Here is a 57671-nt window from a genome sequence, read left to right as displayed (position 1 = left end):
TTCTCTTACCCATCGGGGCATACATCGCCCCTGGGCGGTGCATGCCCCATTTTTTGGAGCATCACCATGAGCATACAAATCGAAGCGGCCCCTGCCGTAACGCAATCACCCGAGACTGGAGATCTGTTCGCCCCTGCGAACGACGAACTCTCCATCAGCATGCAGGATTTTGTCAGCGAGTTCGGGGATGAGTTGCTCGACTCTCTCAACCGGGCCAATCCACCGGTCTACAACGGTGTGCCGCGTGCAAACCGCCAACGCATTCTGGCCAACCTCAAGCGACAGTTGTTCCCCGCCCAGGCCGAGGTCGTGCATGCAACGGCCGAGTTGCTCGTCAATCAGGGCGAGCGTGCGGCCATCGTCAATGGTGAGATGGGGACGGGAAAAACCACCGTCGGCATCGCGCTGGCGGCGGTGCTCAATGCGGAAGGCTATCGCCGCACACTCGTCCTCAGCCCGCCACACCTGGTCTACAAATGGCGCAGGGAAATTCTCGAAACCGTCACGGGGGCCAAAGTCTGGGTGCTCAACGGCCCAGACACGCTGCTCAAACTGATCAAGCTGCGCGAGCAACTGAATGTGCCAGCCGATGGACAGGAATTTTTCATCATTGGCCGTGTGCGCATGCGCATGGGATTCCACTGGAAGCCCGCGTTCGTTCGCAAGCGCACCCGTCACGGCACAGTGGGGCTTTGTCCACACTGCGGCACCATGGTTCGCAATCTTGATGGCGAACCGGTCAGCGCACTGGAACTCGACGCGGAGGAAGTACGTCGCAAGTGTAGTTTTTGCGAAAGTGCCCTCTGGACACTGATGCGACCACGCAGTTTGTCAGGCAGCGATCAATCCGCAGCGGTACTGCGGGCGCTGAAACGTATTCCGACCATAGGTGAAGCCACTGCGGCCAAACTGATGAAGACCTTCGGCGATTCATTCCTGGCATCAATGCTAGGTGACAACTTCCACCAGTTCATCAACCTGATGGACAACCGGGGGGAGTTGGTTTTTTCAGACCGGCAGGCTCAGCGCATGGAACGCGCCATGTCGAGTATGGAGTTCGGCTTCGGTGAGGGCGGCTATCAACCCAGCGAATTTGTGAAGCGGTATCTGCCGCAAAGCACGTTCGATTTGCTCATCGCCGACGAAGCGCACGAGTACAAGACAGGCGGTTCAGCGCAGGGGCAGGCCATGGGTGTTATTGCGGCCAAAACCCGCAAAACGCTGCTACTCACTGGCACGCTGATGGGAGGCTACGCTTCCGACCTCTTTTATCTGCTGTTCCGGGCGCTGCCAGGACGTATGATCGAAGACGGTTACCGACCAAGTGCCAGCGGCAGTATGAACGCTGCAGCCATGGCATTCATGCGGGAGCACGGCGTCCTCAAGGATATCTATTCCGAGAGCGATGGTCCGTCCCACAAGACCGCCAAAGGCTCGAAGGTTACCGTCAGGACAGTCAAAGCGCCGGGGTTCGGCCCCAAAGGTGTGCTTCGCTGCGTTCTGCCCTTCACGATTTTCCTCAAGCTCCGGGATATTGGTGGCGTATTGCCCCCGTATGACGAAGAATTCAGGGAAGTCGAGATGGACGCTGAGCAAAGTGATACCTACAGCCAGCTCGCTGCCAGCCTGACGACTCAGCTCAAGGAAGCCCTGCGAAAGCGGGACACCACCTTGCTGGGCGTGGTGCTCAATGTGCTGCTGGCTTGGTCTGACTGCTGCTTTCGTACTGAAACCGTGCGCCATCCACGTACGCGAGAAGTACTGGCTTTCACCCCGGCCCAGTTCAATGAGCTGCAGGTGATGCCCAAGGAGCGGGAACTGATCGACATCTGCAAACAGGAGAAAGCAGAAGGTCGCAAGACTCTGATCTATTCCGTTTACACCGATACGCGGGACACCACCAGCAGGCTGAAGATGTTGCTGGAGCAAGAGGGCTTCAAAGTAGCGGTACTACGTGCGAGCGTAGATGCCAGCCGACGTGAAGACTGGATTGCCGAACAACTCGACAGAGGGATTGATGTCCTCATCACCAACCCCGAGCTGGTCAAAACGGGGCTGGATCTTCTGGAATTCCCAACGATTGTGTTCATGCAATCTGGGTACAACGTGTACACGCTGCAGCAGGCTGCACGTCGTTCCTGGCGTATCGGACAAAAGCAGCCTGTGAAGGTGATCTACCTGGGGTATACGGCCACGTCGCAGATGACCTGCCTGGCTCTGATGGCGAAGAAAATTCTGGTCTCTCAGAGCACGTCGGGAGACGTGCCTGAATCAGGACTAGATGTGCTTAATCAAGATGGTGACTCTATTGAAGTCGCTCTGGCCCGACAGCTTGTCGCGGCCTGATATTGCTGTCTGCCGGCGTCCTACAAGGACGTCGGCTTTTTTACATGACACGTCCCGCTGTGGCGGTGAAAACTGCCCAGAGAGCCCTCAAGAAAAAACTTGGCCTGACCACCATCTCGGACAAGCTGCAAGGTAGCGAGCGGATGTGCCGCATTGAATGAACACAAAGATTCATCACAAAAGGAGTTAAAACCTCACAACTCCTTTACTTTGAAATCAGGAGTAATTAGGATTACTCCTGTGCTCTCCTTTTGAGAGCTTTTAACAGGAGATTGGCATGGTAAAGCTGTTTGTGGAGATTGATGACGCACTTTTGTCCCGGGTTTTGATCGACAGTCAGGAGCAAGAAATCAGCCTTGATACCTTCATCTGCGAGGCGTTGAACGCTGCATTGGCAAGCCCAAGCCCCGTATCCGCGCGAAAAGTAGTGAATATTGATGACCTGATTACGAGTGCGGTGGAGCGTGTCAGCCCCAAAGAAATCGGCTCTGAGTTCATGCTGATAGATCTGTGTACCGACGAAGACTGGGAGGCTCTCAGTGGCGGCGAGCGCAAAAGCCTCGGCAAAGGGTTCCGAAAAGCGGTTGAAGGCATGAACCCGCCTATTGCCAAGTATGTTCGCCGCACCAGTAGCAACAAGGCTGTCTACAAACGAGTCTAACCAAAGACTGATGTTCCTGTCTGCTGGCGTCCCGTAAGGACGCCAGCTTTTTCACATAACACGTCGCGCTAAGCCCCCCAGCATCTGGCCTCAGAGACAACACTTTTTGTACTTAATGCCGCTTCCACAAGGGCACGGATCGTTGCGTCTATACTTCTTAGGACTGAATGCCCGCTCCATTGTCTTAATAGCCCTTCCGAATGAAGAAGATGACTTCATGTCTTTGGTTAACTCATCCATCTCAGGGGATCGTTCCCAGGGGGAATTGAGCGTGATTCCGAATTGGATTTCGCCCTTGAGTCCCACAGACACTCCGTACCACTGTGCAGCCCGTTGAGCGTATTTTCGTTTGGCACAGTGCACCTCCAGGGTTCTGACTGCCTCCTGGCTGGGTGTAGGATTGCAATGGAAGCAAATCCCAGTCCCCGGTTCAGACATTCCAAGTACGAAGTCATGCCGTTTGCCATCCATCTTTGCCATGTTGGTCAAGCCTTCGATAGCCTTATGAACCGTCTTACTCGATTCCTCCCCCATAGACAGTAGAGTGAACCCCAGTTCAAGAATCGCAGGGGCAGGCCGGCGCTCAATCTGCTCAATCAATCGCTCATAGAACGTCCCCCTCATTTTAGTGAGGATGCCTTCAGGGACTCGCTTGCCGGGGAGCCCTTCCCGCCGAACAGTCATTGCAGCATCCAAATCCGCTGCGATTGAGTCCTCCAGCATTACTAAGTTGTATTCGTCATCGAGGCAGAGATTGCACCGCAGATGGTAGGCAAGAGCGGTGAGCTCGTGCCCCATCATCAGCTTATGTGACGACTCAACGCGCATTCGGACGTAGCTCAGAAAACGCAACGGTGTATCCAGCATCTCTGCTAGTACATCCAGCAGAAATACGTCCATCACAAAGGGCGGGCGAACAATCTCATCAGAGCTATATTTCAAGTATTGGCTGGCTTGAAACGCTAGTGCAGGGTAGTGATCAGACACTACGCAGAACGGGTAGATTTCCTTGATCTGCTTCGGCAGCACGACAGCCTGGCCTCGATCATCTTCGAGCCTGCATTTTCCAGCTCTAATAGCCGCCGCGCACTCCGCCCCTTGGTCATAGGCTTTCTGAATCGCTGCGGCGAAATCAGCCTTGATTTGCCCATCGTTACCTTTACGGGCAGCTAGGGTTAGTTTTTTAGCTTTTGCCTGAACGATAATGACCCGGTCACCAAAAATGACCAGCACGTCCGCTTCGGCAACAATCCGCTTGCCCTCAAATAGATTGACGTTGGTGTAGACACCGGCATTTACAAAGACGGATGCCAGGCGGCGCTGAGAAAACTGTTCGGTGAAAGCTCCTCGATTGTCCGAAGCCTGTTGCTTGTAATTTTCATCCTGGTTCATCCAGAAGAAAGGCGACTCATATAGCGCTTCGTAGATCGAATAGTGAGAGAACAGCAACACTGAGCCACGCCCTGTCGGCAGCAATGGAGTTGCTGCAACTTGATTGAAGTCTCCGATCTCCTTGAACAAGCCGTTGTGGCCACTGAACGTTAGCGCCTTGAAAACTGCCTCAACAACATCAATCTCCTGACCAGAACGCTGGGCTATCTCCTGCACGGTGAACTCGAAGAGTTCAAGAACCGGGCCTACAGGTATTTCTCCTACCTTTGTTTTGCCGATCAAGCTTGTTCCATTGGTTGCGCGAGCATCCATCAACGAACACATTGCACTCGCTACTCGAAGAGCCTGGGCACTGCTGAACCCCATGACTCTCTTTAGCCAGTCATCATCAGGAGCATGCTTTTCTGCAAAAAAATCGCGGTACTGAAAACTGTAAGCTGACTCGGTGCCATAGAAAATTGGCTCTTTCATCATTGCGCCTTGCCAAAAATCGGCCATGGTGGCCCCCTGTTGAGCCTGGGAAATCAGCTCGCCGATTGTCAGGCCGGTCATAGTGTCATGAAGCTCGCCTAGCAATTCGTCAGTGCGAGAGGCATAACCTCTCAACGTGTCTTCATCAACCTCAGTTAGATCCACAGGTTGACGCATCATCAGCCCCAACAACGTGCTTATTTCATTGCGATTGAGTCTTTTCCGGTCAAACAGATGCTCAAGATCGGAAGCCTTGTACTCACCTTGGAACGATACGAGGTTGTCGCGATAACAGATACCGGCCACAGCATGAACATAGCCAGGTTGGGCCGTTAGTATTCTCAGATCTTCAAAAACTTCGGTTTCGCTTCGTTGCGTGGAATGCATTCCCGTTACTCCAAGGTTCATGACTTAGGATTAATGTCGACGGACGATCTTCACCTAGTGAAGCTGATGTGGCAACCGATCATTAGATTCGTGAGGCTAGCTGAAAATTTTCAGTGCCTCTGTCCGATAATCCACGATGAGTCGGGTGTCCTTGCAGGCGGATACGTAGGAACATGACGGCGCGGATTCGTGCCGTCCGAGCACAGTCCAATCATAGGCCCTGACGCTTTACCTGACCGGGGAAGTCCAGAAAAGTGCGGCACTGGAATCATCGTCACCCCCCACACACTTCGTCTGCGTCAACGACGCAAAATAGGAAGGCACCCAATCCGCATTCTTTGCTGATCAAACCCACGCCTCAGACGAAGGTAACAGCTCATCGCTATAGAGAGCTGAACCATGTCACCAACACATTCAATCCGGCGGCTGTTTGTCAATCACCTGCTGATCATTGCAGCCTTGAGCAGCGGATGCACAACAACCACTGCCCCGCCCCCCTCTCCGCCCATCAAAGCGGTCACCTTGGTTCCCGACGCTACGCCGGACTTCGTTCCCGTTGTACGTTACGGACGCTATACCCTGGTCGAACTGGCTCCCGATGCGGCGCAGCGTAATCTGTTGCTGCAGGTGATTGACGTATCAATACCCGAGCATTCCCGCGCTACCGTGGGTGACGGCCTTCGGCACGCGCTCAAGCGAAGTGGCTACCAGCTCTGCGAAACAGCCCAGTCTGTAATTGAACTCTATTCACTGCCACTGCCCGCTGCGCATCTGCACCTCGGCCCGATGACCTTGCGGGAGGCATTGCTTACCTTGGCCGGGCCGTTCTGGGCGCTGTATGTCGATAACCGTACGCGACAAGTGTGCTTCAAACGCCCCGATATCGACGCTGGCACTGACACAGCAAATGACGACACTTTGGTCGCCGAGGCGGTTAAGCCCCTCCCTCCTGTCGGAGGGCAACCATGAACAACACCGCCATCACGTTGAAGCACACCTCAACCATGATCATCCAACTCCTGGTCTGGGTGTGGCTGGGTGTACTGACTGCTCTTGCCATCCTGAACTATCGCGCAACAGCCGATTTGGTCAAACGCGAGCAGGTGGATGCCAGCCAGCAGCAAGTTCAAGTACTGGAAGGTCGGCTGACAGAGCTGGCTGACAGCATACAGGCCCTTGAAGCACGCCCGGTCCCTGCCAGTACAACAGCCTTACGAAGCATGCAACAAAGTCTGGAAACGCGTATTGCTCAGATGGAACAAACGCAGGAAAACTACGCCTCCACACAAGTCGTGCAAACGCTTCGTGATGAGCTGGCGCAACTCAAGTCTCAACAAACAGCGACCACTCAAAACGCACCAACCACCACCAGCCGCACCACCAATCCTGCTGTTACCGCGCCCAGGAAAATGCCATTCCCGTTTCGTATCCTGGGTCTGGAGCTGCGCGCAGGACAACGCATGGTATCGATTGCACCGGCCAGTGGAGAATCCGCACCTGCACAAATCCAGGTTGTATTACCCGGTGAAACCGTGAACCAGTGGCGACTGGAAACCATCGATGGCGACACCGCAATTTTCAGCCGTGCCGGACAGACACGACGCCTGGCGATCCCCTGATGGAGAAGACAATGAAACGTCTGATGACGATCCTCATCACTGCCACACTGGCCACTCTGACAATGTCCGCGATGGCACAGCCCTCCACCACGATGCAGTCCCGTATCGTACCGACCCAGGTCGAACAGCACCGGGACGAACGCCTGGCACAGGACTGGGGCTTGAACACTGACGAATGGTTGCGCTATCGCGAACTCATGGAGGGGTCCCTCGGCACCTACTCGCCCAACCTCGATCCACTATCCGCGTTGGGTATTGAAGCCCGTAGTGACAACGAGCGACAACGCTATGCCGAGCTACAAGTACAGGCAGAAGCACGTCGTGTTGAAAAACTGCTGGCCTATCAGCGAGCGTACGACGAAGCCTGGCAAAGACAGAATCCCGACATGCTGCGGGTAAATTTGCCTGATGCCGGACTCAACAAAAACACGGTAACCGGAAACGGACGCACGGCGGTGTTCGTCAAGGAGAATTGCCAGCCATGCACCCAACTTGTGCAGCGCTTACAGACCTCCGGCACGCCCTTCGACCTGTATATGGTCGGTTCACGCCAGGACGATGTACGCATCCGGGATTGGGCCAGACGCGCACAGATTGACCCAGAGCAGGTACGCAATAGCACCATCACACTGAACCACGACGCAGGTCGCTGGTTGTCTCTTGGGCTGTCCGGAGACCTGCCTGCCAGTGTCAGACAGGTAAATGGTCAATGGCAGCGTCAGCCCTGACATCCATGCAACGAAGGTGGACGTTGCTGGTAAGCATACTGATGGCTGGCCTGGCTCAGGCCCAGGAGATCCCCCCACCGGCATACCAGTTGGCGGCTCAACGCGCGGGTGTTCCCTCTGTCGTCCTTTATGCAGTGGCGTTGCAGGAAAGTGGTGTGCGCCGTGCAGAACGTATCGTGCCGTGGCCGTGGTCGCTGAATGTGGCAGGCCAGTCTCGCCGATACACCAGCCAGGCTCAGGCCTGTGCAGGAGTACACCAGGCCCTGCAAGACGTACCACTTACCCGCATTGACGTGGGCCTGGGGCAGATCAATCTCGGTTGGCAAAAGCACCGCTACCGCCAGCCCTGTGACTTACTCGATCCGTACAACAACCTGACGATCGCGGCACAGATCCTCAAGGAGCAGCATATCCCCGGCGAAGACTGGCTGCTGGCAATGGGTCGCTACCACCGGCCTGCTGGCGGTGCGCCTGCGGCACGCTACCGGCGCAGTGTGTCGCAACACCTCCAACGTGTATTGGGGCCGCAGCAAACTGTCCCCACCACTCTCAGCAAGGAAACCACCCCATGACGATCCACCTCAAGACGGCATACGGCCTGTTCCTGACACTGGCCATCGTATCACCGTTGATTCACGCAGCACAGCCGCCGATTGTGGTGGAAAACCACGGCGGGGCATCTGCTCTGCCGTACTACGAGGCGCTCAACCTTCAGGTACGTTCACCCGATACTCCACGCCCTCGCATTGCCATGCCGCCGATACAGGTAAATCCAGTAACCGAAGCAGACATGCTGCCAGTACGCAGCACAAAGCTCTCCCCAGGCACCGTAGCACGCCGGGTCATCGACGCACCGGGCCTGCAACCATTCTTTCTGGTCGGCGACGATGAGGCATCCCATGCGTGGCTGCAGCGCCAAAGCGTATTACTTCACGAACGAGGTGCCATCGGCCTGGTGGTCAACGTCGAGACCGAAGACGGCCTGGCACGCCTGCGTGCTATCGCACCAGGTCTGCAGTTTGCGCCAGTGGCGGCCGATGACCTGGCTGAGCGACTTGGCCTGCGGCATTACCCCGCGCTCATCACCAGCACGGGCATTGAGCAATAACACAATGGCACAGCCTCAGCCGGTCGAGGTACTGCTGCGTCCCCCAGTAGAACTCTATACCGTTGCGGTTTGCGCCGGAGCCGCACTGCTGTGTCTGACGGCTCCATGGTCTCTCGCGCTGAGTCCGGACATAGGCATCGGCAGCGCACTGGCCTTCGGAATTTTTGGCGCACTGCGCTGGCGCGATGCACAGGTGATCCTGCGCTACCGACGCAATATCCGTCGCCTGCCACATTACGTGATGACCAGCCGCGACGTGCCAGTCAGCCAACAACGCTTGTTCATTGGCAAAGGATTCCGTTGGGAGCAGAAACACACTCACCGGTTGATGCAAACCTACCGACCTGAGTTCAGGCGTTATGTAGAGCCAACATCCGCCTACCAGTTGGCCCGACGTCTGGAGGAGCGGCTGGAGTTCGCACCATTCCCATTATCGCAACTGCCCCGTCTTACGACCTGGGATATACCGCTCAATCCGGTGCGGCCATTACCGCCCGTTGGCGGCTTACCGCGTCTGCATGGTATTGAGCCTGACGAGGTGGACGTCAGTCTGCCCCTGGGTGAGCGTGTCGGTCACTCCCTGGTACTGGGCACCACGCGCGTAGGCAAAACGCGGCTGGCCGAATTATTCATCACCCAGGATATTCGTCGAAAGAATCACCTGGGCGAGCACGAAGTGGTCATTGTTTTCGACCCTAAAGGCGACGCGGATCTGCTCAAAAGAATGTTCGTCGAGGCCAGACGTGCAGGCAGAGAGAATGCGTTCTACGTGTTTCACCTGGGGTGGCCGGAGATCAGCGCCCGTTACAACGCGGTGGGACGCTTTGGTCGCATCAGCGAAGTCGCGACCCGCATCGCAGGGCAGCTTTCCGGAGAGGGTAACTCTGCTGCATTCAGAGAATTTGCCTGGAGATTCGTCAATGTGATTGCACGCGCATTGATCGAGCTGGGGCAACGACCGGACTACCTGCTGATTCAGCGCCATGTCATCAATATCGATGCGTTGTTCATCGAGTACGCCCAACACTACTTCGCCCGCACAGAACCGAAAGCCTGGGAGGTCATCGTCCAGATTGAAGCCAAGCTCAACGAGAAGAACATTCCCAGGAACATGATCGGTCGCGAAAAGCGCGTGGTCGCCCTTGAACAATACCTCAGTCAGGCCCGTAACTACGATCCCGTACTGGACGGACTGAGATCAGCGGTTCGCTACGACAAAACCTATTTCGACAAGATCGTCGCCAGCCTGCTGCCTCTGCTTGAAAAACTCACCAGTGGCAAAATCGCCCAGTTGCTGGCACCGAACTACTCGGATCTGAGTGACCCCAGGCCGATTTTCGACTGGATGCAGATCATCAGGAAACGCGCAGTCATCTACGTCGGACTCGATGCGCTCTCCGATGCCGAAGTCGCCGCTGCGGTGGGCAACTCGATGTTCAGCGATATGGTCTCTGTGGCCGGACACATCTATAAATTCGGCATCGACGATGGCCTGCCCGGTGCATCGGCTGACACCAAAGTACCAATCAATGTTCATGCCGATGAATTCAATGAACTCATGGGAGACGAATTCATCCCGATGATCAACAAAGGCGGCGGTGCTGGCATCCAGGTCACCGCTTACACTCAAACACTGAGCGATATTGAAGCCCGCATCGGCAATCGCGCCAAAGCCGGTCAAGTCGTCGGCAATTTCAACAACCTGTTCATGCTGCGCGTGCGCGAGACAGCCACCGCCGAACTGCTCACAAAACAGTTGCCCAAGGTGGAGGTCTACACGACGACCGTGGTCAGCGGCGCGACAGACAGCTCCGACATCCACGCCAAAACCGACTTCACCAGCAACACACAGGATCGCATCAGCATGTCGAGCGTGCCGATGATTGAACCGTCCCATGTGGTTCAACTTCCGAAGGGACAGTGCTTCGCGCTGCTTCAAGGCGGAAACCTGTGGAAAGTCCGCATGCCCCTGCCTGCCCCCGATCCAGATGAAATCATGCCGACGGATCTTCAGCAATTGGCAGGCTACATGCGTCAAAGCTACACCGATACGGGTCAATGGTGGCAGAACCAGGGATCGCCCACGCTGCAGGAGCACGCTCTACCGCCTGAATTGCTCGATGAAGATGTCGACAGTCTTACCGACCAGAGTAAAGCGCCATGAGCGATCCAGCGGCTACGGCGCAACATCAGCAAACACGCCGACAAAGCCTGCTGGCGAGTGTCATTACCTTGCCATTCAGGTTAGTGGGAGTGCTGATTGGCTCATTGCTGATTTCAATCATCGTGGAATGCGCAGGTATGCATCTTTTCTGGAAAGACCAGGGCTGGCAACACTCGCAAGCGATGCTGCAGTACGAATTGGGACACCTGTCGAATAACTTTACCCGCAGCGTCATCGTGCAGGAGCCAGGGCGTACGGCACACCAGATTGTCGATACCGGCTATGAATGGATATTCGTCAAAACCGGACTGCTTGAGCGCATGAAGCAGACCGCCGAGCGTGCGCGTGTTCCCAGCCAGACACCCACGCGCGACTTCCGCTACTTCGTGAGCCAAGTCTATGTGTGGTCAGAAAATTATCTGATCGCCGCAGCCTTCACCACGTTGATGTTCATGGTGCGCCTGCTCGTTCTGATACTGACACTGCCACTCACCCTCATGTCGGTATTCATCGGGCTGGTGGATGGTCTGGTCCGGCGCGATGTACGCAGGTTTGGTGCAGGCCGGGAATCAGGATTTGTCTACCACAGAGCCAAGGCAGCGCTATTGCCGCTGGCTGTGCTGCCCTGGGTAACCTATCTGGCGCTACCGATTTCGGTTCATCCGCTGATGATTCTGCTGCCCGGCGCTGCATTGCTGGGCGTCGCTGTGGCGCTGACGGCTAGTAGCTTTAAAAAGTATTTGTAGCTGTGCTTGCTCATCACTCTCTTATTTCTATTGATTCAGCCCGGATTGGCTATTTTACGACACAGATTTTATAGCGCAGATTCAAACCTAATCTGACAGGCAGCTCTGTTGCCATAAGTGGGCGTATAAACAAAGAAATTCAACATTAGCATTAAAAAACACTTACAGCCCAACAATACACAATTTACAACGCATTGTATTATAATAAAAAATAGAGTAATATTTCTGCCTAGCAGGGCAATTTAAAATTAAAAGGTATTTTTTAAATAAATGGCAATGAAGAAAAAGAAAAGACAACAGAGAATGCCAAAAAATAATAAGCCCATTACAAAAACCAAATGGATCTCTCTGAGGAAAATAAATAAAGCTCTCTTATGGTTGGCAGCAATAGGCCTCTTACCTGTAGTTAGTAACTATACCTTTGACTTCCTCACTGGGGACGTTCAGGTCAAATACATTAAATCTCTGGAACGAGGATATGAGTTTAAACTCATAAATAACAGTTCTACAGATCAAGTGATTGAACAATTCAGAATTTCTCCAGAATTTGGTCAAGGAATAATATTCAAAATTAACAAACCCGCATATGGGATTTTTTCTGAAAATGGCGTCACTTTACCTGGGGGTAACTCTACCTACATGCCTGCCTTTGAATACAAGGAAATGAATGGCTATGTATTGAGCTCAAAATCTGAAGTGAGCTTTCGCATACCACCTCTTGCAGCAAGAGATTATATGATTCCAGAGGCTATAATTGTATATGCTGACTATAAAACCAGTTCAAAAAACAAAATCATGAGAAATATTGAACAAATTTTGGGCTTCCTTAATATTATAGACATAAACAAAAGGAAAAAATATATAGTTACTGATAATTATTGAACCCCTATTGCCCAAGACAACGAAGTGAATGCAATCAAAAACGCCTGTCGAGATGATGACATTTTCTCAAAGTCCGAGATATGCAAAGAACAACTTTATTAATAATTCGTACCGCCCATCCATTTTTATTAATATTATATACCCTCCGACAACTCATTCAAAATAGCCGCCCCACATTAAATTGGCTTGTCAGCGCAGGCAATATTGTGCCTTCCCCATGCCGCCCCCCATGACTTTCCAAAAATAGTATTAAACATAAAATCTGAATTTTTTACTACATAGGCCACAAAATTTAAAAAACCGGTAACTGCGTAGTTCCTATTGTTTGCAGTCCCGCTGCACGCATTCCACCAACATAACGCCATTACTCAATAAACCGAGGAATGGAGCTATGGTTCTCACAGCCCAGCTTCGCGCTGTACGCCGCAACGCGCCCATCTTTCTCTCCGCAGCCCTAATGCTCGGCAGTTCGTTCTCTGTCTATGCCGACACACCGGCGCAGAACCAGGATCTTGCTGCGGCACTAAGGCAACTCGACGCACTGGAACGCCTCGTCGTACAGAGCGCATCCAGAATCCCCGCAGAGCCAGGCGAACGCTATTACTTCGACTACCCAAGACTACGCGATGACCTTGCTCGCATACGCATCGGTATCCAGGCTCATCTCACGCCATCCCGCGCCCAGCCGCGCGATCTTGCCGAACTGAACGGTAACTACAGTCAGGAATCGACAGCAAAACACAGCGACACCTTCCTGAAGGACCAGCCATGACTGCCGCACAAATCAACGCCTTCCAGGCCAATAGCGGCATCACACCTGCAGCCATGTCCGCCGTTTTCATCGGTGTTGTATTCGCGGTGCTGCTGCTGTGGGGTGCATGGGCCATCCGTACCGCCTACGTCGGTTGGGCCGAAAACCAGCTCAACCAGCGTCAGTTCCTCGGTGTCATCGTGCGCTTTCTCGCGATGTACCTGGTGCTGACGTTTTTCCTGCTCTCGTAACCAGAAAGGGGCAACCCCATATGAAACACCACGTCTATCCCGCTCGTCTCGCGCAACATGCAGCACTGGCCATGAGTCTTACCTTGCCTGCACTGTCGTTCGCCCAGGGATTGCCGCAACTGGAAAACCCGTCTCGGGGCACAGGTGGCGGCATTATGGAAACCATCCGCAATTACGGCTACGACATCGTGCTGCTGGTAGCGCTACTGGTGGTCGCCAGCATGTTCATCGGCGTGTGCTATCACGCCTACGGCACCTACGCCGAAATCCACAACGGCAAGAAAACCTGGGGTCAATTCGGCCTGACGGTCGCCGTCGGGGCGGTGCTGCTGGTGATCGGCATCTGGCTGCTCACCGAAGCCACCGGCATTTTGTAAGAGGGAGTGGGCATGTCAGAGCATCCACATGTCCGTACGGACGGCACCATCACGTTCCTGCCACATCGGCTTAATCGACATCCGGTGGTGGTACGCGGCCTGACGGCTGATGAGCTGTGGATATGCTGCGGCCTGTCCGGTAGCGCCGGGCTGATCATCGGCGTGCCGCTGTCCTGGTTGCTTTCAACCATCGCTCTGGCACCGACCTGCATTGTGCTGGGCATCGCCTGCGGCGTGTTCATCGGTGGCGGCTTCCTGCGACGACAGAAACGCGGCCGGCCTGATACCTGGCTGTACCGTCAGTTGCAATGGCACATCACGACTCGCTACCCGCTGCTCACAGGCTGGGTTGGCGGACACCTGCTGATCACGCGTTCAGGCTCCTGGTCGAATAGAAGGACAACGCGATGAGCCGATTCAAGAACGAAGTCACACATCTACAAGCGCACATCAAGACCCTTCGCATCGGTGCCAGCGCCTTACTGCTGGTGGCACTGGTCATGGGTGCCGGTTGGTGGAGCGCACCGCGCGATCTGACGATCCATGTCCCCCCTGATCTGCGTTCGGGGAGTTCACGGGCCTGGTGGGAAGTGCCCCCCGAATCGGTCTACGCCTTCACCTTCTACGTGTTCCAGCAACTCAACCGCTGGCCGACTAACGGAGAAGAGGACTACACGCGCAACCTCCATGCGTTATCACCGTATTTCACCCCGGCATGCCGTGCCTTTTTGCAGGCAGATTACGACTATCGCCGCAGCACGGGCGAACTGCGGCAACGTGTACGCGGCGTCTACGAAATTCCCGGTCGCGGCTATGGCGATAACCCTACAGCACGGGTACGCGTGGTCTCTGACCGCGATTGGGTCGTCACACTCGACCTCAGTGCCGACGAGTACCACGGCCCGGAGCAGGTCAAACGCGCTCTGGTGCGCTATCCCGTGAAAGTCACACGTGCAGATATCGATCCAGCCCGTAACCCGTTCGGCCTCATGCTGGACTGCTATGACGGTGCCCCGCAGCGCATCGCAGCTTCGGCACAGGAAGCCCCCAGTCGTGGCGGCCTGGGCACACAAGGAGAAACCCCATGAAACATCGTCGTCTCTGTCTCATCTGGTTGGGGCTGATGGCCTTGGTGCAGGCTCCTGCGCTCCATGCCGTGGAAATCCTGCGCTGGGAGCGGCTGCCACTTGCCGTGCCACTTTATGTTGGGCAGGAACGCATTGTGTTCGTAGATCGCAATGTCCGTGTCGGCGTCCCGGCCAGCATCGGCGACCGTCTGCGTGTACAGAGCGCAGGTGGAGCCATCTACCTGCGTGCCAGCGAGCCTATCGAACCCACCCGATTGCAGTTGCAGGACGCCGACAGCGGTGCGCTGATCCTGCTCGACATTGCGGCCACTCCTGCCAAAGACGGCGAGCCTGCATTTGAGCCGATACGCATCGTTGAGGGTAATGCCACCCCACCCCGCTATGGTCAGCCGCCAGACAACGCAACCCCCGCCCCCACGGCAGACCAGGCCAGACCGGCGCAACGTGAAACACCTGTGGCCGTGGTACTCACACGTTACGCCGCACAAAGCCTGTACGCGCCATTACGCACCTTAGAGCCTGTGCCCGGCATAATGCGCATCAGCCTGCGCCACGACCTGCCACTGGATACGCTGCTGCCGACACTGCCTGTACAGGCAAAAGCGCTGGCCTCATGGCGATTGGAAGATCAGTGGGTCACTGCCGTGCGACTGACACATACAGGCAATGGCTGGGTTGAACTCGATCCCCGCGCACTGCAAGGTGATTTCCTCACCGCCACTTTCCAGCATACGACGCTCGGCCCACGCGGCTCCCCCGAAGACACCACGGTGCTGTATCTGGTTACCCGTAAGCACGGACTGCCGCAGTCGCTACTGCCCGTCATCCAACGCTTTGATCCTGCCATGCACTTGCCTGCCACCACGCCCCCGACAACGGAGGTACATCATGCGCAGTAACGGTCTGTTGAAATGGCTGATGATCCCCGTCGCACTGCTGGTCCTGTTCGTTGGCATCCGCCTGTTCTCTGGTGGCGGCACACAGTCCTCTGCCACGGCAGAGACGGGCAGCCAGCTCACCCCGGAGGAAATGAAGGCGTTGGGCATCGAAGGAGACACGCCACGCGATACTGTCGCGACGCTGGTGGCCCAGGTTCGGCAATTACGCACTGAGCTACAAACCGCCACCACCGACAACCGGGCACAACGAGAAGAAAACCAGCGTCTGCGTCAACGTGAAAGTGCCATTGACCAGCGTATCAGTACCACACTGGAATCCGAGCGGGCCAGCCTTCGCCGCGACCAGGAGCAACTCAACAACGAGCGCCAACAGACTGAAGGCCTGCTGGCAGATTTGCAACGGCGGCTGGACAGTATCGGCAACGCCGGTCACGGTGACCTGCCAGTCGGCCTTGGCCTGCGAGACGGGGATGCTGAAGGATTCAGCGACGAGACCACGATCCGCTGGGTGGAGCCTGACGATGCCAGACAGACTGATGGCCGTCATGGCAACGCTGCGCTGAACTTTCCGACACGTTTCGGGCCCGCCCAGAAGACACTGGACACCACGGTCGAAAGCGTCACCAGTACCAGCACAAACGCGGCCAGAGCCAACCCCGCCAGGGCCGTTTACACCGTCCCCACCAATTCAACACTGATGGGTTCAGTCGCGATGACAGCCTTGATTGGCCGCGTACCGATCGATGGCACCGTCAATGACCCCTACCCTTTCAAAGTCTTGGTCGGCCCCGACAACCTGACGGCCAACGGCATCGATATCCCTGATGTGGCTGGCGCTGTGTTCAGTGGCACCGCGTCCGGCGACTGGACGCTCTCATGCGTCAGGGGACAGGTACGCTCAATCACCTTCGTTTTCCACGACGGCACCATCCGCACCATTCCGGAAGACAGCGAGCGCAGTAATCAGCAAAGCAATGACCAGAACGGTCTCGGGTGGATCAGTGATCCCTACGGTATCCCGTGCGTGTCCGGCGAGCGCCGCAGCAATGCCCAGCAGTATCTCGGTACACAGGCTTTGATCACCGCAGCAGGCGCAGGCGCGGCATCCCTCATCGATTCGGACAGCGGTCAGATGTCCTACGCCGGTGCCGACGGCTCCCTCGGCACCGTGGGCATCAGCAGCAACGAGGCTGTAGGCCGCATTCTTGCCGGCGGCGTACGTGACATGTCGGACTGGGTCAACAAACTCTATGGCCAGGCCTTCGCAGCAGTCTATGTGAAGCCCGGCGCACACGTCGCCGTTCACCTCGAAAAACCGCTCGCTATTGACTACGACACCGAAGGCCGCAAGGTCGACCATCGTACTGGAGAAAGCCATGCGCTCGAACTGGACTAAACCGCTGGCAATCATGCTATCCGTGACCGTATTGACCGGCTGCGCCACGAGCAAGGAAGACTTGTTACCCCATGGGGGTCGAACCATGCAGGACATCTGGCAGCAAGAGAGTGGCAATGGGGGTCGAGTGGGACAGATGGCCTATCGCCAACTGCTCGATGCCCGTCAGAGCTTGCGCCGTCCACTCAGCCATGCGGATGGGCAAGCTGCTCCTGCAGAACAGGCACACTACACGCGTACCGCCGCCAATGAAGTACGCAGCCAGTTTCAGCGACTACCCAACCCCGACCTGCTGATGTATGTGTTCCCGCATCTGGCGGGGACAGACCCGATTCCTGTACCCGGTTACACCACCATTTTCCCCCTCTACCAGCGTGTGCAATACGCGATGCCGAGCGAACGTACGGAGGATTACTGATGGTCTGGTCGCTTCCCTGGCGCAAACCCACTGTGCCGACCAAAGGCGAACAGCCGGACGGCTGGCAGCGTCACATTGATACACTACAGCAAGCAGGCATTCCCGGACCCGGTCCCAGCGTAAGGGTGAGCCGTCCCGCCACCCAGGCCGATGAGCAGGCCTTGTACGAGGTAGCCCCGTCGTTTGTCGCGTTGCTGCCCTGGGTTGAATATTTGCCCGAATCACAAAGTATGCTGCTGGAAGATGGTGTCTCAGTCGCCGCCTTCTTTGAACTGACCCCGCTGGGTACAGAAGGCCGTGAGCCGGTCTGGCTGGCCCAGGCACGGGATGCGCTGGAAAACGCGCTGCAGGACAGCTTCGACGAGCTCGACGACAATCCCTGGGTACTGCAACTCTACGCTCAGGACGAGACCAACTTTGATCAGTACCTGCAGACCCTCAAGGGCTACATCCAGCCACGTGCACAGAGTTCACGCTTTACCGAATTCTATCTGCATTCGATGGCCCATCACCTGCGCGCAGTAGCAAAGCCGGGAGGCCTGTTCGAGGATACGACGGTCACGCGTCTGCCCTGGCGAGGGCAAACGCGACGGGTACGCATGGTCGTCTATCGCCGCACCGCAGGCAGCACGACGCGACGTGGTCTGATGCCCGAACAGGCTTTGAACGTGGTCTGTGATCGCCTGAGCGGTGGTCTGGCCAACGCAGGTATCCGCGCACAGCGTCTGGATGCATCGCACATCCACAACTGGCTGCTGCGCTGGTTCAACCCACATCCCACGCTGTTGGGCCCCAGCGCCGAAGACCGCGAACGCTTCTACCAGTTGACCGCCTACCCAGACACCCACGACGTCAACGAAATCGAGCTGGCCTCCGGGTGCGATTTCAGCCAGAGACTGTTCTTCGGCCAGCCACGTTCAGATACGGCCCGGGGCGAGTGGCACTTTGACGGCATGCCGCATCGGGTGATGACGACCGACCGCCTGCGCACACCGCCCAGTGTGGGTCATATGACAGGCGAGAATCGCAAAGGCGACGCCATCAACACCTTGTTCGACCAGATGCCGGAAGACACGATGATGTGCCTGACACTGGTTGCCACACCACAGGACGTACTCGAAGCACACCTGAATCATCTGGCAAAGAAAGCTGTTGGCGAAACGCTGGCCTCCGAACAAACCCTGGCTGATGTGCAAGAGGCGCGCTCACTGATCGGCAGCGCCCACAAACTATACCGTGCCAGTCTGGCCTTTTATCTGCGTGGCAGGGATGAAGAAGAACTCGACAGCCGGGGACTGCAACTGGCCAACGTGATGCTGGGCGCAGGCCTGCAGCCAGTACGCGAAGAGGACGAAGTCGCACCGCTCAACACCTATCTGCGCTGGCTACCGTGTATGTACAACCCGGCACAGGACCGCAAACAGTGGTACACACAACTGATGTTCGCCCAGCATGTGGCCAACCTCTCACCGACTTGGGGACGTAGCCGGGGTACAGGTCACCCGGGGATCACTGTATTCAATCGCGGTGGAGGCCTGATCACGTTCGACCCCTTCAACCGCCTGGATCGGCAGATGAACGCGCACCTTTTCCTGTTCGGCCCTACCGGATCGGGCAAGAGCGCCACCCTCAACAACCTGCTCAATCAGGTCACAGCCATCTATCGTCCACGGATCTTCATTGTGGAGGCTGGCAATTCCTTCGGACTGTTCTGCGAGTTCGCCCGGCGTTTAGGGCTGACTGTCAACCGTGTCAAGCTCGCTCCGGGTGCGGGCGTCAGTCTCGCACCGTTCGCCGATGCCCGCAGACTCATCGAAACCCCCAGTGATGTACAAACACTCGATGCCGATGAACTCGATGACGAGCCACAGCGCAAGGAGGCCGAGGCCGACGAACAACGCGATATGCTGGGCGAACTGGAGATCACGGCACGCCTGATGATCACGGGGGGTGAAGACAAGGAAGAAGCCCGCATGACCCGCGCCGATCGCTCGTTGATCCGCCAATGCATTCTGGACGCCGCTCAGCGCTGCGTCGCTGCCAACCGTACCGTGCTGACCCGCGATGTGCGCGATGCGCTACGTGAACGGGGTCATGACACCACATTGCCAGAAATCCGGCGTGCCCGTTTGCTGGAGATGGCCGACGCCATGGATATGTTCTGCCAGGGCAGCGATGGTGAAATGTTCGACCGCGACGGCACCCCCTGGCCCGAGGCCGACATCACCCTGGTCGACCTGGCAACCTATGCACGCGAAGGCTACAACGCACAACTGTCGATCGCCTATATCTCGCTGATCAATACCGTCAACAACATCGCCGAGCGCGACCAGTTCCTGGGCCGCCCTATCCTCAACGTGACGGACGAAGGCCATATCATCACCAAAAACCCCTTGCTCTCGCCCTACGTCGTGAAGGTCACGAAAATGTGGCGCAAACTTGGGGCATGGTTCTGGCTCGCAACGCAGAACATCGACGACCTGCCAAAGGCCGCAGAACCGATGCTCAACATGATCGAGTGGTGGATTTGCCTGTCGATGCCGCCCGACGAAGTCGAGAAAATCGCACGATTCAGGGAACTGACACCCGCGCAGAAAGCGCTGATGCTGTCCGCACGGAAAGAATCCGGCAAATTCACCGAAGGTGTCATCCTCTCCAAGAGCCTGGAAGTGCTCTTCCGTGCCGTACCGCCCAGTCTCTATCTCGCCCTTGCGCAGACCGAGCCCGAGGAAAAAGCCGAACGCTACCAACTGATGCAGCAGTTCGGGATTGGAGAGTTGGATGCCGCGTTCAAAGTGGCCGAAATGATTGATCATGCGCGTGGTATCACGCCCATGGTGCAAAGGTAATCAGCGGAGCTGATTGATCTGCCGCTCCAGGCGGGTCAACCGTTCAACAATGTCATCAAACGACAGGATCTCACCATAGAACATCTGGGCGTTCAGCATCGCCTGATAATCCTGTCTCAACGCATCAAGCAGCGCCACATCTGGGATCAGCCTCAGTTCTCCTGTCAGACAGCGATCGTAATGGCTGAAACTGCTGCGAAAGAAGGTTTCTTTGATGTTCAGCACATCCCGCAACAGCGGGATATCATCCAAAGCCTTACGACCGATATCATGGTCAGCAAGCTGCGCCAGATCGTACCAATGCCGCGACAACCGTTCAGCACTGCCACGCAGTCCCGGGCGGTTGCATTCAACATGAATGAGCGTGGCCTTCTCCCAAAAGGTACGCATCGGCGACAGTACGGCAACTTGCGCCGTTGGAAATACCAAGCCCGGCACATAGGCGGCAATGTCCGGCACGATGGTCAGCACATCCCGGGGAAAGGTCGCATTTCTGCCGCCGAACTCGATCAACACACTGGGCCGCAAATAGGGATCGGTGTTCTCCACTGCACTGGGGTAATAGAGCCTGAGCTCTTCTGCATTATCACTGATTTCAATCGTGATTTCGTGATTTGGAAGAGTCTGTCGCAACGCCTCACGTAGTGCCGGTACCAGTTCCCCGGTGACATGCGCAGCCAAAGCCCCCCTGAGTGTGTCAGACAGTCTGCGACGCTTGCTCCCGGAAAGGGTAGCCAGCTCGGGCACATCCGACACCAGGCTTTGATAATCAATGGTGACATCAATATCTTCGGAGAAACGCTCGATAGCCTGATACACCTTCGACAGAGACGTCCCTCCTTTGAAGGCCATCGGCTTGCAGCAGGGTAACGCAAAGAGTACGCCCAGTATCTGACACAACCAGATGTCTTTTTCCAGAATTTCAGCGCGACGCCCCAGTCCCGGAGCCAGACCATTCAATAGCTCGGCCTGCTCAACGGGCGTCAAATCAAAATAGGATACAACTGACGTATCAGACATACTTTTCCTCGCTGCGTTCATAGCCACTCAATGCGTCCAGCATCCATGCAGGCATCGACGCCTTGGCAGAACACAGAGCCTGAAATTCAGCAGGTGCCAACTTTTGTGCGAGCCGTCGAAATGTACCGGACGTGACCTGATGACGCCCCAGATACCAGAGCGCCGACAGCGCCTGACCTGCGGGTCGACCGGCCAATACCAGTTTGCGTGAGGCGACATGTTGCAATCGGACCGTCATTTTTCCTAGTCGGACTGCCCGGGACGAACCACTGGTATAGAACACCGCCTGCGCAGGCATCTGCGTAGAGAAGCCAAAACGCCGTGCGGCCTCGGCACCATGGATCTCAATCGTCGCCCCTTCCGCATCAGCCAGTGTATGTGCTATCTGCTCAGGTGCGGGCAACGTCTTGATGCCAAAGCGACCCACCTTGGGGACGACATACAAACCATGGCCGATGCGCTCAATACTGCCAGCCTTGTTAAGCCGCATCAGCGCCTGATCAATAGCCGCACGCGACCCCAACCCGGCAAAAAGAGCGGGCGTGAAAGGCTCGCCTGCCAACTGGGCAGCGATACGTTCTCGAATGGCTTGGGATGTACTCATGACAGCCTCCTTTGGTTAGATATTCTATAAAAAAATCTAACACATCGCAATGCTGCAAAGCCCTCTCTAAAAAGACGCCATCATCCATGGCCGGAAAGCGTGTTCGCAGATACCGGATTGTTGCTCTACACCACCATCCAGCCATGTTCGACTCAGCTATTGGCACTGTCCCTATCCATCCTGGAGCTACCGTAAAAATGGCCACCATTTTTCAGATCAAAACACTTCGCCGTCTGGCATGGCCCACGACCATAGTGATACTCACCATCCTGATACTGCTGATCTGGCGTCTCTATGCTCCATTGCCTCAGGGACCTTCGCATCCAATAAGTGGCGGTGTAAACTCGCCACCCGCCCCATCCGTTTCTCAATGGCATCAAGGCGCGGCGAATGCCCGTTTCACCCTGATCCTGTACGCAGATCTGGAGTGCCCCTACTGCAAGGATTACTACCCTGAGTTGGCACACTGGGTCGCGCAGCAACACGATATTCGTTTGCAATGGCATCACCTGATCCTGAGTTCGCATGAACCTGCAGCATCGCACCAGGCCAGCATGGCAGAGTGCGCCGGCAAAAGCGGTGGTCATGATGCCTACTGGCAGATGATTACCTGGATCTACCAGCACACCCGAGGCAACGGCGAGGGACTGCCACCGAATACCACGCCCCCCGGATTGAACCAGACGATGCGGTCCTGCATGGATAGCGAATGGCCCCACAGCTTGATCCACCGTCAAGTCGAACAGGCACACCAGGAAGGCGTACAGGCTACGCCATCACTGCGACTGATCGACCAGCAGACCAACCGCGCCATGTTACTGACAGGTCCAGTACAGGGGGATGCTTTGCTATCAGCGCTGGATCTGCTCTCCGCCCCACAAGCCTCGGATAAGGAGCCCAAATTGCCTGCTGACATCATTGGCCACACGCCCAGGTAGTCTGTGGCCTTCAGAGCAGAGGGATTCGATACTTTTTTACGCTCTCAAAAACAGGGGATCACCATGTCCTGATTGTTTGTCGCTTCCTGAGGCCAGTTGGAGTGGACTACCACCATGATCAATTTCATGGTGCTCCACTATGCTGGCTCCCGCTTCAACCTCTTCATTCTGGTGGCATACGCTTGCCATCGTCATGCTGACTGCCCTGTTGAGCCCGCTGGCGCAGGCCGCAGATGTAGTTGTCGTCAGCGACACACGACACCCGGTTCAGAACCTGGGTAATACCCGGCTCATCGAACTGGACAGCCCCTCACGTATTGAGGCCGAACTGGCAGCCAGCCTCCCCCAAGACCCGGCACGCGCCGCCATCATCGTGCAACAACGCCTGAGAGAAGGCGGCACAGCGCTGCAGCAACGCATCAACGAGGCCTATCAGGATGTTGTCGATGCCTGGAGCCTGGGCATTACCACCCTTCCGGCCGTCATCGTCGATCAACGCTATGTGGTTTATGGCGAACCTGACGTCGCCAAAGCAGTGGCGCGTATCAACACATACAGGAGGGCTCAGCCATGAGACTCCCCCGCCGCCTGCGCGTCAGTCTTGCCACCGTTTTGCTCACGGCAGCCAGTTCCTCGTTTGCCCTCAACACCGCTGCCATCATCTCCTCATCATTATCCCCTGATTGCCTGGAATACCGGGTCACCGGGATCTGCTACTGGCTGCTTTGCACCAAGTTCGGATGTACGGTTCGAACCTCCGTCAAAGTCAGACACTACGTCCCCGACGCCGTAGTGTCGAGCTACGCTAACACCGGGGAAAATCCATGGCTTGAAGTACGCGCCATGAGCCAAACCAACACCACGGCCCGGAGCGGTGGTGACGGCACCAGCAACCATGGCAACGAGAACAATCTATCCAGTTTCCGTAACGCAGACGTGATCGGCCACCCCGGCGGCCAGGTGTTCAGTCAGTTTGCCGCATCATCAGGCACCATCTGCGATGGTGCTGGCACCGCCTTCATGCCGTACCTGCTGAGCACACTCGATACCATCGCGTGGCGCTACAACATTCCCGAAGCGGTGTACCCCGAGGCGCTGATCCCCGGTATGCGCGAGATCGGCGCACGCACCGTACTGAACCTGTGGGGCAACATCTATCCACGCGGCGGTTTCCTGCACCAGGTGGACAGCTACAAGGCCAGCGCCGTGGTCGCCCAGCGGGCGGGCGATATCGTGACCCGCCGAGGGCAACTGCACGTATACCAACCCCTGCTCGCCAACGCACGCGACGGTTACTGGCCGGCAGGCGCACTGATGGAAAGCGATGCTGCCACCGGCAAATGGCAAGAATTGGCCCCTCGTCCCGCCTCTTCCTGCACGGTCTTCCCACACAACGGAACACGCACTCAGGCACAGCAAGACAACTACGCCTGGGCACTCTGGCGACCTTATAGCTGCTGCCAGAGACGCGGCCAGACCTTTCTCGGCAGCGCGGATTTCAACTGAGGACATGATGATGAAACGTCTCGACCCGAAAACGTTTTCAATTCTTGCACCGCGCCTGTGGCAACCCACGCTATGGGTTGCTGCACTGACGCTGAGCAGTGGCCTGGCTCTGGCACAGGACGGAGGCTTCCAGAACAGCGGAGCCGTCATTGGTGATGAAGTGATGTACTCCATCGGCGGCGGTAACGCCGTATCAATGAGCGGTGCGGCCGGCATGCGCTCGATTGGTGTCGGCGTGGGCTGGAACAGCAACCTGATCTGCGGTGACATGAACATCAGTACCACCATCCAGAATCAGCTCAATGGGCTGACCAACGGCTTTCAGAACATCATGGGCAACGTGATCCAGAACGCCACCAGCGCCGTCGCCTCGTTGCCCGCACTGATCATCCAGCGGGCCGATCCGGGCCTCTATAACCTGCTGACCAATGGCGTTCTGCAAGCCCGACTCGACTTTGATCGCTCCAAACTCACCTGCCGAGCGATGGCTGAAAAAATGGCAGACACCGCAGGCGGCCAGCTCGGCTGGAGTCAGATCGCCGAAGGCATGGCGCTACGTCAGGCCGTCGCCAGCAGCGACGCTGTTTCAGCCATTGAACTGGCCGAAAACAACCGGGGTAACGACGGCGTACCGTGGGTGGGTGGCAGCAATGCCGGCGGTACAGGTCAGCGCTCAATCAAGGTCGTCGGGGACGTAACCCGTGCAGGCTATAACCTGGTCAATGGCCGTGGGGTAACCGACACCGCCCCCATCAACCCGGCAAATTGCCAGAGCCTGTCCTGCCAGACGTGGGCATCCCCCCAACAAGCCATCGACTTTGCCACGCGTGTGCTGGGCGAACAGGAACAACGCACCTGCGAAGGCTGCACCAAGACTGAGACCTTGCCTGGCGTCGGATTGACCCCGGTCATCCAGGACGAATACGACACCAAACTGGAAGCGCTGCAAGAACTGGTCAGTGGAGCACGCAGCACCACATTCGAGAACCTTCGCAAGGCTGGCAGTACCTCACTGCCCATCACCCGTGGCGTGATCGAGGCACTGCGTGACGAACCTGATCAAGACATCCTGGCCCGGCGTCTGGCCTCCGAAGTCGCGCTGGCATCGGTACTGGAAAAAGCCCTGCTGCTGCAACGTACGCTACTGACCGGCAGGAAAGAGCCAAACGTCGCCGCCAACCAATTGGCAATCGCCGCCGTCGATCAGGAAAGCAACACGCTTGACCGCGAGATCCTTAATCTCAAAACCGAGCTTGAACTGCGCCGCGAACTCACCAACAACTCGCCGATGGCCATCATCCAGCGCCACAGCGCACGCGCAGCAGGCTCACGCGGCATTTATGAAGGCGATCCCGTACCTAACCGTCTTGACCAGTTGCAACGCCCCAACCCCGGAGACACGCCATGAGTCTTGCCTGGTTGCGATCACACCGTCTGTTCCGTTGGCGTACCGTCAGAGTCCTCCTGTGGACGGTGGCGTTGCTGATCATCACCGTCACAGCCAACGTCCTGGGCATCTACTTCGCTGGCAGCATCGCTGGCTGGGAACACTGGCTGGCCGATGCGGCCAGCTATTTCCTGTTGTGGCGCGTGTGCCTGTACGGTGCCACCGTTTATGGCTGGCTGTGGATGCGCCGCCGCCTGCTCCTGCGCGATACCCGCTCCGACGCCCGGCGCAGGCTCATTCGTGCCGAGATTTCCGGTATCGCCGCACTGCTGGTGCTGGAATTCAGCCTGTTGCTACAGGACGTATAAGGGAGTATGACCATGACGCTTTTCACTACCGATTATCTGGAGTATTACCTGACCCTAGTGAGCTGGGTCGTCCACAACGGTATTTGGGCTGTACTGGTTGCCAGCGGCGTGTTCGTCCTCCCCTTCATAGCCATCATCATCGACGAATGGCTGAGATCCCGTACCGAGGGTGCCGACGAAGGCAACAAGGGCGTACTGTCTTCAATGCGCATTGAAAACCGGGTATGGGTGGCAATCGTGGTGGTGATGTTCGCCGGTATTCCGTTCATTGATGTTGACCTCGACACGATCAGGTACGATCAGGCGCGTTCGGCACAATGCCAGATCAGCGTGCCCCAGCCCGAAGACACGGGCTGGTCGCAATCATTCAGCACCCTCAACAACCAGAGTGCAAAAGTGCCAGTCTGGTGGGCCTTCATGCATACGCTCTCACGCGCGATCACGGGTGCCTCGGTGGCGGCTATCCCATGCGGCACCGACCTGCGACAAATGCGGATGGAGATCAATGCCACCCGTATTGATGATCCCCTACTGGCTCAGGAAGTCGCAGACTTTACCCACGACTGCTACGGCCCTGCACGCGCCAAACTGTTCATGAGCCGTCCTGATCTTGATGAAGCACAAATGCACGACGTGACCTGGATCGGCTCGACCTATTTTGTCAGCACCGGCGGCTTCTATGACACCTACCGCGCCAAGACACCACGTGAGGGCTGGGCTTACGACAGCAATCGTGACGCTGGACTGGCTCAGGTGCCAAGCGGTGCGGGCTACCCAAGTTGCCGACAGTGGTGGAACGATGGTGGCAACGGCTTGCGCGCACGCCTGCTGGCACAGGTCGACCCCAGCCTACTCAGCCGCATCGCCAACTGGGCGGGATTTATCAGCCGTGCAGAGGTAGATGACTCCGTCATCAGGGCGCTTGCTTCTCCCCGACAGCAAAAACTCAACCAAGGCAATGTCTACACAGACTATGGCGGTCAAATCGACAAAACCTTACCAAATATCGTCACACGTGCTGCAGGCGACATCGGCATGACCATTGGAGGGATCGCCGCATTCCCGGCATTGGACGTCGTACGCCAGGCACTGCCGATGGTGCTTGCACTCTTGAAGATGGCACTGGTGATCTGTATCCCTCTGGTGCTCCTGGTCGGCACCTACGACCTGAAGACCGTTGTCACGCTCAGCATCGTGCAATTTGCGCTGTTCTTTGTGGATTTCTGGTTCCAGCTTGCACGCTGGCTCGACAGTACGATCCTCGATGCGCTTTACGGATGGGGATGGGGCTGGAATCGGCCACACAACAATGTTGATCCGCTTGTAGGCATGCACAATACCTTCGGCGACATGTTGCTGAACTTCGTTATGGGCTCGATGTTCATTGTGCTCCCGGCATTCTGGGTCGGTGCGCTGGCCTGGGCGGGCATTCGGGCGGGGACAATCGCAAATAGTTTTTCAGCGGGCACAAAGGATGCTGGTAATGCTGGCGGAAAGGGGGCTGGTACAGTCTCCAAAAAACTCAGGTAGGATTTAAGCCGGATCAATCACCATCGCGATACATCTCGTGAGATGTATCGTTGTGCAGATTAGGATCGTACCCTGGCATTTCGCGAAGCTCATCCAACGTCGCAGGGAAGCCTAATTCAAAATCATCTTCTGACGTACCTTGTCCAACAGCCCAACCAGTAACAACAGCAAACACAATCAACAATGCCAACCAAAAGACGAAATATGCCAGTACGCCAAGCACAACCAGTTTGATTGCCCACAAAAACGCGAAGGCAGCAAGCTGTGGCACATCCTTGGATACCAACCAGTTCGATACTTTGCGTTCACAACGCACGTAACCATGCCAGCCTCTGCCGAGCCAACGGCCAAAGCGTTCAGCAATACTGTTATGGCTCGTGCTATTCATGGTCATCATATACCTGCGTTACCCGCTTATACCGAAAGCCCACCTTACAGCGATTGATACGCGATGTGGTTACAGAAATCGCCTTGTCTACTTAGCTTAGAGCAGAAATACCATACATCAAATAGCTAACTACCGGAGATCGTCTGCCCCACTTATTGCTCTGACAGTGCGATTTTAAACTATCAGAGACAAGATATGCCAATCACCATCATTCTGGAAACGTTTGTGCCGGTTTATATTCACATCGCATCCGCATAAATTGGTGGGGAACATTTACCGAAGCCTCAAAGAAAGTGGCAAAGTCAAAGTCTTCCAATTGATACGGAGCAACTAACACTGCGTCCTGAGCATTACCAAGAAAAACCACTGGCCGATCCGCAGGTACATTCGCACATTGATGCGAATCATTAAAATCCAGAGCATGAGCCAGCAGATAGATTTTTTCAGACACTCGGGTATCGCTCAATTGATCGCTGGGCCATAACCATCCATGATAAAGAAGGACGGATGAAACAAACACGCAAAGAGCGGGGTAAAGAAATGGCAAATCTGAATCTCCGCCATTAAACTTATTTTTGACCCAAGCCCCCAGAAGTAAAAAATTAACCAAAAACATAGCCACAGCCACAGCCACAGCCACAGCCACAGCCACAGCCACAGCCACAGCCACAACGATTATAAACGGCAAAAGCAATTTGAATACCATAAGACCGATTGTAAACAACAGGGTAATAGGTAAAGCCGACGCATCAACATGAAACACATCATTGACATAGATACCTGCCTGACCGCGTGCATAGATCACCAGCCCCGACAGTACAATTGATAGCAACACCTTCGTGACAGTAAAACGCCACAGAGAACTCACCAAAGACGATCGTTCCAGCGATACGCCAACGAAAATGGCACACAAGGCAACACCCCACAATCGGAATGACAGGGTATGTTCTCGTACCCAATCGATATCGCTTCCCGCTGAGCGGAAAATTGCCAGCATTACTCCAATGAAACCAATTACACAAAGCGCCACTTCAAGATTGCGCTGTGATTTTTCTTGTTCACATTGGCGTGTAAACTTCCATTTCACTAAATCGTTATAAATACCCCGCACATAATATTTCAGGGTCCGTGCTTTCTGCTGCACCAGATCCAATTCTGAACCTGTCAACTCCTGCCTGATACGACTGATATCGCGCTCAACATCTTTCGTCATTTTTATTTCCATTTAAATCTACCAAACCGCTCTTCTCCCAAAGCAAGAACTGCTATTGATTCAGGCCAAAATAATTACACGGCGACGCATCTGCAACACAACACCTTCATATTTCCATATAGACATCCATTCCCCCAACACAAAAAGAATTCCCCCCTGCCGCATTGATACTCGATGGCACAGACAAACAGCGCTATATCAAAAGGCTCCAACAAGGGTAAAACCGATAAAAGGCAATGGAATGGGGTCAAGGGGAAAGGCTCTACCCAGAAAAGGAAAAGGCTCGTTTACCCCGCACTTGAGGCATCACCATGTTTACTCTGTTCCAGCGAAAAAAGCCCACGCCACACCAGCCTGCTCCTGTCGTGCCAGAAAAGGGGCTGCTCCAGCCAGAACCCGCAACGTCTTTGCTGGCCACACCTCGTCGGCAAAAGCTGCTGGAACACATCTGGCAGCGCACCTCACTCTCTCGCAAGCAATTCATCACTCTTTACCGCAGGCCTCTGGAGCGCTACGCAGAGCTGGTACAGTTGTTTCCCGCCTCGGAAACGCATCATCATGCTCACCATGGCGGCATGCTCGATCACGGACTTGAGATCGTCGCCTTTGCATTAAAACTGCGGCAGTCCCACCTGCTGCCTGCAGGCGCGCCTCCCGAAGATCAAGCCGCGCAATCAGAAGCCTGGACAGCGGCCATCGCTTATGCCGCACTGCTCCACGACATCGGCAAGATTGCCGTTGATCTGCACATCGAGCACGAAGACGGTAGCCTCTGGCACCCCTGGTACGGGCCGCTGACACAACCCTACCGCTTTCGCTACCGGGATGACCGTGAATATCGCCTTCATGGCGCTGCCACTGGCCTGCTCTATCGGCAAATACTCGATAACCACATCCTCGACTGGCTCAGCAGCTACCCTGCCCTCTGGACTTCGCTGCTGTATGTGCTCGCAGGCCAATACGAACACGCTGGCATGCTGGGCGAACTCGTCATTCAGGCCGATCGCGCTTCGGTAGCGCAGGAACTGGGTGGAAATCCCAACCGCATCATCCTGGCGGCTCCCAAGCAGGCGCTACAGCGCAAGTTACTCGACGGGCTGCGTTACCTGCTCAAGGAAGAATTGAAAATCAACCAGCCCCAGGCTTCGGATGGCTGGCTGACCGAGGATACGCTTTGGTTGGTCAGCAAGACCGTCTCTGACAAATTGCGTGCCCATCTGCTGGCACAGGGGATCGAAGGCATTCCATCCAATAACACGGCTGTGTTCAACGTGTTGCAGGAGCATGGCGTACTGCAGCCAACCCAGGATGGCAAGGCCATCTGGAAAGCCACCATCAGCAGCGCATCCGGCTGGTCACACAGTTTCACGCTGTTGAAACTCTCTCCGGCATTAATCTGGGAGGCGTCAGAACGTCCAGATCCTTTCACAGGAACGGTGACGATCGATACCAGTTCCCCCGATAGCAGCGACGCGATGCCTCCCACATCCGAACCCGCCGTCTCTGCCTCTCCCGCTCACCCCACACTCGCTCTTGCAACAGCACCGTCCCCCACTGCGCCACACGATGTCATGGAAGACATGCTCGCAATGCTGATGCCAGCCGAAGACCCCAGCACAGCAGCATCCTCCAGTGAGTCGAGCACTGCACAACCCACCACCTCACCACCTGATGACACGGATGAGCCCATACCGCCACAGGCCTCGGATACGCCATCCCAACCTGAGCCTGCCAAACTGCTTTCGAGCGAACACTTCATCGCCTGGTTGAGGGAAGGAGTTCAATCACGCAAACTCATCATCAACGACGCCAAAGCGATGGTGCATACCGTGAGCGATACGGTCTATCTTGTCAGTCCTGGGATTTTCCAGCGCTATGCGCAGGAGCACCCGACACTTGCCACCCAGGCAAAACAAGAGGGATTACAGGATTGGCAGTGGATTCAAAAGCGCTTCGAAAAGCACCAGGCGCATCGAAAGCAGCCCAGCGGCCTGAACATCTGGACATGCCAGGTGACGGGGCCAAGAAAGACTCGGCGGTTGCACGGTTACTTACTCACAGACCCGTCGAGCGTCTTCTCGGAGCAACCACCCAATAATCCATACTTAACGCTTCTGGAGAACGAGCCAACTTAATCATGCAATCCGGCGCAGCGCTGCACATATCGTTCTCAAAACTCATTGACACAATACCGTCAATAACTGATCCCCTGCCTGAGACATTTACGATTGAACGTACGCTTGGGTATATTCAGACTGTCTGCGGCAGCCTGACGATCGCCACCGAACTGCCGTAGCCTCGCTTGCAGGATGGTGGCCTCCCGTACACGTACTGCGAGACGTAAATCCGCTATGTGCTGAAAATCCTCTCCCTGAGCCAGTCCACTTGTTAGCCGTTTCTGCGCCTCGGGCGGAAGTGACTGCATAGAGATCTGCTGGCCGGATGAGGTGTAAGCACAAGCAACCTCCAGAAGGTTGCGCAGTTCCCGCACATTGCCAGGAAAGGCATACTGCATTAACTGACGCAGGAATGACTGCTCCAGCGTCACGGGTGCTTTCTGCTCCCGTCTGCAACAGAGTGTGGTGAAGTGACGGCACAGTAGCGGAATATCCTCTACACGTTCGCGCAGTGGCGCTACATGCAATACACACTGGCATAGTCGGTGGTACAGATCCTGGCGAAACGCACCGTCTGATATGCGCTTTTTCAACGAATGATGTGTGGCGGCAATTAGCCGGAAATCCGAATGTGCTTCCTGCTCTGCGCCGAGAGGGCGAAAACACTTGGTCTCCAGCACCCGCAATAACTTGGCCTGCATGGCAAGCGGCATATCTCCGATCTCGTCCAGAAACAGCGTGCCGCCATGGGCCTGCGCCACCAGACCAACCTTGTCGCTCAGAGCATCAGAAAACGCCCCTTTCTGGTAACCGAACAACTCACTTTCGATCAGACTCTCGGGGATCGCAGCACAGTTAATCGCCACAAAGGGCGCATCTCCCCTGATCGAACATTGATGCAGCAGGTGGGCCACCACATCCTTGCCTGTACCGGTTTCGCCCAGAATCAGCACCGACAACGTATGCTCAGCCGCTTGTCCGATCTTCTGTTGCAACGCCCTCATATATGACGACTGACCGATCAGTGCATCCTGTATGCGTTTTATCAGTACCTGCTGATACACCTCATCCCGAGCGCGTTTGACAGAAGCGCTAAGCATTGACTGCTGATGCAGCCCTCCCGATCGCTGGCGCAAAAGCACCAGTTGGTTGCAGAATATCTGAACCAGCTTTCTGGCTTCTCCACTGTCGTGCCATTGTTGTAAACGCTCTGGTGTATCCAGCAGCGCCAGTGTTCCCTGCACAGGGCCGCTATCCGATAACATCGGTATGGCATACAGCCCACACGCAGCTCCCAGCTCCGACAGCATCTGTTGAAAGGCCAAGTGCTCAATACTCGCACCACCATTCAACGATGACCAGACGTGTGCCTTCTTCTCATGCAGGGCATAGGCCAATGGGTGACTGAAATCATCCACATCAAGTTCCATCACAACGGGTTCATCTGCCGCCTGACCTTGACACAAGAGTTGCCTGCCACTGCCATTAACCAGCCCAAGTATCGCTCCCAGGGGCCGCCAGTAGGATGCCACCGTGGACAAAAGCCAGTCACACAACTCAGCCTCGGTATTCTGGGCAGTCAGCGTTAATGCCAGATCAAGCAGGGATATTTGCCCCGACTCGTTACCGCTTTTGCACCTCAGATCCCCCTTCAGCAATCCTTTGCATTCAAACATCACACCTCCCTGCCAAATTAATTATTCCTTTACGCTTACACGAAAAAATAATTTATCAGCCCTGAGCGAATTGATTATATTTTATTTACAATCCATCAAGAATGGCCGTAAGTGGAACACACATCGCACCGACCACGCCCATAATTTTTAGTAGATCGCGTCAAACTGCCGCGAGGCGATACGTCACCAGATAATTCAGAGGCAATTTAATGGAAGGTATACCATCTTTGGTTAATACGGTTATTGCGATTGGCGGTGCGCTAGGGACAATAGTTACCGCTGTCGCGACTTTTTTTCTATGGCGCGTAACCAAAACTCTAGCGCATGAAACAACAAGGATGGTCGAAGCCTCATCTCAACCGCATGTTGTCGTTACACTCACCCCCAATCGGTGGTCAATGCAGCATTTTGACATTCACATCGACAACACTGGTAATGCGACAGCGTACGACATCTCTATCGCTTTTGATCCTCCGCTGAAAAATAAGGAAGCACACGGAGAGCAGATCGAGATCCCTTTTCAGAAAATCAGTGTCCTCAAACCCGGTCAAGGCATTATGAGTTACTTGTCTGAATTCGAGCTACTGAAGGGAAACTCCTACCAAGTTGACATTATCTGGAAACGCGATGCGTCTAGCCAACAACGTCAGAAAAATTCATACACATTGAATATGGCCGACCATGAAGGAATAAGCCGTCTCGGAGATGACCCATTAATTGAGATCGTAAAATCCATCAAGAAAATTGAGGAAAACTGGAATCCAGTTGCCAAAGGCCAAAAACGCACAAAAGTAGATGTGTTTAGTGGTTTTGATAGGTTGCGTGAGCGTCGCCAAGCGAATCGGATACGTCGTCAGTGGCAACGAGAAAAAGAGGCAAATTCTTTAACGAATGCACAGCCTGACACTTTGAACTCTCAGCAATAGTTTGCGTTAACATCGGACATGGTCACTGCCGTACCCAATTTTGCTTCCCACCGAGCCTATGACCGACGGCCTATGCGCGGGTTTCGGTTTGGGTAACGGCGTTCATGGTGATAACTCCTAGCGATTCAGGGATGCAGCAGCAAAAGAAGTGGCAAAGGCTGCTGACTGCCCCTGTCGCGTTGAGATTCAGGCTTTCAACTGGTGCAGACCATCGCTGCATATCTGCTGGCAGACCACAATGTGAAGACCAGTATCTATTCCTGCGCATTCGCTCCGTCTATGCAGTGAGGGACATAAACGGAACATTCCGGCCAGCATCTGATGACTGTTGGGGCCATCGTATGAGTTCAACTGCACGATTTCGTTAGCCCCCACACCGTTGATCTGACTGGCGTAGTGCAGGCGAATCATGTGCTTTGTTTTTCCGCGCTTGCCGTCATCGTGCACGCGGATTTGCGTCACCATGAAAGCCTGGAATCCTTCTTTGCAAAGAAAGCTCAGCCAGCACGACTGCGGTAGAAATATAAGCGCACCGCTGCGAACGGCTTTCATGCGGCGCATCCGCAAAGGTGGACAGAATTACGCTGCACATCTGGTTATCGGTCAGCGGATAATCACAGCGCAGCTATGGAGAACGGGAAGCGAATTGAGTAACCTTTCTCCTGACGAAAAGGGTGTGCTGTTCAAGCTGAATACAGGATTCCTAGATTTTGAAACACAGTCTTTCGGCTATTCTGTGCGATTGGCATTGTTGTCACCATCTTTCCTGAGTTCATCGCCCGGTAGCCAAGAAGCGTACGGACGGGACCGTCAAGGAGACAAACTCAGGGGGCGGCCCATAGCGGAGCGAGAGAACGATGGAAACCCACTAGGGACGGAACTCGCGGAGAGGTTCGATACGTAGCATGACGGACATATTTTTTTGCCAGGCACGTTCAAATCTTCGTTCATTCGTGATATGAAGGTAAAATAAAAAGAAACTTTTATGAGCTAATATGCCTACAATCTCGTCGTCCAAAGTACCTACGCCAAAGTCGTGGGAAGAATTTGAAGAAATTACCCTATCCGCAGCAAAATTGCGTTGGAACTCAACAGATTTCTACCGTAATGGAAGACAGGGGCAGAAGCAGAATGGTGTTGATATTTGGGGACATGACGATGATGAACGTCACATCGGACTTCAATGCAAAAACACAACAGGCGAATTGGATTTAGATGTTGTCAAGATTGAGATAGAAAATGCTGAAAAATTCACACCGAAGCTGGATCGGCTCTACATTGTCACGACAGCCCCAAGAGATGCGAAGCTTCAAAAATCAGTAAGGGACATTTCGCAGAAACGCAGCAAGGCCTATGATTTTAAGGTCGATGTGCTTTTCTGGGATGACATTTGCAATGACTTAGCAAAGGATGAAAAAGTCTTCTTCGGGCACTACCCTCAATTCAAGTCGGCCGATGATCCGGCAAAAAGGCATGACAGCGCCCTATGGAGTGAACTCACGACTCTGCTTCGCTCTGATGGCGTTATTGGTTTCTTAAATCGAACAAACATGGCTGGATTTTCGTTCCGAGAATTGGAACTTGAGCCGATTCGTGAGTTTTACTTCAAGTGGAACATACCGGAGCGCGAGTTCATTACTCCTGAACTAGAGAGAATTAAAAAGGAACTTTGGTCAGAGGTAGATATATATTACGGCCTTATTGCTGATGAAACCTTCCCGACACATAATCCACAATTAAGTACGGTGCCTCCTGAATGGGAGTTTGAGCAGCCAGATAGATTTTGGCGGGTTGTGAACGCACTACATGCTCACGCAGGGAAGATCGTCGAACTGCACGCGGAAATTGTACGTGTGGGGCGAGAAAAATTGTTGACCAGTGGCGGGAAATAGCTATTTGATGAAGTGATTTTATGATGAATCGGGCAATATTTTGGTGCTACAGCGTATTTTATTAGAGCACACTAACACCGCGAGACGATGAGGTATGCGCATTTCGTTCCTAAGCATTTTGAAGAGTGCAGCATCTTTAAATCCACTATCTTCATTAGAGAGCTTATCTTGAAAAATACATATTATCATATAAATATTCTATCTCCCGATGTTACCCAATGGAGCGTTGGCGAAATTATTACATTTGAAGGATATAATAATTATTATAATAAAATAATAGAACTCATTGATTACGCACACGGCCCAAACAAAACAAACATCCACATCGACACAGTTCTTAACAATAGTGGTTATTCAATAGATGACAAACTGACCGTAACAAAACAAAGGGAAAAATATAAATACTTTAAACGAAGAGAGATAGCGTTCGAATCCATAAGAAAGAAATTTTTCTCCAAAAGGCCGTCAAGAATAAGCTGTATCTATTTAGCCCAATCAGAACATGATATTAAAGAGTGGGCCAACTTTATTTTGAATGATGCTCCTGATTACCGAATTTTAATAGTCGAGCCGATAAACACATCAAATATTTTTATTACAGGAGACCAACCTTTGTGGGAGTGTTCTCAAAGCATGAGTGATATTGAACTATCTCTTAAAGCTAGACAGTATTGGTCAGAAGACTCGATGAATGGGAATATTGAAGTATTGGTCAGTGGAGGCGTCAAAGTTCTTAGCGTATCATCTTAGATAACATGTCAACAATCTGTCCGCGATAGCATGTTTCAGGTTACCCCCTACTGCGCCAGAAATATCTAATTATATTTAATAAAATATATACACATCAAAAATTAATCATAAAATCGGATATCGTTATAGGTCTGGTTGCGGCTGTCTTCGCGGTAGTGCCACACATGCGGTGGTAGCCCGCTACACTACCTACTTGCGTATCAACAGCCAGCCAAATCAATCCGACAACATGAAAATCCACCTAATACATTTCAAATGTACATGCAGAAATTTCATAACTTCGCCCATCGGAAAGAACTATTTTATCTCCGACTATTTCGCCAATAAACAGCCCCATCTGAATGGCACCTTGCTCTATCTGCTTTCGCCAGCCCTCAATATCTCCCTTATATGATAAGGCATGAAAAAGCTCACCTGAAGGTAGCCATAGCTTACAATTTTCTACCATTGCCCCACCACTTTTTGGTATTAGAGGTTCTACTTTACCGGTCACCTTGTCGAATAAGCCATTCCCAACAAATTTATCCCTACCATCATCAGAAATATAGCGATATTCTCTCCACGCAACAGGTGTCAAACCCGGAATCTCTCTTCTAAAATCACTCATCACGGAAATATCCTAAATATTACATTGTTGAGACCCGCATCCTGAAATAACGAACCATAGTAATTAGCCAGCTCACGACTATTTGTGTGATAAATAACATCATCAAATGCAGCCGAGTATTTCTGCGCTTGAGCAAGCATTTTTTCTTGCTCCTTAATGGCAAAAGACTTACCACCTATCGCACTTTCAGGATTTCTAATTGAACGCCCCCAATCCTCAACATATTTAGCCTCAATCGCGGTATTTCTACCATTGATGCTAACAACATGATCTGCAATCCCATTAACCTTGTTACCATTAACTACAGAGCTATATTCCCTTGCTGACTGAGGAAGTTTCCCTCCATACATATCCTGTATTTTTTCTTCATATTTCCTCGCCTTTTCCCCACACCCAGCCAATCCAAACGGGTCGATCCAGCGAATAGGATTAGGCACATAGGCATAGTTACCCTCCCCCCCCAAAATACTGATCGGGTCAGGCGAGATATAACAGCCACCACTCGGATCATAATAGCGGAACCTGTTATAGCATAAGCTACTTTCCGCGTCACGGTACTGCCCGGCAAACGCCAGCCCTGGATCAAGGTTTTCAGTATTATCTGTATAGCGCTGCCCCCATAAATTGGTGCGCGGAGCCTGCCAGCGAATTTCACCTTGTGGATTAAAGATAGCCTGCGGTTCACCATTATGGCCGCTAGTCACAAAATCAGTTTCCCAGCTCCCCTCCACAGTTTGGCGCTGCTGCACCAACAATTCCCAGCCGTTATGCACCCAGTGACGGCGCGACACCAGTTCTCCGTCGCGATAATGGCGCACCTCGGCTACCTGGTCGCCGTCCCACAGATAGCAGATGTCTTCATGGGTCTGGTCGCAGCGTTTGCCAATGCGCCGTCCGAACGGGTCGTAACGGTAGAACCAGCGCTCACCCGCTGGCGTATCCACAACCCGGAGCTGGTTGCGGCTGTCCCAACGGTAGTGCCACACCTGAGGCCGATAGCCCGGCTGCACCACCTGTTTGCGTATCAGCCGCCCGGCCTTGTCGTACTGATAGTGAGTGTTGTCCTGCTGGGTCAGGCGTCCGGACTGCCATTCGGTCAGGCGGGTGGCATCTTGCGGCAGCCCGCTGCGGGTATAGCGGTATTGTTCTTCGGTGTTTACGCTGCGCCCCGTGCCGCCGCTCAGTACCGACAGCACCCGTCCGCTGGCATCGAGTTGATAGCCCGCTGCTTCACGGTTGCGCCGGGTGCCGGTCAGGTTGCCTGCGCCGTCATACAGGTATTCCCGCGTCTGGGTCGGTTGCAGGCGACCGTCCACCGCCTGGCCGCTCATCTCCCGCGTCAGCCAGCCCATAGCACCGTATTCACGGTGCTGCATAAAGCCAGCCTGACTCTGCCGGGAAGACTCCCGACCCGCACTGTCGTGCGCCAGCGTCAGCTCCGCGCCATCCGGTAACTGCACCTGACGCAGTCCACCCGTCGCACTGTAACGGAAGGTGCTGGTGAGTGCCGCACTGTCTTCTTCGCCCTCCCAGTGCAGGCTGCGGGTAACGGTGTGCGACTCTCCCTGGTATTGGCGTCGGATTTCTGTTCCGCTGTTCCGCTCCTGTACCACCCGGTCACGCTCGTCATATTCAAGTTGGATATGACTGGTGGAGGATGTCACTTCGGTCAGTCGGCCTGCCGCATCGTAGCGGTAGTGCAGGGTGTCGTCCGGTGCGGTTTCCCTAATCAGCAGGCAGCGCCCGTCGTACAGAAAGTGGCGGGTTTCTCCTTCGCCGTTGCGGATGCTGATGCAGTGACCGTCTTCATCGTAACCATAGTGGGTTTCCGTCCCCGCCATGTCCCGCTCACGGATAACCCGTGCATCGGCATCCAACCACCATTGCCAGCGGTTGCCATCCGGTGCGGTGACGCACACCAGTTGCTGGCTTTCTTTATCGTAGTCGTACCGCCAGGTGCGTCCCTCTGCGTCGGTGCGTGAAGTCAGCAGGTCGAACGGGCCGTAGGTTTGTGCCCATACCGCGCCGTTACCGTCGGTGTAGTTCAGCAGGTTGTTGTGTTTGTCGTACTGGCGCTGCTCTTGCTTGTCGTCCGGGCGCAGCAGTTGCTCCGGCAGTTTCCAGCTTGCTCGGCGGTAGCCAAGCCGATAAGTGGCACCATCCGGGCGTGTCCAGCTCGTGAGGCGGTCTTGCTGGTCGTAGCGCCGTTGCTGCGTCCGGGATTCTGCATCGGTGGCACTCATCAGGCGGTGCCGGTGGTCGTAAAACAGGCTGGCCTGCGTCCGGCCTTGTTCGTCGCTCACTTCAGTCAGCAGACCGTAGCGGTTCCATGCAAACCGGACTTCGCTGGCGTCCGGCCCGGTCAGGCTCAGCGGATTGCCCTTGCTGTCATACTGCCAGGTCCAACTTCGGCCCAATGGGTCGGTGATGCCGGTCAGCCGCTCATAATGGTCATAGTCGTAGTGCCACTGGTAGCCGCTGCCGTCGGTAAAGGTGCTGACCAGCCCGCTGTTGTCCAGATAGGCAAATTCCACAACCCGCCCTGCCGGAGAGGTTTCCCTCAGCAGATTGCCGACGTCGTCGTATTCATAATGGGTGACATGGCCAAGCGGGGATTTTTCCCACGCCATCAGGTACAGGTCATTGAAGCCGTATTCATGGCGTTGCCCCAGCCCGTCAATCATCACCACGCGGTCGGCCAGGTACTCAAAATTGGCCGTCAGGTAGCCATCGGCACAGGTGGTATAAACGCAGCGCCCCTGATGGTCGTATTCATACCGTGCCCAGGTCTGGTCGTTGTCGTGCCAACGAATCAGACGGTGATGGCTGTCATAGTCGTAGAACAGATGATAAGCGTGCGCGGCATCCGCCTCGACCAGCCGTCCCTGTTCATCCTGCCGGTATTCAGCCAGCACCGTTTTCTGGCCACCGTCAATGCGCTGCACCTGGCGCAGGAGCTCGCCCTGCCACACCAGCAGCAGTTCGATGCCGTCGCTGTGTCTGATCTTGCGCAGGTAACCTTTCGGATCGCGCAGAAAGTCGATGCGGTTGCGGTGGTTGTCGGTGATAGCCGACAGCAGTAGCTGGTCTCCCTGCTTGACGGTAAAGGCACGCCAGGTCTGGCTGTCGCGGTGCCACAGGTGAAAGCCGTTATGGCGTTTCACCAGTTTGAATTCGGGGTATTCGGCGCAGTACACCACCGTTGCACCGATCCCGAAGGTGAAATCGATGTCGTAGCCCTGCGCCAGGGTGAGGGTCACATGTATGTCACCCTGCTCGGTGCGACCCACTGTAGCCACCTCACTCCAGCTATCGTGCCAGCCATGCCCCAGCAAGCCGGTATGAGGGCTACCAGAACGGTAAGTACGCTCGAACAGCAGCGGAACGGTCTGGCCCAGCTCCAGATCGAGACGTTTTTCAATGACTTCGCCACTGGCGATGTAGACGGGATCTTTCAGGAAGCCGCGAATGGATTCGCTGACACGCGCCAGACCTTTGTTTTCTTTAAAGCCGTTTTTCGCGCACTGCACAGCGCTACGGAGCCCTTCCAGGGCATGTGCTGCTCCCGCTTTCATGCCACGCAGCACCGCCATTGGCCCTTTGGTAAACAGCTTGCCCAGTCCCCGGAACAGACCGCGACTGGGGGGCACCAGGAATTCCACCGCGAGTATCAGCGCTTTCTCCCAGCCGCTGAACTCATCCGCTACCTTGAGTGGCGATGCCTGGCCTGAACCAAAGAACACCGTTGATGCCCCTTCCTTGATCGTGGCCCCACAGACGGTTTTGTCATCCACCCGCGCCGCATGGTAGCCCTCGACAAATACCGTGGCACTGCCCTGGGCAATCAGTTGCGGGCCGCTGTGTTTGTCGCACAGCACCGCATCGATTTCAGCGCGGGAGACCGGGTTACCTTCTGCAAAGACTTTCTTCGACCCATCCTTGACCGCCCCTGACGAGGGCGACATGCTGTCAACCATCGCGGATACCCGTTTGCTGACACCGCCTATCAGGTCACTCAGCCCATACACCAGCGCCGCCCCTGCCGCCAGTTTGACTACGCCCACGACCAGAGCGAGACCAGCGCCACCCGTGATACCGGTCAGCACGACCGCACCCGCGACGGCTGCTGCTGCCACGGTAAACGCGGCAGCAGCAATTAACGCCCCGACAGCCGCGCCGGCCAGTGCTCCCCAGAAGCTGCTGTGCTTGATGGCCTTACCCGGCGAAGTAGGCGGTTTACCCTGGCCCGGTTCAGGTAAATCCGGCGGCGGTTTAGGGCGGTTACCCGCGTGCATCGCCCCGACCCGCGCAATGCGGGAGAGAATTTCCTCACGCATGACGACCTGCCTTATCCTCCGGTGTGGCAGGCGATTCAACTGCTTTGAAGGTCTCAATCACGGCCAGCAAGCTGGCTTTGTTCTCATCACTGAGCACATCGGCGGCGGTAATGGTGAAGGTCAGCAGCAGGTTGTCACGCATCTGCATCACCACCACCTGATGCATCTGCCCTTCGGGCGACTGCCAGGTGTACTCAACCGCTTGAGCGGTTTGCCCATCCAGGGTCAGCGTCCAGGCCTGCCGCTCTTCGTAGCCTTTAAGCTGCGTCGACAACTGCGTCAGCGTGTCCTGGTACGCTGCCTCAGCGGTTTTACCGCCCTCCACCGGGGTGCGGTTGACCACCAGATTGGTGGTGTCGTCAGGTAAGACAAAAACGTGCAGGGATTCATCGCGCCATTGTGCAGGAATGTTCAACGTGCCTTCATTCATCTGGTACATGTTTCAGCGTCCTTGTTGTTCTTATGACTCAGTTCAGGTCGATACGATTGCCGTTGATGGTGACGGTTTTGCCCTTGATGGTGATGTCACCTTCGTCGCTGATACTGAGAAAACCGATGTCGTTGGCAATCAGGATGCCACCTTGCTTCGATTGGATAAGGATGTTGTTTTTCACCTGCAGAGACTCGTGCGATTCTCCCTTACCCTCTGTGCCAATGACGGTGCTGCGATTGCCATGAATGGCGATAGTCTGCTGCCCCTGAATTTCAGTGGACTGGTCTTTGATGACCGACACCGTCTGATTGCCGCCAATGTTTTCGGTATGGTCAGCAGTCACGGTGGTACTGCGGTTGTTCAGCACCACGGTGTTCATGTCCTTCTGGGCATGGATAAACACCTCTTCCTGCCCGGCCTGGTCTTCAAAACGCAGCTCATTGAAACCCGCGCCCTTGTGCGTTGAAGTACGCAGCGAGGTACGTGTCTTGTTCGCCGGCAGTGGGTACGGTGACGGATTGGTGGCGTGGAAGGTACGGCCCGTCACAATCGGCTGGTCCGGGTCGCCTTCAAGGAAGCTGACGATGACCTCATGGCCGATACGCGGGATGGCGATCAGGCCGTACTGACCACCGGCCCAGCCCTGGCTGACGCGCACCCAGCAGGAGCTCTGGTCATCGCTGGCCCCGTATCTGTCCCACGGGAATTGCAGTTTGATGCGCCCGTATTCGTCGCAGTAGATTTCCTCCCCAGCCGGGCCGACGACAGTGGCAATTTGCGGACCATCGACCATCGGCTTGTACGGCAGACCGGCACGCCAGGTCGATTTGGCACTGATCACCTCGAAACTGTTGCTGTAGGTGGTGGGTTCGCCGCCGCTTTCCTCTTCCAGCGCCTGCGGCTGTTGCCCGCTGTGGGTGATGGCCACCAGTTGCCAGGCCGCATTGAGTGTCAGATTGGGGTGTTCAGTCAGGGTAAAGCTGCTGCCCGGCATCAGCATCGCGGCGTTGGATTCACCGGAACCAGTCATCGCACCCGCGCGTAACGCATCCAGCCGATAGCCGGTAAAGGCTTTGCCGCTCGGGTCTTTCTTGAAGCGGCCCGGATAGTCAAAATGCTGGTAGGTGTCGCGCTGGTGTTCCAGCTCACTGCTCATCTTGCGGTGTAGCAGTCCGTAGGCCGGTGCTTTGAAGCTGTAATCCTTGAGGGCGACCTCGGCGGTACTGACCGCTTCGGCATAGCGAAAACGGTGGACATATTCGCCTTCACTCAGGCCCTGCGTGGCAAGGTTGAAGAACAGTTCGGGGCCTTTGCTGAGCGCCCCGGCATCATCGGCAAAGACCACCCGGTGCTTGCCAGCCTCAAACTCGTGGAAGAAGTACAGGCCTTCTTCCGCTGCCAGTCGGGTAATAAAGGCTAAATCACTTTCCCGATACTGCACACAGTATTCACGGGGCGCGTGCTCATGACGCAGCGCAAAGGCGTAATCGGTAATACCGGACTCTTCCAGCAACGCACCAATAATGTCCTCGGGCTTTTGTGCCTGAAAGATGCGGGCATTGGTGCGCAGCCCCAGCCGCCACAGCGCCGGGCGAACTTCTGCCTGATAGCGGGTCCGGCGAAAGCCAGTGTCACCCTGGGCAAAGGCGCTGATGATGCCACTGACCCGGCGTTTGAGTTCTCCCTCATACCACACCCGCAGTTCACACGGCTGATCGAGTACCGCGCCAAAGTCGACACCCGGTAACGGGCTGGCCAGATTCAGCGACAGGGCAAACGGCTGGTTCAGTGCCTCGCTGAGCTGAAAATCCACCACCGCAAAGGTGCTTTCGGGCAAGGCACCGACCTTTACCGTGAACTGTAATCCTGTACTGTTTGCCACACGTCCTCCTGATGCTGTCATCCACACTCAGGCATGGCAGGGGCCATGACTCAGTGCAGAAAACCCGGACGTGGCGTCCGGGTTTGAGCCGCATCAGGCTTCGACAGGCGTGCGCCAGTCGTCAGAGCCGGACGTACCGGCAACCGTGTGCTCCCAGTCAACCTTGCGGTAGGCCAGAGAGACTTCGATCAACTGGGTGTAATCGAGCTTGGACGGGTCCTGGCAGTGCGGCATCTGGCAGTTGATGTCAACGATGGTGGCGTCAGTCAGCACGGTAGAGAAGAAGTGCTCCTGCTTGCCTTCCACTGAGGTGCGATACCACTTCAGGGTGACGGTCGGCAGCATTTCACCGGAGGCCAGGGCGTTGTACATCAGCGGCACGGCCTTGTTCAGCGCAACGGTGAACTTGAATGGTTTGTGGACACGCTGGCCGGATGGCTGGCCGGACTGTGGGTCGGTTGGTACGGTGACGACGTGTTTGAATTCCTGAACCAGCATTTCGTCTTCGTGGCCTTCCACGTAGATGTTGCCGACAGAGTCAGAGGTGAACGCCCCTGCGGTGATGTTGCCCTGAGTTTTACCTTCGATGCTGATATAGCATGGAGTTGGCATAGTCTTGCTCCTTTCCTTGTTGTTGATATAGGTAACGCTTCGTCGTTACTCATATCAATAACCACGCCAACTTTTATCCATATGTTTTTATTGCTTATTTTCTTAAATCAAATTTTCCCTAAGCCAAATTTGAGCAAGAAGTTGCTCAGGCCACCCCGAAACAATGATGATTCTTTGTAAAACTGGCCCAGGCAGTTGGATTATTCTGTGATCTGCGCAATAAATGGCCTGAGCTTCTCAGTTGTTCTGACAATTTTTGTTAGTTTTTTATACCGCAGTCTTTTTGAAAGGTTATGGCTATTAATCGTCCAGTTAATAAATTGAAAACATTAATTTTGGGTCAAATACCCGGCAGTGCAAATTCTGTCCGAATCGCCACCCACAACATGGATCTATTTATGGTTATGACGCAGCAGAGGACTGACATCAAATAGATATCGCACTCCACTCACAAGAAACGCATCGGCTTGGCAGCACTCTCACGACAGGCAGATTTAATTGAATCCACTCTCGCCAACCGCCAATTCAAAAACATTTTAATTTGAGAAAGCTGCAAATTTCACTTATCTTAACTATGCCTTTGGCAAAATCCATTGGCGGGGATTTGCAGCCCCATAGCGAGTTACCCATCAGCGTTCACACGCTGATGTGCCTGAGTACGCCCCTGTTATGGCGGTTCAGGCAGGGGAGGACATTGTCCTCGCCGGTTTAGGTAACTTGCCCGGTACTGCAAACCCTGTCTGAATCGCCACCAGCAGTAAGACTCAGGGTTACTTCATATGACAATGAACAAGCAGGACTGGCACAACGCCGATATCATCGCAGGCCTTCGCAAAAAGCACACCACACTGGCTGCTTTGTCCCGACAAGCAGGGCTAAGCTCCTCTACTCTCGCCAACGCACTCACACGCTCCTGGCCGAAAGGCGAACAACTGATTGCCAATGCACTCGGCGTGGAGCCCGCCGAAATCTGGCCTAGTCGGTATTTTGATGATGATGGCAATAAACTGGAAAGGAAAACTAGGAATAGTTGATTGACTTGCGTTACACACCAGGGAAATAAGCGCTGCATCAATTTAATGATTATGAAAAACAAGGGATGCCTCTACCCAACAAAAGCAGCGACACTACTTATTTCTTATTTCCAGAAAACAACAAAAGCATTATTAACAACAATGCATTCGCATCGACAGAGAGACAACCCACATCATTAAGGCACTATCACATAAGAAAGGTATGCAAATTAATGACCTAGGCATACCTCTTCTTCATACTGATAGGAACTTATACGGGAATACCATAGTGATGGCAGATGTAGTTAGTAAGCAGTGCAGGTGCTGCTGCTCCAGCAATTTTTATTGCCCCTGTAAATGCTTTACCTGTCATCTTACCGATCCACGCCCCAAAGCCTTTCTCAACCTCTTCTTTGGAAGACGGTTTGGGAATCTGTTCAACAACCTGCTTGAGTTCTTGAATATCAGCATCCTCAATACCATGCTCTTTGAGTTGGCGCTCAAGAATGCTGAATTCAGCATTAATATTTTTCTGTTTTACATGACTAACAGCACCACCGACGACGCCCTTATCATTATTAACGTCACCAATTACGGTCATTCCATTACCATGATTATTAATCGTATTATTATAAGTCACGTTCTGCGCCTCCCTCTTTTCTTCTAGTGAAAACAACAACCCATCACCAAAAATACCTTTACTCTCAAGCAACAACGACCAATCCAATATCTTAGATCTGATATTTGATATCATTTTAGTGATTTGCGTTGGGCTTATTTCCCAACACAGTCGAAAATTGGTGCCAGAGGCCTTCTGTAGAAACTCAGCCATAAACGCAGGCAAGTCCGTATAAAGCGTAGATTCGCTTTTAGAGTATTCGACCAACATCGACACAGGGTTATTTATATGAACCGTGGTTAGTGAACCATATATTTCTTGATATTGATCGGTTACATTACCAAGATTACAAGGTATCCACCCCACATAAGGATTAAAGGCTCGAATGGAAGTGCCTACTAGAACTCTATAGGCAGGCAAAAAATCGTAGCTAGGATAACCATTTAGCTCATATTCCAGCCATTCTGAAATATCTTTCAAACCAAGTTTTACTGATATCATTTTTGCTCTTGAGAGCAAATCTTCAATATTGGTAGAGCTTGAGCCAGCCATATCTTGAAGTTTTAACACAGGAGAATCTTTCATAGGACATCGCTCGTTGTGTAGTTAGACGCACATCTTATCCATTAGCTGGATTTACCGTAAATAAATATAGTGCCTTCGAGCGTCGTTATGATCGATCCCCTCCTCATCCAGACCAAAGGGCGTATAGCTTAGCCGAGCGCCCCACAAGTCTCCTCACACCTTTCTGTCAAACTCAAGTGCTTGTGATGGCAGTAGCACCTGTACAACATTGCCCATATTATTCGGCGTAATAATATCAATAGCTGCACGATCATCCAGTTCAGGATGAACGCTGATTAATAATCGATATACATCCCATCCTTCAGCATGGGGAAGCATCTTCATCATAACCTGCGTCAGTTTGAGTTTCATCGGCACCAACTGCCACTCAGGCACCCTCTGCCCACGGTTCCCAAGGCTGATTGTCAACAACTTGCCCGCCTTGATTTCTCGATTAATCTGATCCTTGGATTTTCCGGCCAGCTTGGCAAACTGAACGACTGGCAAGTTGTGCGGTGCTTCATAAGCTGCAAGCATTTCCATCCGTTCACGCTGCAGGTCAGAAACAGGGATTTCAACTACAGGTTCAGGCACAGGGCGTGCCGGCACAGCAGACAAGCGGTGAGGCGTAATGCCACCGACGGGTGACACATCTTTCAGCATTGCCTCCGTCTCATTGCTTTCATCCAGAACGGGCACACCATCAATGCGAATGGTCAGATGCTGACTGGCCGCTTCTACTTCTCCCTGCTCCAGCAAGTCCAACCGATCCGCCCAGTCCTGCATCATCTTGCGTCGGGGCTCTACATAGAGTGCATGGTTGTAAGCTGCGCTCACCTGGTTGGGATCGCAATGCGAAAGCTGGGCGTCCACCCAAACTTTGGGGTAGCCCACTTCGTTGAGTGCCGTGGAGATCGTGCCACGGATGCCGTGACCAGTGAGCAAATCCTGATAACCCATACGCTTGAGGGCACCGTTCAACGTGTTCTCGCTGATACGTTTTTTCAAATCGCTGCGGTGCGGGAAAAGATACCGTTGTGCCGGCCTCACTTCTTCGAGCAGGTAGCGAACAATCTCAATCGCCTGAATAGACAACGGTACGATATAGGAGGGAATATCCTGGGGTCGCTTGCCTTTCTTGCGCATATCCGTTTGCAGTTGCTTGACCACTTCCGGAGGAATAATCCACAGCCCTTGTTCCAAATCGAACTGCTCCGGAGTCGCCAACCGTAGCTCGCCTGTACGCACGCCCGTCAGCAGCAACAAGCGGATTCCAAGTTGCGTCGTGATCGACCCACGATAACGTCGCACTTTCTGCAGAAGTTCGGGCAGCTCAGGTAAACGCAAGAAAGGATTGTGAACAACAGGTGGAGCAGGAACAGCTACCACATCCAAGTCAGATGCCGGATTGCTCTCTAGTCTTTCGACTTTCACCTGCGCAAAGCGGAACAGTTGATTGAGCCAGGAGCGTACTTTCTCTGCGGTGGTGAACGCCTCTCGCTGCTCAATCTTGGAGAGCACGTTCAGCAAGTCGGCACGACGAACGTCGTAAATAGAGAGCTTACTCAGGCTTGGCAGCACATCACGCTCAAAGATGCGCAGAATTTGCGACAAGGTGCTGTTGCGCCCCTCTTTGAGCTCTAGCTTACGATGCTCAACCCATTGAAGAAACACAGCCTTGAATGTGTGCTCGTCGGCAAGTCGTACGAACTGCCGTTTATGCTTACGATCGAGCTTGGGATTGATGCCCTTGGCAAGCAGGGCACGAGCCTGATCGCGCAGCGTTCGCGCCTCACGCAAACCGACCTCAGGGTAAGTCCCCAAGGACATACGCTTTTGCTTGCCAGCCCAAGAATAGCGGAAGTGCCAAGACCGACCGCCCATGTCGGTCACAGCCAATGAGAGACCATCGATGTCGCCTAGCGTATAGGCCTTGCCTGTTGCCCTGGCTTGGCGAACCGCCATGTCTGATAGTGCCATAGTTCCAGCTCCTAACTTGAAGAGTTAGGCTAGATCCTCGACTCATGGCTCGCTCCGACCCAGCAAGAATACGGAACCCCACGCACCCGTTTTTTATGGACTAAAAAATGGACTAAAAAAGCGTGGATGTAGACGGATTCCAGTAGACTTCGCTGGAACGAAAAAAGGACCCGAAGGTCCTATTTTCAACGACTTGCAGACTTCAGTAGCTGTCTACAGATCATAAATTGGAGCGGGAAACGAGACTCGAACTCGCGACCCCGACCTTGGCAAGGTCGTGCTCTACCAACTGAGCTATTCCCGCAACACAGAACTCACTGATTTTTCTAACTTCTTATAAACCAGCGTTGCTGTTGATGCGGTGCATTCTACTGACCTGACGCGTTGAGTCAACAGAATTATCAAGCAACCGCATTCGTTTGCTGGTTTTTACGGCGCTTCGATCAAGGTTCAAGCAAATCGTGGCGCGCAGCGTTTAAATATTGAAACATGGACCAGAAAGTCAGCACTGCTGCTATGTACAACGCCACAACACCAATACCTTCAACAATGCGCTCTGGACGCCATAGCAAAGCAAAAAGCGCCATCATCTGAGCCGTGGTTTTAACTTTTCCTATCCACGAAACGGCAACGCTGCTTCTTTTACCAATTTCAGCCATCCACTCACGTAATGCTGAAATAATGATTTCCCGCGCGATCATTGTTGCAGCCGGCAGCGTAATCCACCAAGAATGATAATATTCCGCCACCAACACCAGCGCGACAGCCACCATCACTTTATCCGCAACAGGGTCGAGGAAAGCACCAAAGCGCGTGGTTTGCTTCCAGCGGCGGGCAAGGAAACCATCAAACCAATCCGTCACGGCAGCAAACACGAAGATCAACGAGCAAAGCAGCGGTGCCCAGACGAATGGAAGATAAAACGCCAGCACGAAAAACGGAATAAGAGCAACACGAAACAGGGTAAGCAACGTCGGTATATTAAATTGCATAGCGCTTAGGTAACTATCTGGCTGGAGTGGATACTAGGAGTATGTTGCTACATTGTCCCTAGTGTTTCAATGCATGGAAGATTTTTTCTGCCAATGCATGCGAAATTCCTGGAACATTTGCAATCTCCTCAATGCTGGCATTCATCAAAGGCTGTAGCCCTCCCATGTATTTAAGCAGGGTTTGACGACGTTTAGGGCCGACACCTTCAATAAGCTCCAGCGTACTGGTGTTTTTTACTTTTGCTCTCTTCTTACGATGTCCACCAATCGCGTGGTCATGCGAATCATCGCGAATATGCTGGATAACGTGCAGCGCAGGAGAATCAGCGGGCAATGCTATGCCCTCACCTGTCGCCTCAAAAAACAGTGTTTCCAGCCCGGCCTTACGATCGCTGCCTTTCGCGACGCCAAGTAACAGAGGCTTGTTTTTATCCCACGATACCTGCAATGAGTCAAACACAGCCTGAGCCTGGCCGAGCTGCCCTTTCCCACCATCGATCACAATAACGTCCGGTATTTTACTGTCATCTAACGCTTTACCATATCGGCGCCGCAGGACTTGCGCCATGGCGGCATAATCATCACCGGGCGTAATACCACTGATATTATAGCGACGATATTCAGAGCGTAGCGGTCCATTTGCATCAAATACCACGCAGGATGCCACAGTCTGCTCCCCCATAGTATGACTGATATCAAAACACTCCATTCGATGGATTTCTGGCAACTGCAAGACGTTGGCTAATGCAGTAAAACGCTGATGAATGGTGGATTGCTGGGACAATTTTGTGACCAATGCCGTAGCAGCATTCGTCCGCGCCAGTTTTAAATAACGAGCACGATCGCCACGAGGTTTCGTCTGTATCTGTACTTTTCTACCCGCGACCTCCGTGAGGGATTCCGTCAGTAAATCTTTGTCAGGCAAGGTAAAATCAAGAAGAATTTCTGTGGGAAGCGTTCGACCTAAACTTCCTTGTAAATAAAATTGCCCGACAAAAGTTTGCACAACTTCTCCCAATTCTGTACCGCCAGGCACTTTGGGGAAATAGCTTCGGCTGCCAAGCACTTTTCCCTGTCGGATGAAAAGGACATACACGCAGGCCATGCCGGCATCAAAAGCAACGCTAATGACGTCCAAATCTTCTCCGTCGCCGGAAACAAATTGTTTTTCCGTCACTCGACGAACCGCTTGGATCTGATCGCGTATTCGTGCTGCATCTTCAAAATGCAGGTCACGACTGGCTGCTTCCATCCGGGAGATGAGTTGATTCAGTACTTGCTGATCTTTACCGGACAAGAACAGGCGAACATACTCAACCTGCTGCTGATAATCTTCTTCGCTAACCAAACCACTAACGCAAGGCCCAAGGCAGCGCCCAATTTGATATTGCAGGCAAGGGCGGGAGCGATTGCGGTAGACACTGTTTTCACACTGACGCACCGGGAACAGTTTTTGCAGCAATAGTAGCGTTTCACGCACGGCATTGCCGTTAGGAAATGGGCCAAAGTATTCGCCCTTAGCATGCTTAGCACCACGGTGAATGGCCAGACGCGGATGAGCATCCCCGCTCAGGAAAATCATGGGATAGGATTTATCGTCGCGTAACAAGACGTTATAACGCGGCTGATAAAGTTTGATGTAATTGTGTTCTAGTAGTAAGGCTTCAGTTTCTGTATGCGTGATCGTGACATCAATATGCTTGATGCTTTTGACTAACGCCTCGGTTTTACGGCTGGCAACATGACTGCGGAAATAGCTGGCAAGTCGTTTTTTTAAGTCTTTTGCCTTACCAACATAGATGACCGTATTGCCGGCATCGTACATACGGTAGACCCCAGGCTGGCTCGTTACCGTTTTTAAAAATGCCGAAGCATTGAAGCTCTCACTCACTACTTAACAATGTCTCCGCGGTAAAAAGCCCATGCTTGATAGCCAGATGCGTCAGTTCTACGTCTCCGTTGATATTCAGCTTACTGAACATACGGTAACGATAGCTGTTCACTGTCTTAGGGCTAAGATTAAGCTGATCTGAGATTTCAGTCACTTTCTGCCCCTTCGTTATCATTAGCATAATCTGTAATTCGCGTTCAGACAAACACTCAAGCGGCGCATCCGTCTGCGGTTCCAACTGGCTTAATGCCATTTGTTGAGCAATATCAGAAGCAATATACCGCTTTCCTGCATGCACCGCTCGAATGGCAGAGATCACTTCCTGAGGGGCTGCTGCTTTACTAACATATCCTGCGGCACCAGCCTGCATCACTTTAGCAGGTAATGGGTTTTCCGTATAAATGGTAAGCATGATGACTTTTATACCTGGAGTAAAACGCAAGATTTTACGCGTTGCTTCAAGCCCACCGATGCCTGGCATGCTCATATCCATCAGAACAACATCAACATTATTGCTTCGACACCATTTTACGGCATCTTCACCACAGCCTGCCTCACCAACCACTTTCAGACCTTTGATATCGTCAAGAATGCGTCGTATCCCTGCCCGCACCAGTTCATGGTCATCAACAAGAAAAACGCTAATCAAAGAATAATTCTCCAAAAAAGGGAGTAACACTTACATGAAAAATTGCTTGCAGGTGATACTACGTTGGTTTCAAAAAATAATGAACACTGATTTATATGAATATGTATTTTAAAATATGCCGAGAAGGAATAAAGCGCATTTCCCGATCATAACAATATATCGTTAACCTGAGGGTGTATGTTGATCACACTCTTAACATTTCAAATATGCCGAGCAGTATAAACAGTTCCATGGCACAAAACGTATGAAAAACAATGCAAATTAAATGGCATGCAATTGGCTTTATATTTTAAATGTCAATAAAAATTCACTTTTGTAAGCGAGGTGTTGCTGGAAAATTCAGCATCGCCTACAACTGTATTATACAAATAATATATTCAGAAAAAAAAATCTATAGCGAATATCATATGTATTAAACGAAACACATCTATAGCCTTTTCCACAAAAAACCCTCCAGAATATAGATGCTATTTAAATAAGTTAAATGCATAAAAAACAGTCACTAAAATGGCGTTATCAGTGAATAATATCAATCCATTATATGCTTTATGGTATACTCCCCCCATCTGGTCCTGCCTGTCGTGCCAGCGGCAATGCACGCCGCAAGCGAAGGCAAACATCTTTTTCTTGTTGAGGAAAAAACATGAGCAACGCAGATTTTTCTACTGTCGCATCCGCTGAAACACTGGCCCATGAGGTTACCTGTTTAAAGGCTATGGTTACACTGTTATTAAAAGCTATCGGCCAGGCAGACGCTGGTAAAGTCATCATCAATATGGAAAAATATATTGCTCAATTGGACGATGCCGAGCAGGCGGCCGTTTTTGATAACACGATTAAACAAATCAAAACCAGCTACCGCAAATAGCACTAATTGCTACACCGTCATCTCAGTAATTTGCTCGGACGGTGTAGTGATATTTAGCATTATCATTTTTGATTTAAAAAATAGAGACTCTAGTCTATTTATTTCCGATGCTAATGAGTTTCAAAAGCAGTGCCTTTTCTTTCTTTTTATATTGAGTTAATTCCGTCACCAGTGCTTTATCCAGGAACTGTTTTCTGGAAAGCTCTTTTCTTTCATCAACCAGCTCTCTCAGCTCGGTAAAGCATTCATTTATTTTGTACTCTTTCGAACTTTCTGTACAAATTATCTCATGAATTGCCTGGCTCAGTTCAGACAAAGAGATAACCGATTTTGGGTCCTGGTGACTTTTTTCTATGACAGCCAGTAATTTTTCGAACCCCATATCACCTCCGAAATCAAGCAGAAACTTGCTTATGGCTAACCAGGAAACTTCAGCTAACTCTAAACGCCGCCCCCAGTGGATGTAAACACAACCCTGTGTATGCAACTCGCAACATTATCTACAGTCTGTTGACTATCCCTCGGCTAAGCATAGCACCTTCTCACCACTCTTCGGGATGCATAGGACATATCCTCAGTAAGCAGTGCAACATCTTGCATGTTATATCATCAACCACGTTATATTTCGTTCTATGCTCAAATGACAGATGAATAAAAATAGCCATATTTCTCCGCATGAACTAATCAGGAGTAAACGTAAAAATATCAGAAAGAATAAAAATGAGGGATTTATAGTCAGTGAAAAAAAACGGTAAAATTAGAAGACGGGGATAAATAAATTAAAAGAAACTAAAAAAATAATAATAATTCGAAAATTAACTTGTAACTCATTGAAATTGTTGGTGGGTCGTGCAGGGTTCGAACCTGCGACCAATTGATTAAGAGTCAACTGCTCTACCAACTGAGCTAACGACCCAACGGCGAGGATTATTCTCCTCCCGGGCGCACCTGTCAAATACTTCATATTAATTTTTTATACGCGATAATAGCATTGTTAGCAGTTGGCAATTTTGTTAACCTGCTCAGTCTATATATACCTTTCATCGTTTTATATCCTTTTCATTTTAGGGCGAAAAAACATACAACCTCACCTTACATCATTATCTGACTGCTTTATGCTGGGCGATCTCAGACATACGCTGTAATAAGTACGGAGGTTGCGCTATCTTATTCGTTTAGATTTTCTCAAATGAGAGCCGCCAAAGAGCTCAAAAAACATCACAGACAGAAACAGGAAAGTGTACTTATATGGTTGAAAAATCAAGAGAAGCCGCAGATCTTACCCCTGAACAGGGAAAGGGACTGCAACGGAATCTGACTAATCGTCACATTCAGCTCATCGCCATTGGCGGAGCAATCGGTACTGGGCTATTCATGGGCTCGGGCAAAACCATCAGCATGGCTGGCCCTTCGATCATCTTCGTTTATATGATCATTGGTTTTATGCTGTTTTTTGTCATGCGCGCAATGGGGGAATTATTACTCTCCAATCTCAACTATAAATCATTCAGTGATTTCGCGGCTGATCTACTGGGGCCATGGGCTGGGTTCTTTACTGGCTGGACTTACTGGTTCTGCTGGGTCGTAACCGGCATTGCCGATGTCGTAGCTATTAGCGCCTACACTCAATTCTGGTTCCCTGATTTATCGCAGTGGATCCCTTCCCTGCTTTGTGTTCTGCTATTACTGACGCTAAATCTGGCAACCGTAAAGCTGTTTGGCGAGATGGAATTCTGGTTCGCAATGATAAAAATTGTCGCTATCGTTGCGTTAATCCTGGTCGGTGCCGTGCTGGTCATGATGCAGTTCTCTTCCCCATCAGGAAACGTCGCCTCTTTTACCAACCTATGGAATGATGGCGGCATGTTCCCTAAAGGAATAAGTGGCTTCTTTGCCGGATTCCAGATAGCCGTATTTGCATTTGTTGGTATCGAACTGGTTGGTACTACTGCCGCTGAAACTAAAAATCCGAAGGTCGTACTGCCCCGCGCTATTAACGCTATCCCGATTCGTATCATCATGTTTTATGTATTTGCACTAATCATGATTATGTCCGTGACGCCGTGGAGTGCAATTACTGCGGATCGCAGCCCTTTCGTAGAAATGTTCGTTCTTGTGGGCTTACCAGCAGCCGCCAGTATGATCAACTTCGTCGTATTGACGTCGGCAGCATCCTCAGCCAATAGCGGCGTGTTCTCAACTAGCCGCATGCTCTTTGGCCTCGCTAAACAAGGTGATGCACCGAAAAGCTTCGGCATGCTTTCTAAACGTTCTGTTCCTTCGACGGGATTGATGTTTTCCTGTATTTGTTTGCTCTCTGGCGTGGTATTGATCTACTTGATTCCAAACGTAATGACCGTCTTTACGCTGGTGACCACCGTCTCTGCAATTTTATTCATGTTCATCTGGAGCATCATCCTGTGCTCTTACCTGACATATCGTAAAAAGCGCCCTCATCTACATGCGGAGTCATCATATAAAATGCCATTAGGTATTTTTATGTGCTGGATATGTCTGGCCTTCTTCGCGTTTGTTATTGTACTGTTAACATTGCAGCCAGATACACGCCAGGCGCTTATTGTCACGCCGCTGTGGTTTATTGTTCTGGCTATGGCTTATCAGTTTATTCGTCGGAAAAAGCAGGTTCAGGCGGTTAATGTGAAGTAAAGCGGATAAACGCAAGAAAGGCGCGGACAACGTCAGCGCCTTCAATTTTTTTCAGTAAAGTCACGCATAGCACAAGTATTCTCTATTGTTGAATATAAATAATTCTCAATTGATGTGTTGAAATTAATATGCTGTCAATTAATGTCATCACCATTGATATATAGAAAGCTATTCCCGCAATGAAACGGTTGTGATTCGATTGATGTTTTTTGCCAATAATTCCAAGGCTAAGTAATTGTGTTGATCCTTCCGCCGCGAAGCATCAGCGACCACACTCTCTATTTTCCTGTTTAACTCATTGATTTTACTATCATCAAGTGTTGACACAATGGCAGAAATCAGCATCTCTAACGATTCAACCTTCGCGTTAAGCGCTTTTTCTCCAACTTCTTTTTCTGCCAGCTTTATTAAAAGATGAGAGAGGATATTATTCATTTGAACTCCTTAATCAAAAAAATAACCGTCATACACCCATAAGGCAATACCTGTTCTCTGGTGCACAGGATTAGAGAAAACATAACGAAGATTAATGTAACACTGTGAATGGCCTGACCGCTAGTGTCTATTACCATTTTAAGGAAATCATATTCACATCGAGGCAATAAAATGAAATTATAGATAAATAAATCCAATAAATAAAAAAACTAAAAATCCATTTTATTTTTAAGAGCAACGCCATTCTTTGAAAGAAGCGCGACAATACATGAAGTTATGAGGAAGTTCACAAAAAAAGCATGTGAGGCAAACAATATATCTGATATGAGAATTTAATTAGTCGCCAGCCATCGGGAAATGGCTGGCTCCATGGATAACGCTTATGCACTCATTGACTGCCGCGCACCACTTACCGCATCCTTTGCCTGTTCACACTGCGACAATATTGTCTGTGCATGAGAATAAAGAATTTTCCCCGCCTCGGTAGGCGTAACACCACGCCGACTCCGTACCAACAGTTGTTTTTCGAGTTCACCCTCCAGCGTTGCGACCTGCTGGCTCAGCGCCGGTTGTGCAATATGCAACAACTCAGCAGCCTGTGTCAGGCTACCGATATCAACGATTTTCACAAAATACTTGAGCCGTCTAAGATTCATGTCTGCCTCCTGAGTAGTTACCCTAAAGAGGTAGCAAAAAGCGCGCCACATTATATTTCCACGTCTAAGAAAAAGTGATACCTCATTGATAAGCCACAGGTAAAATAAGCAAAAGCAATGATTCTGCTAACCAATGCCCCCAATTTTTTATAGGACCCTCATCATTAAGCCGATGCCAACCTGCACCATCTTAAAGCAATCCCTGCTATTTTAGAGTGCAGGCCGACCCGCTAATCAGCACATTTCATTGCTTTTCGGTGCTAAACTTGAGCAATAATTTCAATATGTTGGTTATTAGTTCGGCAATCAAACGCACCGAACGATAACAGCCTTTGACAACCCGAAACGCTCCCGCTATTATCCATCGCACTTAACCGATTCCTCTGTAGTTCAGTCGGTAGAACGGCGGACTGTTAATCCGTATGTCACTGGTTCGAGTCCAGTCAGAGGAGCCAAATTCTTGTTTTCATGCCGCTCTGCGAATCCTTATATGATTCAGATTCAATAAGTTAGCGTGAAAAGTCTTCCCGATGCATTTTCAGTTTTCCCTCCGCATCGGGAGAATTTGGTGGTCAGATTTGGGGTCAAGTTGGTTCGATGACGGAGTGACCCCCAAAT

At 52.9% G+C, this 57671-nt stretch carries 51 protein-coding genes, 3 tRNA genes and 1 pseudogene; 33 read left to right on the top strand and 22 right to left on the bottom strand.

The window, feature by feature from the left end; all coding sequences use genetic code 11:
* Nucleotides 1-66: 66 nt before the first annotated feature.
* Together KP22_RS18065 and KP22_RS18060 are read left to right on the top strand one after the other, a co-directional pair.
* On the top strand, nt 67-2346 hold the full coding sequence (locus tag KP22_RS18065; protein WP_039325592.1) for a DEAD/DEAH box helicase family protein: 2280 nt from the start codon (nt 67-69) through the stop codon (nt 2344-2346).
* 277 nt (nt 2347-2623) lie between these two features.
* Nucleotides 2624-3007, top strand: coding sequence for a DUF1413 domain-containing protein (locus KP22_RS18060; protein ID WP_039325589.1), 384 nt, complete (start codon nt 2624-2626; stop codon nt 3005-3007).
* A gap of 90 nt (nt 3008-3097) precedes the next feature.
* Here KP22_RS18060 and KP22_RS18055 read toward each other — a convergent pair whose 3' ends face one another.
* The gene (locus tag KP22_RS18055; RefSeq protein ID WP_039325587.1) at nt 3098-5257 is read right to left on the bottom strand and encodes an SEC-C domain-containing protein; all 2160 of its coding nucleotides are present in this window, start codon (nt 5255-5257) and stop codon (nt 3098-3100) included.
* A gap of 399 nt (nt 5258-5656) precedes the next feature.
* Here KP22_RS18055 and pilL2 point away from each other — a divergent pair, with 399 nt between their 5' ends.
* From pilL2 to KP22_RS17970, 17 genes are all read left to right on the top strand, one after another.
* Nucleotides 5657-6226, top strand: coding sequence for a PFGI-1 class ICE element type IV pilus protein PilL2 (gene pilL2 / locus KP22_RS18050; RefSeq protein ID WP_039325585.1), 570 nt, complete (start codon nt 5657-5659; stop codon nt 6224-6226).
* Nucleotides 6223-6876, top strand: coding sequence for an SH3 domain-containing protein (locus KP22_RS18045; RefSeq protein ID WP_039325583.1), 654 nt, complete (start codon nt 6223-6225; stop codon nt 6874-6876). Before pilL2 ends, KP22_RS18045 begins: the two co-directional genes overlap by 4 nt.
* Entirely contained in the window at nt 6876-7604 is a 729-nt protein-coding gene (locus KP22_RS18040) for a TIGR03759 family integrating conjugative element protein (protein ID WP_425311596.1), read from the top strand. Before KP22_RS18045 ends, KP22_RS18040 begins: the two co-directional genes overlap by 1 nt.
* Nucleotides 7586-8176, top strand: coding sequence for a transglycosylase SLT domain-containing protein (locus KP22_RS18035; protein WP_039325579.1), 591 nt, complete (start codon nt 7586-7588; stop codon nt 8174-8176). Before KP22_RS18040 ends, KP22_RS18035 begins: the two co-directional genes overlap by 19 nt.
* Nucleotides 8173-8712: an integrating conjugative element protein gene (locus KP22_RS18030; protein ID WP_039325577.1), complete on the top strand. Its 540-nt coding sequence runs from the start codon at nt 8173-8175 to the stop codon at nt 8710-8712. Before KP22_RS18035 ends, KP22_RS18030 begins: the two co-directional genes overlap by 4 nt.
* Nucleotides 8713-8716: 4 nt before the next feature.
* Nucleotides 8717-10876, top strand: coding sequence for a type IV conjugative transfer system coupling protein TraD (gene traD / locus KP22_RS18025; protein WP_039325574.1), 2160 nt, complete (start codon nt 8717-8719; stop codon nt 10874-10876).
* Nucleotides 10873-11622 (top strand): TIGR03747 family integrating conjugative element membrane protein, encoded by a 750-nt coding sequence (locus KP22_RS18020; protein WP_039325572.1) that lies wholly within the window; start codon nt 10873-10875, stop codon nt 11620-11622. Before traD ends, KP22_RS18020 begins: the two co-directional genes overlap by 4 nt.
* 270 nt (nt 11623-11892) lie before the next feature.
* A complete protein-coding gene (locus KP22_RS18015; protein ID WP_039325570.1) occupies nt 11893-12504 on the top strand; it encodes a hypothetical protein in 612 nt (203 codons plus the stop codon).
* Between the two features lie 391 nt (nt 12505-12895).
* Nucleotides 12896-13276, top strand: a complete 381-nt coding sequence (locus KP22_RS18010; RefSeq protein ID WP_039325568.1) for an integrative conjugative element protein, RAQPRD family — start codon at nt 12896-12898, stop codon at nt 13274-13276.
* Nucleotides 13273-13506 (top strand): TIGR03758 family integrating conjugative element protein, encoded by a 234-nt coding sequence (locus KP22_RS18005; protein WP_005966978.1) that lies wholly within the window; start codon nt 13273-13275, stop codon nt 13504-13506. The genes KP22_RS18010 and KP22_RS18005 overlap by 4 nt, the downstream gene beginning before the upstream one ends.
* A gap of 20 nt (nt 13507-13526) precedes the next feature.
* Nucleotides 13527-13883, top strand: a complete 357-nt coding sequence (locus KP22_RS18000) for a TIGR03745 family integrating conjugative element membrane protein (protein WP_039325564.1) — start codon at nt 13527-13529, stop codon at nt 13881-13883.
* 12 nt (nt 13884-13895) lie between these two features.
* Complete coding sequence (locus tag KP22_RS17995) at nt 13896-14294, top strand: TIGR03750 family conjugal transfer protein (protein WP_039325561.1); 399 nt, start codon at nt 13896-13898, stop codon at nt 14292-14294.
* The gene (locus tag KP22_RS17990; protein ID WP_039325559.1) at nt 14291-14971 is read left to right on the top strand and encodes a PFL_4703 family integrating conjugative element protein; all 681 of its coding nucleotides are present in this window, start codon (nt 14291-14293) and stop codon (nt 14969-14971) included. The genes KP22_RS17995 and KP22_RS17990 overlap by 4 nt, the downstream gene beginning before the upstream one ends.
* Nucleotides 14968-15870: a TIGR03749 family integrating conjugative element protein gene (locus KP22_RS17985; protein WP_039325557.1), complete on the top strand. Its 903-nt coding sequence runs from the start codon at nt 14968-14970 to the stop codon at nt 15868-15870. The genes KP22_RS17990 and KP22_RS17985 overlap by 4 nt, the downstream gene beginning before the upstream one ends.
* Nucleotides 15860-17266: a TIGR03752 family integrating conjugative element protein gene (locus KP22_RS17980; RefSeq protein ID WP_039325555.1), complete on the top strand. Its 1407-nt coding sequence runs from the start codon at nt 15860-15862 to the stop codon at nt 17264-17266. Before KP22_RS17985 ends, KP22_RS17980 begins: the two co-directional genes overlap by 11 nt.
* Nucleotides 17247-17684: a TIGR03751 family conjugal transfer lipoprotein gene (locus KP22_RS17975; RefSeq protein ID WP_039325553.1), complete on the top strand. Its 438-nt coding sequence runs from the start codon at nt 17247-17249 to the stop codon at nt 17682-17684. The genes KP22_RS17980 and KP22_RS17975 overlap by 20 nt, the downstream gene beginning before the upstream one ends.
* The gene (locus KP22_RS17970) at nt 17684-20533 is read left to right on the top strand and encodes a conjugative transfer ATPase (RefSeq protein ID WP_039325551.1); all 2850 of its coding nucleotides are present in this window, start codon (nt 17684-17686) and stop codon (nt 20531-20533) included. Before KP22_RS17975 ends, KP22_RS17970 begins: the two co-directional genes overlap by 1 nt.
* On the opposite strand, the gene KP22_RS17965 is transcribed toward KP22_RS17970, so the two are convergent.
* The gene (locus KP22_RS17965) at nt 20534-21553 is read right to left on the bottom strand and encodes a nucleotidyl transferase AbiEii/AbiGii toxin family protein (protein ID WP_039325549.1); all 1020 of its coding nucleotides are present in this window, start codon (nt 21551-21553) and stop codon (nt 20534-20536) included.
* A complete protein-coding gene (locus KP22_RS17960; protein WP_039325546.1) occupies nt 21546-22157 on the bottom strand; it encodes a DUF6088 family protein in 612 nt (203 codons plus the stop codon). Before KP22_RS17960 ends, KP22_RS17965 begins: the two co-directional genes overlap by 8 nt.
* Before the next feature lie 197 nt (nt 22158-22354).
* Here KP22_RS17960 and KP22_RS17955 point away from each other — a divergent pair, with 197 nt between their 5' ends.
* The 6 genes from KP22_RS17955 to KP22_RS17930 all read left to right on the top strand — a co-directional run bounded on the left by KP22_RS17955 (nt 22355) and on the right by KP22_RS17930 (nt 27886).
* Nucleotides 22355-23095 carry a DsbA family protein gene (locus KP22_RS17955; RefSeq protein ID WP_039325545.1) on the top strand — a complete coding sequence of 247 codons (741 nt, stop codon included), beginning with the start codon at nt 22355-22357 and terminating at the stop codon, nt 23093-23095.
* Nucleotides 23096-23234: 139 nt separating this feature from the next.
* Complete coding sequence (locus KP22_RS17950; RefSeq protein WP_039325543.1) at nt 23235-23669, top strand: TIGR03757 family integrating conjugative element protein; 435 nt, start codon at nt 23235-23237, stop codon at nt 23667-23669.
* On the top strand, nt 23666-24601 hold the full coding sequence (locus tag KP22_RS17945; protein ID WP_039325541.1) for a TIGR03756 family integrating conjugative element protein: 936 nt from the start codon (nt 23666-23668) through the stop codon (nt 24599-24601). Before KP22_RS17950 ends, KP22_RS17945 begins: the two co-directional genes overlap by 4 nt.
* Nucleotides 24602-24605: 4 nt before the next feature.
* Nucleotides 24606-26009: an integrating conjugative element protein gene (locus KP22_RS17940; RefSeq protein ID WP_425311595.1), complete on the top strand. Its 1404-nt coding sequence runs from the start codon at nt 24606-24608 to the stop codon at nt 26007-26009.
* An 11-nt stretch (nt 26010-26020) separates the two neighbouring features.
* On the top strand, nt 26021-26356 hold the full coding sequence (locus KP22_RS17935) for a hypothetical protein (RefSeq protein WP_425311594.1): 336 nt from the start codon (nt 26021-26023) through the stop codon (nt 26354-26356).
* Nucleotides 26357-26368: 12 nt separating this feature from the next.
* Complete coding sequence (locus KP22_RS17930) at nt 26369-27886, top strand: conjugal transfer protein TraG N-terminal domain-containing protein (RefSeq protein WP_039325537.1); 1518 nt, start codon at nt 26369-26371, stop codon at nt 27884-27886.
* A gap of 13 nt (nt 27887-27899) precedes the next feature.
* Here KP22_RS17930 and KP22_RS17925 read toward each other — a convergent pair whose 3' ends face one another.
* Entirely contained in the window at nt 27900-28283 is a 384-nt protein-coding gene (locus KP22_RS17925; protein ID WP_425311593.1) for a DUF3742 family protein, read from the bottom strand.
* A 199-nt stretch (nt 28284-28482) separates the two neighbouring features.
* On the bottom strand, nt 28483-29487 hold the full coding sequence (locus KP22_RS22485; protein WP_039325535.1) for a hypothetical protein: 1005 nt from the start codon (nt 29485-29487) through the stop codon (nt 28483-28485).
* Between the two features lie 311 nt (nt 29488-29798).
* Between KP22_RS22485 and mobH the strand changes: the two genes are divergently transcribed.
* Nucleotides 29799-31622, top strand: coding sequence for a MobH family relaxase (gene mobH / locus KP22_RS17915; protein ID WP_039325533.1), 1824 nt, complete (start codon nt 29799-29801; stop codon nt 31620-31622).
* Between the two features lie 59 nt (nt 31623-31681).
* Here mobH and KP22_RS17910 read toward each other — a convergent pair whose 3' ends face one another.
* Nucleotides 31682-33280: a sigma-54 interaction domain-containing protein gene (locus tag KP22_RS17910; RefSeq protein WP_081926258.1), complete on the bottom strand. Its 1599-nt coding sequence runs from the start codon at nt 33278-33280 to the stop codon at nt 31682-31684.
* A 209-nt stretch (nt 33281-33489) separates the two neighbouring features.
* Here KP22_RS17910 and KP22_RS17905 point away from each other — a divergent pair, with 209 nt between their 5' ends.
* Nucleotides 33490-34206 (top strand): hypothetical protein, encoded by a 717-nt coding sequence (locus KP22_RS17905; RefSeq protein ID WP_052012558.1) that lies wholly within the window; start codon nt 33490-33492, stop codon nt 34204-34206.
* A gap of 186 nt (nt 34207-34392) precedes the next feature.
* On the opposite strand, the gene KP22_RS17900 is transcribed toward KP22_RS17905, so the two are convergent.
* On the bottom strand, nt 34393-34758 hold the full coding sequence (locus tag KP22_RS17900; protein WP_425311592.1) for a DUF932 domain-containing protein: 366 nt from the start codon (nt 34756-34758) through the stop codon (nt 34393-34395).
* A 443-nt stretch (nt 34759-35201) separates the two neighbouring features.
* Between KP22_RS17900 and KP22_RS17895 the strand changes: the two genes are divergently transcribed.
* A complete protein-coding gene (locus KP22_RS17895; protein ID WP_039325531.1) occupies nt 35202-36098 on the top strand; it encodes a hypothetical protein in 897 nt (298 codons plus the stop codon).
* A 168-nt stretch (nt 36099-36266) separates the two neighbouring features.
* Nucleotides 36267-36848, top strand: a complete 582-nt coding sequence (locus KP22_RS17890) for a DUF2441 domain-containing protein (protein WP_167333807.1) — start codon at nt 36267-36269, stop codon at nt 36846-36848.
* 241 nt (nt 36849-37089) lie between these two features.
* Here KP22_RS17890 and KP22_RS17885 read toward each other — a convergent pair whose 3' ends face one another.
* From KP22_RS17885 to KP22_RS17865, 5 genes are all read right to left on the bottom strand, one after another.
* Entirely contained in the window at nt 37090-37455 is a 366-nt protein-coding gene (locus tag KP22_RS17885) for a hypothetical protein (protein WP_039325526.1), read from the bottom strand.
* A complete protein-coding gene (locus tag KP22_RS17880; RefSeq protein WP_244880045.1) occupies nt 37455-41792 on the bottom strand; it encodes an RHS repeat-associated core domain-containing protein in 4338 nt (1445 codons plus the stop codon). The genes KP22_RS17885 and KP22_RS17880 overlap by 1 nt, the downstream gene beginning before the upstream one ends.
* Entirely contained in the window at nt 41785-42231 is a 447-nt protein-coding gene (locus KP22_RS17875) for a DUF1795 domain-containing protein (protein ID WP_039325524.1), read from the bottom strand. Before KP22_RS17875 ends, KP22_RS17880 begins: the two co-directional genes overlap by 8 nt.
* Before the next feature lie 28 nt (nt 42232-42259).
* Entirely contained in the window at nt 42260-44107 is a 1848-nt protein-coding gene (locus KP22_RS17870; RefSeq protein ID WP_039325521.1) for a type VI secretion system Vgr family protein, read from the bottom strand.
* A 93-nt stretch (nt 44108-44200) separates the two neighbouring features.
* Entirely contained in the window at nt 44201-44719 is a 519-nt protein-coding gene (locus KP22_RS17865) for an Hcp family type VI secretion system effector (protein WP_014699222.1), read from the bottom strand.
* A 785-nt stretch (nt 44720-45504) separates the two neighbouring features.
* On the opposite strand from KP22_RS17865, the gene KP22_RS17860 reads away from it, so the two are divergent.
* Nucleotides 45505-45753, top strand: a complete 249-nt coding sequence (locus KP22_RS17860; RefSeq protein WP_039325644.1) for a helix-turn-helix domain-containing protein — start codon at nt 45505-45507, stop codon at nt 45751-45753.
* Nucleotides 45754-46003: 250 nt separating this feature from the next.
* Here KP22_RS17860 and KP22_RS17855 read toward each other — a convergent pair whose 3' ends face one another.
* The 6 genes from KP22_RS17855 to uvrY all read right to left on the bottom strand — a co-directional run bounded on the left by KP22_RS17855 (nt 46004) and on the right by uvrY (nt 52427).
* The gene (locus KP22_RS17855) at nt 46004-46936 is read right to left on the bottom strand and encodes an AbiTii domain-containing protein (protein ID WP_039325519.1); all 933 of its coding nucleotides are present in this window, start codon (nt 46934-46936) and stop codon (nt 46004-46006) included.
* Nucleotides 46937-47089: 153 nt separating this feature from the next.
* Nucleotides 47090-48895 (bottom strand): tyrosine-type recombinase/integrase, encoded by a 1806-nt coding sequence (locus tag KP22_RS17850; protein WP_039325516.1) that lies wholly within the window; start codon nt 48893-48895, stop codon nt 47090-47092.
* 228 nt (nt 48896-49123) lie between these two features.
* Nucleotides 49124-49199, bottom strand: a tRNA-Gly gene (locus KP22_RS17845).
* Between the two features lie 139 nt (nt 49200-49338).
* Complete coding sequence (gene pgsA, locus KP22_RS17840) at nt 49339-49887, bottom strand: CDP-diacylglycerol--glycerol-3-phosphate 3-phosphatidyltransferase (RefSeq protein WP_039298625.1); 549 nt, start codon at nt 49885-49887, stop codon at nt 49339-49341.
* A 58-nt stretch (nt 49888-49945) separates the two neighbouring features.
* Nucleotides 49946-51778 carry an excinuclease ABC subunit UvrC gene (uvrC, locus tag KP22_RS17835; protein WP_039298623.1) on the bottom strand — a complete coding sequence of 611 codons (1833 nt, stop codon included), beginning with the start codon at nt 51776-51778 and terminating at the stop codon, nt 49946-49948.
* A complete protein-coding gene (gene uvrY / locus KP22_RS17830; RefSeq protein ID WP_039298619.1) occupies nt 51771-52427 on the bottom strand; it encodes a UvrY/SirA/GacA family response regulator transcription factor in 657 nt (218 codons plus the stop codon). Before uvrY ends, uvrC begins: the two co-directional genes overlap by 8 nt.
* 643 nt (nt 52428-53070) lie before the next feature.
* Here uvrY and KP22_RS17825 point away from each other — a divergent pair.
* On the top strand, nt 53071-53295 hold the full coding sequence (locus KP22_RS17825; RefSeq protein ID WP_039298616.1) for a DUF2594 family protein: 225 nt from the start codon (nt 53071-53073) through the stop codon (nt 53293-53295).
* Between the two features lie 94 nt (nt 53296-53389).
* Here KP22_RS17825 and KP22_RS17820 read toward each other — a convergent pair whose 3' ends face one another.
* On the bottom strand, nt 53390-53677 hold the full coding sequence (locus KP22_RS17820; protein ID WP_039298613.1) for a basic helix-loop-helix domain-containing protein: 288 nt from the start codon (nt 53675-53677) through the stop codon (nt 53390-53392).
* Between the two features lie 458 nt (nt 53678-54135).
* Nucleotides 54136-54211 (bottom strand) — tRNA-Lys (locus KP22_RS17815).
* 332 nt (nt 54212-54543) lie between these two features.
* Here KP22_RS17815 and cycA point away from each other — a divergent pair.
* A complete protein-coding gene (gene cycA / locus KP22_RS17810; protein ID WP_039298610.1) occupies nt 54544-55962 on the top strand; it encodes a D-serine/D-alanine/glycine transporter in 1419 nt (472 codons plus the stop codon).
* Nucleotides 55963-56130: 168 nt separating this feature from the next.
* Here cycA and iraP read toward each other — a convergent pair whose 3' ends face one another.
* Both iraP and KP22_RS17800 read right to left on the bottom strand, forming a co-directional pair.
* Nucleotides 56131-56397, bottom strand: a complete 267-nt coding sequence (iraP, locus tag KP22_RS17805) for an anti-adapter protein IraP (RefSeq protein ID WP_039298607.1) — start codon at nt 56395-56397, stop codon at nt 56131-56133.
* Between the two features lie 386 nt (nt 56398-56783).
* Nucleotides 56784-57053, bottom strand: a pseudogene (locus KP22_RS17800) (LysR family transcriptional regulator); the annotation flags it as partial.
* A gap of 379 nt (nt 57054-57432) precedes the next feature.
* On the opposite strand from KP22_RS17800, the gene KP22_RS17795 reads away from it, so the two are divergent.
* Nucleotides 57433-57508 (top strand) — tRNA-Asn (locus KP22_RS17795).
* Nucleotides 57509-57671 lie beyond the last annotated feature (163 nt).

The sequence above is a fragment of the Pectobacterium betavasculorum genome, assembly GCF_000749845.1.
GTDB lineage: Bacteria > Pseudomonadota > Gammaproteobacteria > Enterobacterales > Enterobacteriaceae > Pectobacterium > Pectobacterium betavasculorum.
The sequence above is the reverse complement of the archived record's forward strand: the minus strand, read 5'-3'. Positions and strand labels throughout refer to the sequence as shown.

Bases quoted from the DNA above. Each gene is read 5' to 3' on its own strand.
- KP22_RS17900 (WP_425311592.1), bottom strand. From the start codon at position 34,758: ATGAAAGCCGTTCGCAGCGGTGCGCTTATATTTCTACCGCAGTCGTGC.
- cycA (WP_039298610.1), top strand. From the start codon at position 54,544: ATGGTTGAAAAATCAAGAGAAGCCGCAGATCTTACCCCTGAACAGGGA.
- KP22_RS17965 (WP_039325549.1), bottom strand. From the start codon at position 21,553: ATGTCTGATACGTCAGTTGTATCCTATTTTGATTTGACGCCCGTTGAG.
- KP22_RS17865 (WP_014699222.1), bottom strand. From the start codon at position 44,719: ATGCCAACTCCATGCTATATCAGCATCGAAGGTAAAACTCAGGGCAAC.
- KP22_RS17905 (WP_052012558.1), top strand. From the start codon at position 33,490: ATGGAAGGTATACCATCTTTGGTTAATACGGTTATTGCGATTGGCGGT.
- KP22_RS17975 (WP_039325553.1), top strand. From the start codon at position 17,247: ATGCGCTCGAACTGGACTAAACCGCTGGCAATCATGCTATCCGTGACC.
- KP22_RS22485 (WP_039325535.1), bottom strand. From the start codon at position 29,487: ATGACGAAAGATGTTGAGCGCGATATCAGTCGTATCAGGCAGGAGTTG.
- KP22_RS18010 (WP_039325568.1), top strand. From the start codon at position 12,896: ATGGTTCTCACAGCCCAGCTTCGCGCTGTACGCCGCAACGCGCCCATC.
- KP22_RS18020 (WP_039325572.1), top strand. From the start codon at position 10,873: ATGAGCGATCCAGCGGCTACGGCGCAACATCAGCAAACACGCCGACAA.
- KP22_RS18005 (WP_005966978.1), top strand. From the start codon at position 13,273: ATGACTGCCGCACAAATCAACGCCTTCCAGGCCAATAGCGGCATCACA.
- KP22_RS17875 (WP_039325524.1), bottom strand. From the start codon at position 42,231: ATGTACCAGATGAATGAAGGCACGTTGAACATTCCTGCACAATGGCGC.
- KP22_RS17985 (WP_039325557.1), top strand. From the start codon at position 14,968: ATGAAACATCGTCGTCTCTGTCTCATCTGGTTGGGGCTGATGGCCTTG.
- traD (WP_039325574.1), top strand. From the start codon at position 8,717: ATGGCACAGCCTCAGCCGGTCGAGGTACTGCTGCGTCCCCCAGTAGAA.
- KP22_RS18060 (WP_039325589.1), top strand. From the start codon at position 2,624: ATGGTAAAGCTGTTTGTGGAGATTGATGACGCACTTTTGTCCCGGGTT.
- KP22_RS17885 (WP_039325526.1), bottom strand. From the start codon at position 37,455: ATGAGTGATTTTAGAAGAGAGATTCCGGGTTTGACACCTGTTGCGTGG.
- KP22_RS17860 (WP_039325644.1), top strand. From the start codon at position 45,505: ATGAACAAGCAGGACTGGCACAACGCCGATATCATCGCAGGCCTTCGC.
- KP22_RS17960 (WP_039325546.1), bottom strand. From the start codon at position 22,157: ATGAGTACATCCCAAGCCATTCGAGAACGTATCGCTGCCCAGTTGGCA.
- KP22_RS17980 (WP_039325555.1), top strand. From the start codon at position 15,860: ATGCGCAGTAACGGTCTGTTGAAATGGCTGATGATCCCCGTCGCACTG.
- KP22_RS18000 (WP_039325564.1), top strand. From the start codon at position 13,527: ATGAAACACCACGTCTATCCCGCTCGTCTCGCGCAACATGCAGCACTG.
- KP22_RS18040 (WP_425311596.1), top strand. From the start codon at position 6,876: ATGGAGAAGACAATGAAACGTCTGATGACGATCCTCATCACTGCCACA.
- mobH (WP_039325533.1), top strand. From the start codon at position 29,799: ATGTTTACTCTGTTCCAGCGAAAAAAGCCCACGCCACACCAGCCTGCT.
- KP22_RS17970 (WP_039325551.1), top strand. From the start codon at position 17,684: ATGGTCTGGTCGCTTCCCTGGCGCAAACCCACTGTGCCGACCAAAGGC.
- KP22_RS17825 (WP_039298616.1), top strand. From the start codon at position 53,071: ATGAGCAACGCAGATTTTTCTACTGTCGCATCCGCTGAAACACTGGCC.
- KP22_RS17895 (WP_039325531.1), top strand. From the start codon at position 35,202: ATGCCTACAATCTCGTCGTCCAAAGTACCTACGCCAAAGTCGTGGGAA.
- KP22_RS17850 (WP_039325516.1), bottom strand. From the start codon at position 48,895: ATGGCACTATCAGACATGGCGGTTCGCCAAGCCAGGGCAACAGGCAAG.
- KP22_RS18055 (WP_039325587.1), bottom strand. From the start codon at position 5,257: ATGCATTCCACGCAACGAAGCGAAACCGAAGTTTTTGAAGATCTGAGA.
- KP22_RS17820 (WP_039298613.1), bottom strand. From the start codon at position 53,677: ATGGGGTTCGAAAAATTACTGGCTGTCATAGAAAAAAGTCACCAGGAC.
- KP22_RS17990 (WP_039325559.1), top strand. From the start codon at position 14,291: ATGAGCCGATTCAAGAACGAAGTCACACATCTACAAGCGCACATCAAG.
- pilL2 (WP_039325585.1), top strand. From the start codon at position 5,657: ATGTCACCAACACATTCAATCCGGCGGCTGTTTGTCAATCACCTGCTG.
- KP22_RS18035 (WP_039325579.1), top strand. From the start codon at position 7,586: ATGGCAGCGTCAGCCCTGACATCCATGCAACGAAGGTGGACGTTGCTG.
- KP22_RS17910 (WP_081926258.1), bottom strand. From the start codon at position 33,280: ATGTTTGAATGCAAAGGATTGCTGAAGGGGGATCTGAGGTGCAAAAGC.
- KP22_RS17995 (WP_039325561.1), top strand. From the start codon at position 13,896: ATGTCAGAGCATCCACATGTCCGTACGGACGGCACCATCACGTTCCTG.
- KP22_RS18065 (WP_039325592.1), top strand. From the start codon at position 67: ATGAGCATACAAATCGAAGCGGCCCCTGCCGTAACGCAATCACCCGAG.
- pgsA (WP_039298625.1), bottom strand. From the start codon at position 49,887: ATGCAATTTAATATACCGACGTTGCTTACCCTGTTTCGTGTTGCTCTT.
- KP22_RS18015 (WP_039325570.1), top strand. From the start codon at position 11,893: ATGGCAATGAAGAAAAAGAAAAGACAACAGAGAATGCCAAAAAATAAT.
- KP22_RS17945 (WP_039325541.1), top strand. From the start codon at position 23,666: ATGAGACTCCCCCGCCGCCTGCGCGTCAGTCTTGCCACCGTTTTGCTC.
- KP22_RS17925 (WP_425311593.1), bottom strand. From the start codon at position 28,283: ATGATGACCATGAATAGCACGAGCCATAACAGTATTGCTGAACGCTTT.
- KP22_RS17855 (WP_039325519.1), bottom strand. From the start codon at position 46,936: ATGAAAGATTCTCCTGTGTTAAAACTTCAAGATATGGCTGGCTCAAGC.
- iraP (WP_039298607.1), bottom strand. From the start codon at position 56,397: ATGAATAATATCCTCTCTCATCTTTTAATAAAGCTGGCAGAAAAAGAA.
- KP22_RS17940 (WP_425311595.1), top strand. From the start codon at position 24,606: ATGATGATGAAACGTCTCGACCCGAAAACGTTTTCAATTCTTGCACCG.
- KP22_RS18030 (WP_039325577.1), top strand. From the start codon at position 8,173: ATGACGATCCACCTCAAGACGGCATACGGCCTGTTCCTGACACTGGCC.
- KP22_RS17880 (WP_244880045.1), bottom strand. From the start codon at position 41,792: ATGCGTGAGGAAATTCTCTCCCGCATTGCGCGGGTCGGGGCGATGCAC.
- KP22_RS17930 (WP_039325537.1), top strand. From the start codon at position 26,369: ATGACGCTTTTCACTACCGATTATCTGGAGTATTACCTGACCCTAGTG.
- KP22_RS18045 (WP_039325583.1), top strand. From the start codon at position 6,223: ATGAACAACACCGCCATCACGTTGAAGCACACCTCAACCATGATCATC.
- KP22_RS17950 (WP_039325543.1), top strand. From the start codon at position 23,235: ATGCTGGCTCCCGCTTCAACCTCTTCATTCTGGTGGCATACGCTTGCC.
- KP22_RS17955 (WP_039325545.1), top strand. From the start codon at position 22,355: ATGGCCACCATTTTTCAGATCAAAACACTTCGCCGTCTGGCATGGCCC.